Origin of the sequence: Knoellia aerolata DSM 18566 (assembly GCF_000768695.1) — a bacterium.
Lineage (GTDB): Bacteria > Actinomycetota > Actinomycetes > Actinomycetales > Dermatophilaceae > Knoellia > Knoellia aerolata.
Map to the genome: position 1 here is coordinate 1 of NZ_AVPL01000021.1, position 56,931 is coordinate 56,931.

Below are 56,931 nucleotides of genomic sequence, written 5' to 3' on the forward strand. Positions count from 1 at the left end.
TGCGCGCCGCCCGTGCGGTCGAACAGCTCCTGCCGGCCGCGAAGCTCCTCCAGCGCCGACGCGACGGCCCCGGCGGCCCACACCACCTCGGGCGGGCGGGCGGCGGTCGCCGCCTCGACCGCCTCGACCGCCGTCGTGCCGCACAGCCCGCAGCCCCCGAGCGAGGCGAGGTTGCGGGTCGAGGTCACGGCCTCGCCGGCCGCCGGTCGCGTCACCTGGACGTCGAGCACGTTGAGGCTGTCGAGGTCGGAGCAGAACCGGGCCGAGCGCACGTCCTCGCGGGCGGCGATAACGCCCTCCGCGCGCAGCAGACCGTGCGCGAGGTCCACGTCGTGCCCGGGCGTGCGCATGGTGACGGTGAAGGTCGTGCCGCCGACCCGGATCTCGAGCGGCTCCTCGCCGGCGACGGTGTCGATCGCGCGTGTCGTGGCGCCGTCGAGGTCGATCCGCACGACCTTGTGGCGCGAGCTGACCCGGCCCATCAGCGGGGCTCCAACCGGACGACGACGGACTTCGAGGTGGGGGTGTTGCTGCCGCGGGCCGTCGAGTCGAGGGGGACGAGCACGTTGGTCTCGGGGAAGTACGCCGCAGCGCACCCCCGGGCGGTCGGGTAGGCGACCACCCGGAACCCGTCCGCCCGGCGCTCGGTCAGCTCGCGGTCGCCGTCGACCCCGCGCCACTCCGAGACGATGTCGACGAGCCGACCGTCACCCAGCCCGAGCTCGACGAGGTCGGTGGGGTTGACGAAGACCACGCGGCGCCCCCCGCTGACGCCGCGGTAGCGGTCGTCGAGCCCGTAGATCGTGGTGTTGTACTGGTCGTGGCTGCGCACCGTCTGGAGCAGCAGCCGGCCGGGCGGGCAGTGCGGGTACTCGAGCGCGTTGACGGAGAACCGGGCCCGACCCCCCTCGACGTGGAACTCGCGCTGGCGCGGCGGCAGCGGCAGCTGGAACCCGCCCCGACCGTCGAGGCGCTCCTCGAAGTCGTCGAACCCGGCCACGACCCGCGAGATGTGGCCCCGGATGCGGCGGTAGTCGCCGCGCAGGCCGGACCAGTCGACGGAGGAGTCCGGCAGCACCCGCCGGGCGAGCTCGCAGACGATCGCCACCTCGCTCAGCAGGGTGTCCGCCGCCGGGGCCAGCCGGCCACGGGAGGCGTGGACCATGGCCATCGAGTCCTCGACGGTGACGACCTGCTCGCCGCTCAGCTGGACGTCGCGCTCCGTGCGACCGAGCGTCGGGAGGATGAGGGCCTCGGCACCCGTGACCGTGTGCGAGCGGTTGAGCTTCGTCGAGACGTGGCAGGTGAGGTCGGCCGCCTCGAGCGCCTTCTCCGTGACGTCGCTGTCGGACATCGCCCGGACGAAGTTGCCGCCCATGGCGAAGAAGACCGTGGCCCGCCGGTCACGCAGCGCCCGCACGGTGTCGACGGCGTCGACACCGTGCTCCCGCGGCGCGGTGATCGAGAACTCGGCGTCGAGGGCGTCCAGGAAGCCCGACGAGGGTCGTTCGACGATCCCCATCGTGCGGTCGCCCTGGACGTTCGAGTGGCCGCGCACCGGGCACACCCCCGCACCCTCGCGCCCGATGTTGCCCCCGAGCAGGAGGACGTTGAGCATCTCCTGGATCGTCGCCACCGCGTGGCGGTGCTGCGTGATGCCCATGGCCCAGCAGACGATGACCCGCTTCGCGCCGGCCACGTCGTCGGCGAGGGCGCGGATCTCGGCCTCGGTCAGCCCGGTCGCCGCGAGGGTCTCGGGCCAGTCGAGCGTGGCACGGGCCTGCGCGTACGCGGCATACCCGCTGGTGTGCCGTTCGACGAACTCGTGGTCGACCGCCCCGCGCTCGAGCAGCAGGTGCCCGACGGCCTGGAAGAGCGCCTGGTCGCCGCCGAGGCGCACGCCGAGGTGGCGGTCCGCGAGCGGGGTCCCGCTGCCGACGACACCCTTGACGGTCTGCGGGTTGCGGAACGTCATGAGCCCGGCCTCGGGGAGCGGGTTGATCGCGAGGATCCGGGCGCCACCCTCCTTCGCGGTCTCCAGGGTCGAGAGCATGCGCGGGTGGTTCGTGCCCGGGTTCTGGCCGGCGACGAGGATGAGGTCGGCGGAGGTGAGGTCGTCGAGCGTCACCGTGCCCTTGCCGATGCCGATCGTCTCGAGCAGCGCGTTGCCGCTGGACTCGTGGCACATGTTCGAGCAGTCGGGCAGGTTGTTGGTGCCGAACTCGCGCACGAACAGCTGGTACACGAACGCCGCCTCGTTGCTCGTCCGTCCCGACGTGTAGAAGATCGCCCGGTCGGGGTCGTCGAGGGCGCGCAGGTGCCGGGCGACGACGCCGAGCGCCGTCTCCCAGGTGACCGGCTCGTAGTGGCTGGCGCCCACGGGCTTGTGCATCGGGGTGGTCAGCCGACCCTGCTGCCCCAGCCAGTGGTCGGAGCGCTCCCGCAGCTGCGCGACCGAGTGCTCCGCGAAGAAACCGGGCTCGACGCGTCGTAGCGTCGCCTCCTCGGCGACGGCCTTGGCGCCGTTCTCGCAGAACTCGGCCCGGTGCGACTGCGCGGGATCCGGCCAGGCGCAGCCGGGGCAGTCGAACCCCTTGTCCTGGTTCATCCGCAGCAGCGTGCGGGCGGTGCGGACGACCCCCATCTGCTCGACGGCCATCGTCATCGCCCGGGCGACCGCCGGCACTCCCGCCGCGCTCGTCTTCGGGGGACCGACCTCGAGGTCGGCGTCGCCCCGGTCCTGCTTCGCAGGTCTGCGTGCCATGCGGCCCATTCTCCCTCGGCTCACGTCACCGCGGCGCGGGAGCGGTGCTCCGGCCGCTCGAACTCGCGCCCCGCGAGGACGTCGCGCAGGTGCACGGCCGCGGCGAGGGCGTCCTCGTGCGAGAGGTACAGCGGCGCGAACCCCAGCCGGACGATGTTCGGCTCACGGAAGTCGCCGATGACGCCGCGCGCGATGAGAGCCTGCACGACGGCATACGCGTCGGGGTGACGCAGGCTGACCTGCGAGCCCCGCCGGTCGTCCTCGCGGGGGGTCGCGACCGGGAGGTCGACGCCCAGCGCGGCGATCGCGTCGACGAAGAAGGCGGTGAGCGACAGCGAGCGTCGGCGCACGTCCGCCATGGACAGGCCGTCATATGCCGTGAGCGCGCCTTCCAGCGCGGCGATCCCGAGCACCGGGGGTGTTCCCACGCGGGCCCGGGTGATGCCGTCGGCGGGCGTGTGGTCGGGGGACATCGCGAACGGGGTCGCGTGACCGTTCCAGCCGAGGATCGGGTTGACGAACGCGTCGAGGTGCTGCGGCGCGACGAAGATGAACGCCGGTGCGCCGGGGCCGCCGCTGAGGTACTTGTAGCCGCACCCGACCGCGAAGTCCGCGCCGCCGTCGGTCAGGCCGACGTCGACGACCCCGGCCGAGTGGCACAGGTCCCAGCAGGACAGCGCGCCCGCGTCGTGGGCCGCCACCGTGAGCGCGGCGAGGTCCCACAGCTCACCCGTGCGGTAGTCGACCTGCGAGTAGGACGCGAGGGCGACGTCGTCGGAGCCGCGCAGCCGAGCGACGGCGTCGGCGGGGGAGAGCAGCTCGAGGGTGAGGCCGAGCTGGTCGCAGACGCCGCGGGTGACGTGGACGTCGGTGGGGAAGGAGTCGGGGTCGGTGAGGACGACGCGTCGGCCCGGGCGCATCCGGGCGGCGGCATGCACCGCCTTGTAGAGGCTGACGGTCGTCGAGTCGCCCACGACGACGGTCCCGGCCGGGGCGCCGACGAGCCCGGCGATGCGGTCGCCCACCCGCTCGGGGGCGGACCACCACGCCGAGTCGTTCCAGGCGCGGATGAGCTGCTCCCCCCACTGCCGCGACACGGCGTCGGCGGTCGCCTCGCGCGCGGCCCGGGAGAGGGCACCGAGGGAGTTGCCGTCGAGGTAGACGACCCCGTCGGGCAGCTCGAACGCGTGGCGGCGGTCGGTCGCCACGTGCTGGGTGTCGAGGGCCCTGGCCTGCTCGGCCAGCGAGGTGAGGACGTCGCTGCTCATGTCCGGAAGCATGTCACCACCTTCGCTGCCGGTCGTACGCTGGAGTGTGCGACTCCACCGGGGGAGGCGCTCGTGACCGAGGCCCTCCACCCCGACGACACGTCCGTGCGGCGCGCCGACACGGGCGACTGGCGGGCGCTCGTCGAGCGCCTGGAGGCCGAGAGGGCCGCCCTCCGCGAGCACGGTGCCGACCTCCCGCTCGACGAGCTGCGACTGCTCGCCGAGGGCACGTGGTGGCTCGGCGACGGTGTGCGGTCGATGGCGCTGGACGAGGAGGTCTACCGCCGGCTCGACGCGGAGCAGGAGCCGGTCGCGGCCGCGCAGCAGGCCCTCGACCTCGGGCTCGAGTGGGTGACCCGGGGGGACGTCGTCATCGGGACCGCGTGGCTCGCCCGCGCGCAGCGCCTCCTCGAGGGGCTGCCGGAGTCGGTCGCCCACGGGTACCTGCTCTACGTCGACGCGACCTACGAGCTCGACGTCCACGGAGACCCGACATCGGCGCAGGAGGCCGCCACGCGGGTCGAGGCGGTCGCGCGCGAGCACGGCGACTCGGCGCTGCCCTGCTTCGCTCGCGTGCTCGAGGGCTTCGCCCGGGTGCGCGAGGGTCGCACCGCCGACGGCTTCCGGGCCCTCGACGAGGCGATGCTCGAGGTGATCGCGGGCCACGTGCCGCCGCGGTGGGCGGGCGACATCTACTGCACCGTCATCCACGTGACCCACGAGCTCGGCGACTGGGCGCGGATGCGGTCGTGGACCGACGCCCTCGAGCGCTGGGCGCTCCCGCTGTCACGGACCTTCATGTACGCGACCGTCACGCGGGTGCACCAGCTCCAGCTCGTCAGCGCCGAAGGCGGGTGGGACGAGGTCGTGGCCGAGATGGAGGGGCCGAGCCGGACCCTCGTCGGGTCGCACGGCTGGCTGGCCGGCGCCGGTTTCCAGGAGCTCGGTGACGTGCTCCGGTGCCGCGGCCGATGGGAGGACGCAGCCGCCGCCTACCGCCGCGCTCGCGAGCTCGGCATCGACCCGCAACCCGGTGAGGCGCTTCTCGCGCACGCGTCCGGGCGGTCGGCCGAGGCGGCGACGGCCCTGCGCGCGGCCGTGGCGGGCCGGGGCACGCTGGAGCGCGCACGGCTCCTGCTCCCGTCCGTGGAGGTGGGCCTGGCATGCGGCGACGTCGACCTCGCGGAGACGGCGGCGACCGAGCTCGCCGCGACCGCGAAGCGGTACGACACCGCCGGACTACGGGCCGGGGCCAGGCACGCCGAGGGGCTGCTCGCGCTCTCCCGTGGTGAGCACGAGGACGCCGCGGCTGCCCTCGAGGCCGCCCTGGCGGAGTACCGGAGCCAGGGACTTCGGTATGCCGTGGCGCGCGCCCACGAGCACCTCGCGACCGCGCGGCGGGGGTTGGGACGGGAGCGCGCAGCCGATGCCGACGCGGTGACGGCGCTGATGATCTACCGCGAGCTCGGCGCCCGACCGGACGTGCAGCGCCTGACGGTGTCGGACCGCCCGGGCGGGCTCACCGCCCGCGAGGAGGAGGTCCTCTCCCTCGTCGTCGAGGGCGCGAGCAACCGGGAGGTGGCGCAGCGCCTCGTCATCAGCGAGAAGACGGTCGGGCGCCACCTCGCCAACATCTTCGCCAAGGTCGACGTCGGCTCGAGGACTGCGGCGGCCGCGTGGGCGCACGAGCACGGCATACATGGTTCGCCCCAGGGGCGCGGCTGAGAGCTGCATGGTTCGGCCGATGCGGAGCGCTCCGGTGGGTTCCTAGCGTCGTCGTCACGGGCACGAAGGCCCGTCCCGACGCAAGGAGCAGCACCATGAGCACCATCGAGCAGGAGGCGCCGGCCATCGTCGAGCGCCTCGTCCAGGTCCTCAACGACGGCGCGATCGCCGTCCTCGCCGGCATCGGTCACGACACCGGCCTCTTCGAGACCCTCGCCACCCTGCCGCCGGCCAGCAGCCAGCAGGTCGCCGACGCCGCGGGGCTCGACGAGCGCTACGTCCGCGAGTGGCTGGGGGGCGTCGTCACCGCGGGTCTCGTGGACTACGACGCGGCCACGGGGGAGTACGCGCTCGGCGAGGAGAACGCACCCTTCCTCACCGGGCCGAGCGCCGACAACCTGGCCCGCAGCATGCGGCTCATCGGCCTGATGGGGTCCGTGTCGCCGCTCGTCGTCGACCGGTTCCGCACCGGCGGCGGGCTGAGCTACGACGACTACCCGAGGTTCGTCGAGATCCAGTCCGAGGACTCCAGGGCGGTCAACGACGGCTCGCTCGTCGACACGATCATCCCGCTCACCGGCCTCGTCAACCGGCTGCACGACGGGATCGCCGTCGCCGACGTCGGCTGCGGCGCCGGACACGCCGTGAACCTGCTCGCCCGGGAGTTCCCGCGGAGCCGTTTCTGCGGCTACGACTTCGGCGCCGAGGCGATCGCCGTGGCGCGTGAGGAGGCACGGGAGTGGGGGCTCACCAACGCAGTGTTCGTCGAGTGCGACGTCGCCACCGGGATCGACACCGGTGCCTTCGACCTCGTGACGGCCTTCGACGCCATCCACGACCAGGCGCACCCGGCGCAGGTGCTCGCGAACATCCACAGCGCGCTGCGTCCCGGCGGGACGTTCCTCATGGTCGACATCAACGCCTCGAGCCATCTCGACCGCAACCGTGACCTGCCGTGGGCGAGCTTCCTCTACGGGGTCTCCCTCGTGCACTGCATGTCGGTGTCCCTCGGCCAGGGCGGGGACGGGCTCGGGACGGTGTGGGGTGTCGAGCTCGCCGAGCGGATGCTGCACGAGGCGGGCTTCGGCGAGGTCACGAGGCACGAGATCGAGGCCGACCCGTTCAACGCCTACTTCGTGGCGCGGGCCTGACCCACCTGTGGACCGGCTGCCCCCGTGGGCGCGTCGAGGACCATGAACGCGAGGTCCGGCCGGTGGTCCGGCAGCCAGGCGGGGCGGGCCGTGCCCAGCGTCCGCCACCCGCGTCGTCGGTAGAACCACCCGGCGCTCGTGTCCTCGCCGACGACGTCGAGCATCGGGGTCAGCCCGCGACGGTCGATGTCGGCCAGGGCCGTGTCGAGGAGCAGGCCCCCGATGCCGGAACCGCGGCGGTCACCGGCGACGAAGAGCACCGAGACCTCGGCCACGCCCTCGGACGGCCGCCCGGTCGCCCGCGCCCAGTCCTCGGCCATCCGCGCGTCGGCCAGCGACGTGACGGAGACGTGGCCGACGACGGTGTCCTCTTCGACGGCCACCCAGGCGGCGAGCTCCCCCGGGCGCACGATGAACTCCTCGGGCGGGAACGGCAGCGGCCACCGCTGCGGGTAGGAGGTCTCCGCCTGCTGGGCGCCGAGCAGCTCGACCAGCGGCGGCAGGTCCTCGGGTCGGCGTTCACGGGTCGTCACGGGCACCCGAAGATCGTAGGTCGCCCGCACCCGGCGGCCGTCCACCTCCCAGGACCTGTCTCGCCGCCTGCTGCTCGGTTCGTTCGGTGCCATCGGCGCGAGCGCCGCCCTGTCCGCCTGTTCCGGCGGGACCAGCACACCGCCGGGCGCGGCCGCTCCGTCGAGCGGCGCCTTCGGTGAGGGCGACAAGTACGACGGCCCCAAGGTTGCCGTGGCCTTCTGGAACGGCTTCACCGGCGGTGACGGCCCGTTCATGAAGCAGATGGTGGACGCCTTCAACAAGGAGAACCCCAACGTCACCGTGGCGATGAACACCCTCCAGTGGGGCGACTTCTACCCCAAGGTGCCCACGGCGGTGGCCTCCGGGGCCGGGCCCGACGTCGCGATCATGCACATCGACCAGCTCGCCACCAACGCCGCGCGGCGGGTCATCGTCCCGCTCGACGAGATCGCGACGGGGCTCAAGCTCGAGGAGGCCGACTTCGCTCCGGTGGTCTGGAATGCCGGCGAATACAAGGACCAGCGCTACGGCATTCCGCTCGACATCCACCCGCTCGGCTTCTACGTCAACAAGGGCCTCATGACGAAGGCCGGGATCACCGAGATCCCCACCGACCGGGCCGGCTTCGAGGCGGCCGTCACGGAGCTCAAGGGCAAGGGCGGCGTCGCCAACCCGTTCTGGGTCACCGCCACCTGGCCGGCACACCTCATCTTCACCTCGCTCATCGCCCAGTTCGGCGGCAGCATCTACGACGAGGAGGGGGCCAAGGCCACCTTCAACTCCGACGCCGGCGTCGAGGCGCTCGAGTGGATGACGAGCTTCATCGCCAAGGGCGACAGCCCCAAGAACGTCTCCAACGACGCCCAGGCCGTCGCCTTCCGGCAGCAGCGCAACGCGCTCACCTTCGACGGCATCTGGATGATGAACGAGTGGGCGAAGGTCGCGGGCCTCGAGTGGGAGGCGGCCAAGTTCCCGACCATCGGCGACAAGCCGGCGGTGTGGGCCAGCTCGCACAACTTCGTCGTCACGAGCCAGGCGGCCAAGGACCCCAACAAGCTCGCCGCGTCGCGGGCGTTCATCTCCTACATCTCCAACAAGTCGCTCGAGTGGGCGAAGTCCGGACAGGTGCCGGCCCGCAAGAGCGTGCGTGACTCCGCGGAGTTCAAGGCGCTCAAGGTGCAGTCGGTCCTCGCGGAGCAGCTGCCGGACGTGCAGTTCCCGCCGTCGGTGCCGGGCATCGGTGACGTCACCACGCCGACGTACGAGACCGCGGTCAACGAGGTGGTCCTCGGCAAGAAGCAGGCGAAGGCCGCGCTTGACGAGGGTGCCAAGAAGGCCGACTCCCTGCTGAAGGCCAACCAGTCCAAGTACCAGGCCTGAGCATGAGCGCGCTTGCGCCCGTTGCCGCCCAGGCCCCTCCCGAGGAGGGTCGGCGCGGCAACGGGCGGGCCCCCAAGGCCGACCCCACCGTGATGCGAGCGGGGCTCGGGACCGCACTGCTCTTCCTCGGGCCGTACCTGATCCTCTTCGCGACCTTCATCCTCGGACCGATCCTGTACGGCCTGTGGATCAGCCTGCACCAGTGGGACTTCCTCCTGCCCGGCAAGCCCTTCGTGGGTTTGAAGAACTACGGCGACCTCATGACGGGAGGGTCGACGACGTCGGGGCCGTTCTGGAACTCGATGCGGGCGACGGGGATCTTCACCCTGCTCAGCGTCCCCCTGCTCATGGTGCTGCCGCTCGCCCTGGCGGTCGCGCTCAACAAGAAGTTCCGGGGCCGCAACGTGGTGCGGGCGATCTTCTTCGCTCCGTACGTCCTCGGTGTCGCCGTCATCGGGCTGCTGTGGCGCTACCTGCTCGACCCCAACGTTGGGGTCGTCAACTACTACCTCGACCAGATCGGCTTCGACCGCATCCCGTTCACGACCGCGACGCCGTGGGTGTGGCTGGCGCTCGTGGTGCCGACCATCTGGTGGACCGCCGGCTACAACATGGTGATCTTCCTCGCGGGGCTGCAGGAGGTCTCGCCCGACCTCTACGAGGCCGCCGAGCTCGACGGCGCGAGTGCGTGGCAGCGGTTCCGCCACGTCACCCTTCCCGGGCTGCGTCCGGTCACCATCTTCGTGCTGACGATCACGATCCTGGCCTCGGCCAACGTCTTCGGCCAGTCCTACCTCATCACCCAGGGTCAGCCCGGTGAGGAGACGCGAACGGTGATCATGCAGATCGGTGAGGAGGGCCTGCGCCGGTTCAACATGGGAGCAGCGTCTGCCATGAGCACGGTGCTCACGCTGGTGCTGCTCCTCATCAGCCTGCTCAGCCTCTCGTTCCTGCGGGAGCGCACCCCGAAGGAGGCGAAGGCATGAGCGCGCACGCCGCGGACGTCGAGGTCACACCGGCTGACGAGCCGAGCAGTGCGCCCTCGGGTGGGGCCGAGCCCGAAAGCAGGTCGCGCTCCCCGTGGCGAGCGATCTTCCTCGGCCTGCTCAGCCTGCTCTTCCTCGCGCCCCTGCTCTGGATGGCCTCGACGTCGCTGAAGTCCACGGCCGAGGTCTCGCAGGCAGAGCTGAGCTTCCTCCCGGGCGAGGTGAGCACCGAGGGCTACCAGAAGATCCTCGACGCACCCCAGACCCCGGTCGGCACGTGGTTCCTCAACTCGATGCTCGCCGCGACCGGGCAGACCCTGCTCGTCCTCGTCACGGCCACCATGGCGGCCTACGCCCTGGCTCGGCTGTCCTTCCCGGGGAAGAAGGTCCTCACCGGCCTGGTCCTCGCGACGCTCTTCGTCCCGCCGATCTCGCTGCTCATCCCCAACTACGTCATCGTCTCGGAGCTGGGGTGGCTCGACAGCCTCTCCGCGGTCATCGTCCCGGGAGCGGCCGGAGCCTTCGGGGTATTCTTCCTGCGGCAGTTCTTCCTCGGGCTGCCGATCGAGCTCGAGGAGGCGGCGCTCCTCGACGGGGCCAGCCGGTTCAAGATCTTCCTCACCATCATCGTGCCGCTGTCCCGCCCGGCCCTGGCGACCCTGGCCCTGCTGACGTTCCTCAGCAACTGGAACGACTTCCTGTGGCCGCTCTACGTCCTGTTCAGCCCCGAGCGGCTCACCATCCAGCCGGGTCTGTCGACGTTGCAGAGCGCGTACACGACGGACTACGCGACGATCCTCGCCGGGGGAGCGATCGCCAGCATCCCGGTGCTCATCCTCTTCCTCATCAGCCAACGGTTCGTCATCGAGGGCATCGCCCGCGGCGGCGTGAAGGGCTGAGTCGCCATCGCCGACACCAGCGCTGGGCTCGCCGTCGGTGAGCAGCCCGTCTCGCCCCCGGTGTGGGACGGGTACTGCGCCGACCCGTTCGTCCTGCGAACCCGGGACGGTCGCTATGTCATGTACGGCACGACACCCTCGCCCCTGCCCGAGGGACGGGCGTTCCAGGTGCTCGTCAGCGACGACCTCGACCACTGGGACGACGTCGGCGGTGCGCTCGTCGTCGGGGGTGACGACCCGCCAGGGACCGAGTACTGGGCACCGGAGGTCGCGTTCGCCGACGACCGCTACTGGATGTACTACTCCAGCGGGATCGGGGACCAGGGTCACCGGTTGCGGGTCGCCACGGCCACGGATGCCACGGGGCCCTTCGAGGACCTCGGTGTCGTCCTCACCCCGGACGTCCCGTTCGCCATCGACCCGTCGCCCTACCTCGACGGCGACGGGTCGTGGTGGTTGTTCTACGCGACCGACCTCGTCGAGGGAGACCGCCCCGGCACGGTCCTCGCGGTGCAACGCCTCTCCGACATGACCCGTCTCGAGGGAGAACCCACGATCATCCTGCGGGCGAGCGCGGAGTGGCAGCGCTACGAGGCGGACCGGGAGATGTACGGGGGCGTCCACGACTGGCACACCCTCGAGGGGCCGACGGTCATGGATGACGGCGCCGGCGGGTGCCTGCTGCTGTACTCCGGCGGCAACTGGCAGACGCCCGGCTACGGCGTCGCGGTGGCGACCGCGCCCGCACCGCAGGGTCCGTGGCACGAGGACCCTGACCGGGGTCCGGTCGTCACGAGCGCAGGGACCGGTCTCATCGGACCCGGCCACTGCAGCGTGCTCACCGACGGCGACGGCACCCGCCACGTCTTCCTGCACGCCTGGGACCCGACGCTCGAACGCCGGCGTCCCCATCGCCTCCGCCTCCACGTCCACGAGGGGCACGTCAGCGTCGGGCATCCGGACGCACCACCAGAGCAGGACTCCACAGGTGAAGGGAACAGCCATGGGTGAGCACTCGCGAGGGACCGGGCGCACGACGCGGGGCGCGAGGGCGCGCTGGCGCCCTGCAGTGGTGGTGGCGGCGGCTCTCGCCGCGGTGAGCCTGGTTCTCGCCGCACCGGTGAGTGCGTCGCCGGCGCCGACCCAGGCAGCACCTCGTCCCGTGACGACCACCTACGAGAACCCGCTCGCACCCGAAGTGCCGGGCGACGGCACCGTCGACAGCTGCGCCGACCCGATGATCCTCCAGGGCCAGGACGGCGAGACGATCGACGGCGAGCAGGTCTGGTACCTGTACTGCACGACCGACCCGCTGAACGACGAGGACGTCGACGCCAGCGGCGACCCGGTGTTCCACCGGATCCCGATGAACGTGTCCACGGACCTCGTCAACTGGACCTACGTCGGCGACGCGTTCCCCCTCGACGGCGGGGACCTCCCGGCGTGGATCGACCCGACGGCTGCCTTCTGGGCACCCGAGGTCGTCTACTCCAGCGCGACGGACCAGTACTACCTCTTCACCACGGTCACCGAGACGACCGCCGCCGGCGGCGGGTCGGACACCTGCCGCGGCGACAGCGCCATCGGCGTGGCCGTCGCCGACAGCCCGACGGGCCCGTGGACGTGGAGCGACGAGCCGGTCGTCCAGCCCCGCAAGGACCCGGGCGGGGGGGAGTGCTCGTACTTCTGGACCTTCGACCCGGACGTCCTCGGGGACACCGTCACCGACGAGGGCATCCTCTACTACGGCTCCTACTACGGCGGCATGTTCGTCACCGACGTCGTGTTCTCGGAGAGCGGTGTGACCGCCGCGACCGAGACGACCGCGGACGACGTCCGGATCGCGATCGGCAACCGCTACGAGGGCTCCAACGTCGTTCTCAAGGACGGCTACTACTACCTCTTCGCGTCCGCGACGAACTGCTGCAACGGGGCCCTCACCGGTTACAGCGTCTTCGTCGGACGGTCGACCAGTCCCTACGGGCCCTTCGTCGACAAGGAGGGCAACTCCTTCCTCGACGCCAACGTCGGCGGCACTCCCTTCCTCACGATGAACGGCACCCGCTGGGTCGGCACGGGCCACAACTCGGTCTTCGTCGACGAGGGCGGACAGTGGTGGACGGTCTACCACGCCGTCGACCAGGAGGACCCGTTCTACGACTTCGCCACCGGGTTCACCAAGCGCCCGGCGCTGCTCGACCCGGTCGACTGGGTCAACGGCTGGCCGGTGGTGAACGGCGGCGCCGGTGCGTCCGACACGAGGATGCCGGCCCCTGCGGCCCAGGACGGCGAGCGCAGCCGCTACCGCACCCAGCTCGTCAAGCCCCAGGTCGTCGGCGCGCTCCTCGACGGCGACGAGTTCTCCGGCACGACGCTCGACGGCGACTGGTCCTGGGCGGAGGGTCGTGTGGGCGAGGTCAGCGTCTCGGGTGGTCTGCTGCGCTGGGAGGTCGAGCACACCGACCTCTACGTCGACAGCAACACGGCCTCGGTGCTCGTGCGCGACGCACCCTCGGGCGACTACGTCGTCGAGACCAAGGTGCGGTTGACCGGTCTGCCGGATGAGGGCTGCTGCTTCAACTACGCCCAGGCCGGCCTCGTGGTCTACGGCGACGACGACAACTTCGTCAAGCTCACCAGCGCCTCGATCTGGGAGACGCGCCAGACGGAGTTCGCCAAGGAGCTCAACCCGGTGCCGGAGGGCTGGAGCCGATACGGCAACACCGTCGTCGGGCCCCCCGGGGACGACTGGACCTGGCTGCGCATCGTCGTGGAGCGCCTCACGGGCGCCGAGCAGCGTGAGGCGGGCGGGGACACCGAGCGCTACACGGCATACACGAGCCAGGACGGAGTGACCTGGGTGCGTGGCGGTGTCTGGACCCACAGCCTGGGGGAGGACGCCCTCATCGGCCTCGTCTCCATGGGTGCCACCGACCAAGTGACCTCACCGATCACGGCGGAGTTCGACCACGTGCGGGTCTACAGCCTCAAGGGAGGCGCCCGGCCCCGGCCCTGACGTCGGGTGGCGACGGGCCGCACGTACGATCGCGGGCGTGACAGCACAGCCCACCGTCGGAGTCCTCGCCGTCCAGGGGGACGTGCGCGAGCACCTCCGCGCCGTCGAGGCGGCCGGGGCGATCGCCGTCCCCCTCCGGCGGCCCGCCGAGGTCGAGGCCGTCGACGGCCTCGTCATCCCCGGCGGTGAGTCGACGACGATGGACAAGCTCGTCCGGATCTTCGACCTGCGCGACCCGCTCGTCGCGCGTCTGCGGGCCGGCCTGCCCGCCTACGGGTCCTGCGCAGGGATGATCATGCTCGCCGACCGGATCCTCGACGGCCACCGCGACCAGCAGACCCTCGGCGGGCTCGACATCACCGTGCGCCGCAACGCCTTCGGCCGCCAGGTCGACTCGTTCGAGGAGGACCTGCGGATCCGCGAGCTCGGTCCGGAGCCGGTGCGCGCGGTGTTCATCCGGGCTCCCTGGGTCGAGGAGGTCGGTCCCGGCGTCCACGTCCTCGCATCGGTCCACGTCGCCGACGTCGACCACCCGGTCGCGGTGCGCGAGGGGAACGTGCTCGCCACGAGCTTCCACCCCGAGGTCACCGGCGACCACCGCTTCCACCAGCTGTTCGTGGACCTCGTGCGCCGCGCCTGAGAGTCAGGAGCGGCTCGCGAGCCGACCGTCCGTTCCCGAGCCGGAACGACCCGGCTCGGGACGAGGCAGGCGGCTCCCGAGCCTCCGTGGTCGCGCCGACCCAGCCCGAGGCGACACCTGAGGGGGCGGGACGGCATACGACATAGGATCGTCGGCGAACGCCGCACGAACCCCAGCACGAGGAGATCTCTTGTCCGGCCACAGCAAATGGGCGACGACGAAGCACAAGAAGGCCGTCGTCGACGCCAAGCGCAGCAAGCTCTTCGCCAAGCTGATCAAGAACATCGAGGTCGCGGCGCGCACCGGCGGTGGGGACCTCACCGGCAACCCCACGCTCTACGACGCGGTCCAGAAGGCCAAGAAGTCGTCGGTGCCCAACAACAACATCGACAACGCGGTCAAGCGCGGCTCCGGTGCCACGGCCGGCGGCTCCGACTGGGAGACCATCACCTACGAGGGCTACGCGCCCGGCGGTGTCGCGATCCTCATCGAGTGCCTCACCGACAACCGCAACCGCGCCGCCGCCGAGGTCCGCACCGCCCTGACCCGCAACGGCGGCCAGCTGGGCGACCCGGGCTCGGTCTCCTACGTCTTCGACCGCAAGGGAGTCGTCGTCGTGCCCAAGGAGCAGGCCGGGACGGAGCTGAGCGAGGACAGGATCCTCGAGGTCGTCCTCGAGGCCGGGGCCGACGAGGTCAACGACCTCGGCGACGCCTTCGAGATCATCTCCGCGGCGACCGACTTCGTCGCCGTGCGCCAGGCCGTCCAGGACGCCGGCATCGACTACGACTCGGCCGAGGCCTCGTGGGTGCCCAACCTCCAGGTGCCGCTCGACCTCGACGGAGCCAGGAAGATGATCCGGGTCATCGACGCCCTCGAGGACTCCGACGACGTCCAGGACGTCTTCGCCAACGGCGACATCCCCGACGACGTCCTCGCCGAGCTCAACGACGAGGACTGAGTCCGGGGTCTCGCGGGGAGCCGCCGACGGTCCGCACGCCTGCGTGTTGCTGCGCCCCGGCCCCGGCCCCGCTGTGTAGCGTGGCACCGAACACCTGTTCGGTCCCTCAGGAAGGCGGCGCGCGTGCGCGTTCTCGGCATTGACCCCGGCCTCACCCGGTGCGGCCTCGGTGTCGTCGACGGCAGGGCCGGGCGCGCGAGCATGGTCGCGGTCGGCGTGGTCCGCACCCCGGCCGACGCGGAGCCGGCGCAGCGGCTCATCTTCCTCGAGACCGAGCTCGGCGCGTGGATGGACCGGTTCTCGCCGGAGGTCGTGGCCGTCGAGCGTGTCTTCGCCGACACCAACGTCACCTCGGTGATGACGACCGCGCACGCCACCGCGATCGCGCTGCTCACCGCCGGCAAGCGCGGCATCCCCGTCGTGTTCCACACGCCCACCGAGGTCAAGGCCGCGGTCACCGGCAGCGGTCGGGCCGACAAGGCCCAGGTCACCGTCATGGTGACCCGGATCCTCAAGCTCGCCGAGGCGCCGCGACCCGCCGACGCCGCCGACGCCCTGGCGCTGGCGATCTGCCACCTGTGGCGCGGCGCGGCGACGGCGCGACTCGAGGCGCTGGCCAGGGCAGGTGCGCGATGATCTCCTCCCTCTCCGGGCGGGCCGGACACGTGGGCCTGGACCGTCTCGTCGTCGAGGTCGGTGGCGTCGGGATGCTCGTCCACACGACGCCCCGCACCGCCGCCGAGGTCCGCCCCGGTCAGGACGTCACCGTGTCGACGACCCTCGTCGTGCGCGAGGACTCGCTCACGCTCTTCGGCTTCGGCTCCGCCTCGGAGCGCGACATGTTCGAGACCGTGCAGACGGTGTCGGGCGTCGGACCCCGGCTGGCTCTGGCCATGCTGTCCGTCCTCACCCCCGACGAGGTCCGGGCGGCCCTGACCACCGGTGACGTCGCGACCCTGATGAAGATCCCGGGAGTCGGCCGCAAGAGCGCCGAACGTCTCGTGCTCGAGCTCAGGGACAAGGTGGGTATGCCGTCCGCCACGGCGGGTGCCGACGTCACGGCCCCGGCCGCCCCGGTCGGGGACGCGCGTCGCGACCAGGTGGGCGAGGCGCTCGTGGGGCTCGGCTGGTCGGCCAAGCAGGCGACCGACGCGGTGAGCCGGGTGTCGGCGTCGGCCGACCCGGAGGCCTCGGTCGCCGCCCTGCTGAGGATGGCCCTGCGCGAGCTGGGCCGATGAGCGACGCGGCCGACGGGCCGGGCGTGGCCGGCGGGCCGGGCGTGGCCGGCGGGCACGGCTTCCGGTCCGACATCGTCGAGTCCGGTGACGGACGTGCCTTCGACGGCTCGCTCGACGCCACGGCGCGCATCGTCGACGCCGGGGCGGACAATGACGACGAGCGGGTCGTCGAGGCGGCCCTGCGCCCCAAACGGCTCTCGGAGTTCCCCGGGCAGACGCGGGTGCGTGACCAGCTCGGCCTGGTGCTCGAGGCGGCCCGGCGCCGGGGGACCGTGCCCGACCACATCCTGCTGTCGGGCCCGCCCGGGCTCGGCAAGACGACCCTGGCCCTCATCGTGGCCGCCGAGCTGGAGCGACCCATCCGGGTGACGTCCGGCCCGGCCATCCAGCACGCCGGCGACCTCGCTGCGGTGCTGTCCTCGCTCGACGAGGGGGAGGTGCTCTTCCTCGACGAGATCCACCGGATGTCACGCGCGGCGGAGGAAATGCTCTACCTCGCGATGGAGGACTTCCGGGTCGACGTCATCGTCGGCAAGGGCCCCGGCGCGACGGCGATCCCGCTCGAGCTCCCGCCGTTCACCGTCGTCGGGGCGACCACCCGGTCCGGCCTGCTGCCGGCGCCGCTGCGCGACCGGTTCGGCTTCACCGGCCACCTCGACTACTACGACGCCTCCGACCTCACGACGATCCTGCGTCGCTCCGCCGGGCTGCTCGGCGTCGAGGCGGACGAGCCGGGGATCACCGAGATCTCCGGCCGGTCCCGGGGCACACCCCGGATCGCCAACCGGCTGCTGCGCCGGGTGCGCGACTGGGCCCAGGTCCACGGCTCCGGCGCGGTCGACGAGGACGCCGCCCACGCGGCGCTGCGGCTCTTCGACGTCGACGACGCCGGACTCGACCGGCTCGACCGGGCCGTCCTCGACGCCCTCTGCCGGCGCTTCGGCGGGGGGCCGGTCGGGCTGTCCACGCTGGCGATCGCCGTGGGGGAGGAGTCCGACACCGTCGAGACCGTCGCCGAGCCCTACCTCGTGCGCGAGGGCTTCATGGTGCGCACCCCACGAGGGCGCGCGGCCTCCGCCAAGGCGTGGCGCCACCTGGGGCTCACCCCGCCGCGCGACGTCGTCGCCCAAGGCGTCCTGCCCCTCGACGAGGGTCCCGGCCGTCTCGGCGGGTGAGGTCGCCCGGCGAACCGGTGCCACGGCATACGCGGCAGTCCCGGGCACCTCGACCGGGTGTCGCGCGTTGGTCGAGGGTGAACGCGTCACCTATGCTGACCCGACGGCCCGGCGTCGCCCGGGCCGCTGACGCGCCCGGCCCCACAAGGGCCAGGTGAAACCAGACTCGAAGGACTCTCCATGAATTCCGGTGCCGGCTTCGGCAACCTCCTCGTGCTCGCCCTGCCCCTGCTGCTGCTGGCGTTCCTCATGCTCACGCAGCGCAAGCGCGGACGTGAGGTGCAGGCGTTCCAGTCGGCGCTCAGTGTCGGCGACGCGGTCGTGATGACCTCGGGCCTCTACGGCACGATCGTCGTGCTCGACGACAGCACCGCGCTCCTCGAGATCGCCCCCGGTGTGCAGGTGCGCGTCGACCGTCGCGCCATCGGGATGGCCCAGCCCGGCGTGACCGACGCCCCGCCGACCCCCGAGGCCGACTGACATGGCGCAGATGAGCCACGCGAAGTTCGCCCGCCGCGCCCTCGCGGGGATGGCGGTCCTCGCCCTGGCCCTCATGGGCCTGCTCGTCGGGTCGAACCAGTTCGGCGACGGCAGCTACGCCCCTAAGCTCGGCCTCGACCTCGAGGGCGGGACCCAGATCATCCTCGAGCCGCGGGTCACCGGGAACCGGGAGGTCTCGCCCGAGCAGATCGCCCAGGCGCGCGACATCATCGTCCAGCGCGTCGACGCCGGCGGCGTCGCCGGCGCCGAGGTCACGACGCAGGGTGGCCGCAACATCGTCGTGAGCATGCCCGGCACCCCGAGCAAGAGCACCGAGGACGCGATCCGTCGCTCCTCCCAGCTCCAGTTCCGCCCCGTCCTCGCGATCGCCGCCGGCTCCCCGCAGCCGGCGCCCTCCGTCTCGCCCAGCGCGTCCCCGAGCGCGCCGGCCAGCCCGGGCGCCAGCGGCACGGCCACGCCGAGCGTGGCCCCGTCGGCGAGCGTCCCCTCCGCCAACCCGGCGAGCCCGTCGGCCACCAACAACTCCGCGATCCCGGGGGCCCTGACCACCGGGACCACCTCCCCGTCGCCCTCGCCCTCGCCGTCCGCGTCGGCCAGCCCGTCCGCCTCCCCGAGCCCGAGCCCCAGCCCCAGCCCGAGCGGCCCCGCGTCGACGCCTGCCGGTGACCCGTTCAGCCTCGAGCAGATCACCCCCGAGCTGACCGCCCAGTTCACCGCGCTCAACTGCGCCGAGGAGGGGTCCCTCGACGAGCTCGTCGACGACCCCGACAAGCCCATCGTCACGTGTGACGCCGACGGTGCCGCCAAGTACATCCTCGGCCCGGTCGTCGTCTCCGGCGACAAGATCAGCGACGCCAGCGCCGGCTACCAGGTCGGCCCCAACGGCCAGCAGACGAGCCGGGTCGAGATCCAGCTCAACCTCAACGACGAGGGCGCCAAGCAGTACGCCGACGTCTCCAAGAAGATGGTCGTCCTCCAGCAGCCGCAGAACCAGCTGGCCGCGACGCTCGACTCCCGGGTCATCGTCGCGCCGAGCTTCAACGAGGCGATCCTCGACGGCAACGCCAGCATCACCGGCGGCTTCGGCATCGACGAGGCCCGAGACCTGGCCCAGCAGCTGAAGTTCGGTGCGCTGCCGATCTCCTTCGACCTCCAGACACGTGAGCAGATCAGCCCCACCCTGGGCAGCGAGCAGCTCCGCTACGGCCTCTACGCCGGCATCATCGGGCTCCTCCTCGTCGTCCTGTACTCGCTGGCGCAGTACCGCCTGCTCGGCCTCGTCACCGTCGCCTCGATCCTCGTCGCGGGGCTGCTCACCTACCTCGCGATCGCGATCCTCGGGTGGTCGCACAACTACCGGCTCGACATGGCCGGTGTCACCGGTCTCATCGTCGCCATCGGCTTCACCGCGGACTCGTTCATCGTCTACTTCGAACGCATCCGTGACGAGCTGCGGGAGGGGCGCTCGCTCGAGAGCGCCGTGGCCACCGGCTGGGACCGCGCCAAGCGCACGATCCTCATCGCCGACGGCGTCAACTTCCTCGCCGCGATCGTCCTCTACGTCCTCGCGAGCTCGAGCGTGCGCGGCTTCGCGTTCACCCTCGGCCTCACGACCCTGCTCGACATCCTCATCGTCTTCATGTTCACCCACCCCCTGGTCACGCTCCTCGCGCGGCTGCCGTTCTTCCGTGACGGCCACCGGTTCTCGGGTCTGGACCCGCAGAAGCTCGGTGCCGTCAAGAAGACCTCGTATGCCGGCCGCGGCCGGTTCACGACGAAACCGCCCCGTGTCGCGGGCGGCGAAGGGAGCGCGTCGTGAAGTTCTCCGACCTCGGCAACGACCTCTACACCGGGAAGCGGTCGATCCCGGTCGTCCGCAGAAGGGCGAGGTTCTACCTCGTCTCACTGATCCTCATGGCCATCGCCGTGTCCGGTCTGGCCATCAACAAGCTCAACCTCGGGCTCGAGTTCAAGGGTGGCTCGGAGTTCCGGGTGACCAGCACCTCGGTCCCGGGCGACTACGAGGCGACCGCCCGTGAGGCCCTCGGTGCCGCGGACGACTCGCAGGGGGTCCGCGTCTCCAAGCTCGGCGCCGGCACCGTGCGCGTGCAGACCGAGCGGCTCGACGACGTCGAGAGCGCCCGCGTGCGCACCGAGCTCGCCAGGACCTTCTCGGTCGCCGAGGAGAACGTCAGCGCGACCTTCATCGGTCCGTCGTGGGGCGACTCGGTCACCAAGCAGGCCCTGCGGGCGCTCATCATCTTCGTCATCCTCGTGGCCGCCGTCCTGGCGATCTACTTCCGCAACTGGAAGATGGCCCTGGCCGCGCTCATCGCGCTGGTCCACGACCTCATCATCACCGTGGGCATCTACTCGTTCAGCAAGTTCGAGGTGTCCCCGGCCACGATGATCGGCTTTCTCACGGTCCTCGGGTACTCGATCTACGACACCGTCGTCGTGTTCGACAAGGTGCGCGAGAACACCAACGAGGCGTTCGCCAACGGCCGGATGAGCTTCGCGAAGGCGGCCAACCTCGCCGTCAACCAGACCCTCGTCCGGTCGCTCAACACGACGGTCATCGGGATCCTGCCGATCCTGTCCGTCATGGTCGTCGGTGCGATCTTCCTCGGCCCCGGCACGCTGCTCGACCTCGCCCTGGTCCTCTTCATCGGGATCCTCGTCGGCGCCTACTCCTCGATCTTTTTGGCGACCCCGCTCCTCGTGAGCCTGCGGGCCAAGGACGACGCGGTCGTCGAGCTCGACAAGCGGGCGTCACGCTCGCAGGCCAAGCGCGACAGGGAGAGTCCCGCGGTGGCGGCCCCGGCCGACCCTGACGAGGTCGACGTCGACCCGGACCGGGAGGCCGCTCTGGCCACCTCGGCGCCGATGGCGAGCGGCGAGGACTCGGCGACGATCACCGGCCGCCAGGTGCACAAGTACGCCCAGGCCGGGCCGCGCAACCAGCCCAAGCGTCCCCCGAAGTCCCGTCGCAAGTAGCCCGTGAGCGACCTCGACGTGCTGTCCGATCTCATCGCGAGCCGGCTGCGTGACGTCCCCGACTTCCCCCGCACGGGGGTCGTCTTCAAGGACATCACGCCGCTGCTCGGCGACGGGGACGCCTTCGGTGAGGTGGTCCGGGCCCTGGCGGCACGGCATACGCAGGGTGAGAGCCGCGTCGACGTCGTGGCGGGCGTGGAGGCACGAGGCTTCATCATCGGGGCCGCCCTGGCGCACGAGCTCGGCGTCGGTTTCGTGCCGGTCCGCAAGGCCGGGAAGCTGCCCGGCGAGACGGTGCAGTCGACCTACGACCTCGAGTACGGCTCGGCCACGATCGAGGTCCACGTCGACGCCGTGACCCCCGGGCAGCGCGTGCTGCTCGTCGACGACGTCCTCGCGACCGGCGGCACCGCCATCGCGGCCTGGGACCTGCTCACCCGGTGCGGCGCCGACGTCGTCGAGCTCACGACGATCGTCGAGCTGGCCTTCCTCGACGGGCGGGCGGCGATGGGGGAGCGGGCGGTCCACGCGCTGCACGTCGTCGGTGGCGCGGACGCCTAGACTCGCTCCATGGCAGAGGAGACCACGCCGATCCCGGTGCGCAGTGGGGCGTCCGGCTCCAACCGCGCTCGTGCGCGTGCTCGCCTCGCCCGTTTCGGCGGGGTGCGTCCCTCGACGCACCCGGTGCTCGAGCCCCTGCTCACGTCGGTCCGCCTGACCCACCCCAAGTCCGACGTCTCGGTCATCGAGCGGGCCTACGACGTCGCCGAGCGCGCCCACGAGGGCCAGATGCGCAAGAGCGGGGACGCCTACATCACCCACCCTCTCGCCGTGGCGACGATCCTCGCCGAGCTGGGCATGACCCCGCCGACGCTGGCCGCGGCCCTCCTGCACGATACCGTCGAGGACACCGACTACGGGCTGCCGCAGCTCGAGAAGGACTTCGGCGCCGAGATCGCGATGCTCGTCGACGGCGTCACCAAGCTCGACAAGGTCACCTACGGCCAGGCCGCCCAGGCCGAGACCGTGCGCAAGATGGTCGTGGCGATGGCCCGCGACATCCGCGTCCTCGTCATCAAGCTCGCCGACCGGCTCCACAACGCGCGGACCTGGCGCTACGTCTCGCGCGAGTCGGCCCAGCGCAAGGCCCGCGAGACCCTCGAGATCTACGCCCCGCTGGCCCACCGGCTCGGCATGAACACGATCAAGTGGGAGCTGGAGGACCTGTCGTTCCAGACCCTGTACCCCAAGGTCTACGACGAGATCGTCCGCCTCGTCGCCGAGCGGGCGCCGGCGCGTGAGGAGTACCTCGCGACCGTGCGCGACAGCGTCGAGTCCGACCTGCGCGAGGCCAAGCTCAAGGCGACGGTGACCGGGCGCCCGAAGCACTACTACTCCGTCTACCAGAAGATGATCGTCGGCGGCCGCGACTTCGAGCAGATCTACGACCTCGTCGCGGTGCGCGTCCTCGTCGACACGGTGCGCGACTGCTACGCCGCCCTCGGTGCGATGCACGCCCGCTGGACCCCGGTGCCGGGCCGCTTCAAGGACTACATCGCGACCCCGAAGTTCAACATGTACCAGTCCCTGCACACGACGGTCATCGGACCCGAGGGCAAGCCGGTCGAGATCCAGATCCGCACGCACACCATGCACCGCCGTGCCGAGTACGGCGTCGCGGCCCACTGGAAGTACAAGGAGAAGCCGGGCGGTCCGGAGACGCCGTCGACGAGCAACACCGGCGCCAACGACATGGCCTGGCTGCGCCAGCTCCTCGACTGGCAGAACGAGACCGCCGACCCGGGTGAGTTCCTCGAGTCGCTGCGCTTCGAGATCAACGCCAGCGAGGTCTACGTCTTCACCCCCAAGGGGCAGCTCGTCGGCCTCCCCGCGGGCTCGACCCCCGTCGACTTCGCGTATGCCGTCCACACCGAGGTCGGCCACCACACCATCGGGGCCCGCGTGAACGGCCGCCTCGTGCCGCTGGAGTCGCGTCTCGACAACGGCGACACCGTCGAGGTGCTCACCTCCAAGGCAGACGGGGCCGGCCCGTCCCGCGACTGGCTCACCTTCGTCAAGTCGGCCCGGGCGCGCAACAAGATCCGTCACTGGTTCACCCGTGAGCGCCGCGAGGAGATGATCGACAACGGCAAGGAGTCGCTCGTCAAGGCGATGCGCAAGCGCAGCCTGCCGGTCGCGCGCATGTCGTCGGTCGAGTCGCTCACCGGCGTCGCCGAGGAGCTCCGGCTCAGCGGGATCGACGCCCTGTACGCCGCCATCGGCGAGGGGCATGTCAGCGCCCAGCACGTCGTGGCCCGCCTGCTCGCGGCCCAGGGCGGCGAGGAGTCGAGCGAGGACCTCGCCGAGACGACGGTGCCGCGCCCGATCTCCAACCGCCGCCGACGCGCCGGCGACCCCGGCGTCGTCGTCAAGGACATGTCCGACGTGTGGGTCAAGCTCGCCCGCTGCTGCACGCCGGTGCCCGGCGACGACATCCTCGGGTTCGTCACCCGCGGCATGGGGGTCTCGGTGCACCGCCGCGACTGCACCAACGCCGAGTCGCTGCTGCGCCAGGACGACAAGATCATCGAGGTCGAGTGGGCGCCGACGGCGAACAGCATCTTCCTCGTGCAGCTCCAGGTCGAGGCACTCGACCGGTCGGCCCTGCTGTCCGACGTCACCCGGGTCCTGTCCGAGAGCGGGGTCAACATCCTCAGTGCGACGGTGCACACCTCGCGGGACCGGGTCGCCGGGCTGAAGTTCACCTTCGAGATGGGTGACCCCAGCCACCTCGACCACGTCATCCGCAGCGTGCGCGGAGTCGGAGGCGTCTTCGACGCCTACCGCGTCACCCAGACCTGACCCCCGACTTATTGCGCATTCCGGTCGGGCAAACCCGACTGATTGCGCATTCCGGTCGGATCTCGGGAGGCCGTCCGGCCGTGGGACCTGACCGGAATGCGCCATCAGTCGGGGGGTGGTCCGCCGACGCTTCCCGAAGAACTGGCTCGCGAGCCGCGTGGTGCCTCGCGAGCCTCATCGCGAACCGACGTCTTTGCGCCTTCCGGTCACCGCGGAGGCCGACCGGGCGTCGCGATGTGACCGGAATGCGCAATAGGTGGGGTTTGCTGGACCGGTATGCGCAATAAGTCGGGGGGCGGGGGGCGTCAGGCGCCGAACTCGTCGTTCGCGGCCTCGGCCTGCCTGAGCCACACCTGCTGGGACTCGAGGCGGGCCGTGAGGTCCTTGACCTTCTTGTCGTTGCCGGCGGCGGTCGCCTTGGCGAGGTCCGCCTCGATCGTCTCGATCGAGGACCGGAGCTGGGTGACCATCGAGTTGGCGCGGGCCGCGACCTCGGGGTTCGAGGACTTCCACTTCTTGTCCTCGACCTCGCGCACCGCCGTCTCGACGCGACGCATGACCTTCTCGGTCCGCTCGATGTCGGCACGCGGTACCTTGCCGGCGGCGTCCCACTTGTCCTGGATGACCCGCAGCGCCGACTTGGCGGACTCGAGGTCGGTGACGGGGAGGATCTTCTCGGCCTCGACCATGAGGCCCTCCTTGACGGCGAGGTTGGCCCGGAACTCCTCCTCCTCGGCGGCCGACACCTCGTCCTTGGCGTTGAAGAACGCGTCCTGCGCGGCCTTGAACCGCTCCCAGAGGGCGTCGTCCTCGGCTCGTGAGGCACGGCCGGCCTGGCGCCACTGGTCCATGAGGTTCTTGAAGGCGCGAGCCGTGGGTCCCCAGTCCTTGCTGGTCGACAGTGCCTCGGCCTCGCGGACGAGCGCCTCCTTGGCGGTGCGGGCATCCGCGCGGGAGGAGTCGAGCTGGGCGAAGTACGTGCGCCGGCCCTTGTCGAAGTGGTTGCGGGCGTGACTGAAGCGCTGCCACAGCGACGTCTCGGTCGGCTTGTCGAGCTTGACCCCGGCGCGCTGGTGGCCCTTCCACTGGTCGAGGAGGGTGCGCATCCGCTCGCCGCTCTGCTTCCACTGGGTCTGCTCAGGGTTCTGGGCCGCGATGGACTCGGCCTCGGCGACGATCGCCTCCCGCTCGGCCGCGGCCGCGACGCGGGCTTCGGCGCGGGCCGCCTGCTCGCTCTCGCGCTTGGTGCTGAGACCCGCCTCGATGGCGGCGACCGTGGAGTCCAGGGCTGCGAGGTCGCCGACGACCTTCGCCTCCGCCACGTGCTCCTTGAGGGTCGCGAGACCTTCGGCGATCTCCTTGGCGGGCACGTCCGGGTTGCCGAGCCGCTGCTGGAGCAGGTCGGCGGAGGCGGCGATCTCGTCGTACTTGCGGGCGAAGTACTGCAGCGCCTCGTCCGGACCGGCGCCCGGGTAGGAGCCGACCTCGCGCTCCTCCTCGCCGACGGTGACGAAGACGTGGCCCTCGTCGTCGACGCGGCCGAAGCGGGCCGACTCGGAGTGCTGGTGCACGGGGGCCGCCACCGGGGGAGCGGGGCGGGCGGCCATCCGGGAGGCCAGGGCGGCGGGGGAGGGCACCGCGGGGCGAGGCGACGGTGCCGCCGGGGCAGCCGCGGGCGCCGGCTCCTCGGAGGCGGTCTCGACCTCCGCAGGGGTCTCGGCGGGTGCCTCCACCGGGGCCACCTCATCGGTCGAGGTCTCGGCCGCGGGCGCTGCGGATGGCTCGGGCTCGGTGGCCGGCTCCGGTGCGGCGAGCTCGGGCTGGGTCTCGGAAGCGGGCTCCGCTGTCCCAAGCTCAGGTTCCGAGGCCGTCTCCACGGAAGCACCAGGCTCGGGCTCGGTGGCGGTCTCCACGGAAGCAGCAGGCTCGGGTTCGGTGGCCGGCTCTGCTGCCGCGGGCTCGGTCGTGGTCTCGTCGGACGGCGACGGCGACTCGACCCCGGCGGTGACCTCGGTCGCTGCCGTGAACTCCTCGGCGGGCACCTCCATGGTCTCGTCCGGGGAGGTGTTGCTCGTCGTCTGGTCGCTCACGGCTATGCCTTCTTCTCAGTCACGGCAACCCGAAGGATGCTGATGGGTGCCTTGGGGGCACCGATGGTCTCCGACTCGCCGCCGGGTTCGACTCCCGCTGCGGCGACCTTGTCGACGATATCCAAACCCTGGGTGATCGTGCCGAAGATCGTGTACCCGTTCGCGTCGGGGAGCTTCGTCTCGCCGTTGACGAGGAAGAACTGGCCGCCGTTGCCCTTCTCGGGGTCCTGCGTGCGGGCCATGGCCACCGTGCCGCGCGGGTAGGTGCCGCCGGCAGGGGCGTTCTCGACGCCGAACCCGTAGCCCGGGTTGCCCTGCCCGGTGCCGGTCGGGTCGCCGCACTGGAGCAGCTTGAAGCCGTCACCGACGCCGAGGCGCTGGCAGGGGGAGTTGAGCCAGTAGTCGGCCTTGGCCAGCTGGATGAACGAGGCGACCGCCTGGGGCGCCTTGGCGCCGTCGAGGTCGAGGACGATGTCGCCGCAGTTGGTGGTGAGCGTCGCCGTCCAGGTGGCAGCCTTGGCCGTCGCCTTGTCGGGCAGCTCGAGCTTCGCGGCCGTGCCCAGCGGCTTCGGCGGCTGCTCGCAGCCCGCGGCGTGCGGCTGCGACGCGGCAGGCTCGGGGTCCGGCTCGGGCCTCAGTGCCACGGCGAGGCCCGCGACGAGGCCGGCCACGACGAGGCCCGTCCCGAGGATGGCCGCGATGCGCTTGGTGCGTTCGCGCCTCTCGGCCCGCAGGGCCAGGGTCTTCTGCTGCTTCTCCCACCGGCGGCGGGCCCGCTCGCGCTCCTGCTTCTTCGTCACCCGGGTGAGTCTAGGGAGCGGGTGTCGCCGCCGCGCACCCGACTAGGGTTGGGCGCCGTGCTGACCATCGCCTTCCCTGCCGCGGCCTTCGGGACCAACTGCTACGTCATCGCCGCCGGCGAGGGGGAGGAGTGCCTCGTCGTGGATCCCGGCATCGGCGTCGAGGAGACCCTGCGCGAGGTCCTCACCGAGCACCGGCTCAAGCCCGCCGCCGTCCTGCTCACGCACGGCCACGTCGACCACGTGTACTCGGTGACGCCGGTGTGCGGCGGCGACACCGCGGCATACATCCACTCGGACGACCGCTACCGGCTCGCCGACCCCCTCGGGTCCGCGAGCCCGGGGCTCGTCGAGATGCTCGAGCAGCAGTTCGGCCGGGCGGCGACGTGGCAGGAGCCGAGCACCGTCGTCGAGGTGCACGACCGCCAGCGGCTCACCCTCGCCGGGCTCGACGTCGACGTCCTCCACGCGCCGGGCCACACCGAGGGGTCGGTGATGTTCGGGTTCGACCGGCTCCCCGACGGTGTCCGCGCCCCCGAGGAGCTCGACCGCACCATGGTCACCGGCGACGTCCTCTTCGCCGGCTCGATCGGGCGCACCGACCTCCCCGGCGGCGACGGGGACGCGATGCAGCGGTCGCTGCGCGACGTCGTGCTGCCCCTGGCGGACTCGACGCTCGTCCTTCCCGGCCACGGGTCGGCGACGACGATGCGCCGTGAGCGGGGCACCAACCCGTACCTGCGAGGATTGGCCACGTGAAGGTCACCAAGCTCAGCGGATTCCCCGAGTACCTCCCGGCCGAGCGGATCGTCGAGCAGCACTTCCTCGACGTCATCCGCGAGACCTTCGAGCTGCACGGGTTCACGTCGTTGGAGACGCGGGCCGTCGAGCCGGTGGAGCGACTGCTGGGCAAGGGCGGCGACGCCGACAAGGAGATCTACGGCGTCACCCGACTCGCCGACGAGGGGGGGCAGGCCTCGTCGCGTGACGTCGCGCTCGGCCTGCACTTCGACCTCACCGTGCCGTTCGCCCGGTTCGTCCTCGAGAACGCCGGGCGCCTGACCTTCCCCTACCGCCGCTACCAGATCCAGAAGGTGTGGCGGGGTGAGCGCCCGCAGGAGGGCCGCTACCGCGAGTTCACCCAGGCCGACATCGATGTCGTCGACGTCGGCGAGCTCAGCGCCCACTTCGAGGCGGAGATGCCGTTGGTCGTCGCCGAGGTGTTCGCGAAGCTGCCCATCGGGCGGATGACGATCCAGGTCAACAACCGCAAGATCCCCGAGGGCTTCTACAAGGGCATCGGCATCGAGGACGTCGCCGGGACGCTCCGGATCGTCGACAAGCTCGACAAGGTCGGGCCCGACAAGGTCGCCGCCCAGCTGCGCGAGGCCGGACGCACCGACGAGCAGGCCGCGCAGTGCCTGGCCCTGGCGGCCATCCGCACCGAGGACCTCTCGTTCGTCGACCGGGTGCGCGCGCTCGGGGTGGAGCACCCCACCCTCGACGAGGGCCTCGACGCCCTCGCCGCGGTCATCCGCACGGGACTCGAGAACGCACCGGGGGCCATGGTGGCCGACCTCAAGATCGCTCGCGGCCTCGACTACTACACCGGCACCGTCTACGAGACCCAGCTCGAGGGCCACGAGTCGTGGGGCTCCTTCTGCTCCGGCGGGCGCTACGACGCGCTCGCCAGCGACGGGAGGACGACCTACCCGGGCGTGGGCATCTCCATCGGCGTCTCCCGTCTGCTCGGGCTGCTCCTCTCCCAGGGCCTCGTCACCGCCTCCCGCGCCACCCCCGCCGCCGTCCTCGTCGCCGTGGTCGAGGAGGACTCGCGACGCGCCTCCGACGCCGTCGCCCGGGCACTGCGGGCGCGCGGCATCCCCTGCGAGGTCGCGCCCACCGCGGCGAAGTTCGGCAAGCAGATCCGGTACGCCGACCGGCGGGGGATCCCGTTCGTCTGGTTCCCGGGTGACGGCACGGGGCCGGGGCCCGGCGATCAGGTCAAGGACATCCGCTCCGGCGACCAGGTCGACGCGGACCCGCAGACCTGGTCGCCGCCGGCCGAGGACCTCAGGCCGTCCGTGGGGGCGCCAGCCCCGAGTCCCTGAGCTCGAGCAGGGCGAGAGCCCTGATCGTGTCGCGCTCGCCGCGACGCCACGCCCCGCTGGGGTCGGCCGACACCCTGGCCAGCGCCGCCATCGGCTGGTTGGCCATGGCCCGCAGCGCGAACAGGTCGAGGTCGTCGTCGGCGTCGATGAAGCGCTGCGCCGCGGAGGCCCGACGCACGAACCGACCGCGGGCGACCGCCCACCAGATCCCGACGATGAGGATGGGGACGAGGGCCGTGGTCCAGCCGATGAGCAGGGCCAGGCGCTCGACGGCGCTCACGAGGTCGGTACCCGCCCGCTCGATGTCGGTGCCGGCACCGGCGGCGGAGCGGAACGGGCCGGCGATCCGGTCGTCGAGGAGCGGCAGGTCGTCCACGCCGTCACCCGCGCCGGTCATCTTCTCGCGGAAGCCGGCACCAGCGCTCTCCAGCCGGCGCCCCGGCTCGGCCAGGGCCATCGTCACGTCGTGGACCCGTCGCCCCACCCAGGCCCACAGGGCGACCCACGCGACGAGCGAGAGGTCGGCGAGGATCTGGACGAGGCGTCGGCCGGGCAGGTCTGCATAGAGCTTCACGGCCCTAGACTCGCATCGCGGCAGACCCACCGCAGCCCACGACGAAGGAGTCACCGGTGCGCATCGGCATCCCCAGCGAAGTCAAGAACAACGAGTTCCGCGTCGGCATCACGCCTGTGGGCGTGCACGAGCTGGTGGGCCGGGGCCACGAGATCCTCATCCAGAAGGGCGCCGGCCTGGGGTCGTCGATCCCCGACGACGAGTTCGTGGCGCAGGGCGCCCGGATCGTCGACAGCGCCGACGACGTCTGGGGTGACGCCGAGATGGTGATGAAGGTCAAGGAGCCCATCGCCGAGGAGTACCACCGGCTGCGTGAGGACCTCACGCTCTTCACCTATCTCCACCTGGCCGCCGACGAGCGCCTCACGAAGGAGCTCGTCGCGAAGCGGACGACCGCGATCGCCTACGAGACGGTGCAGCTCCCGTCGGGCCTGCTGCCGCTGCTCTACCCGATGTCCGAGGTCGCCGGGTGCCTCGCGCCCCAGGTCGGCGCCTACTCGCTCATGAAGCCGCAGGGCGGCCGTGGCGTCCTCATGGGTGGCGTCGGGGGCGTTGCGAACGCCAAGGTCGTCATCATCGGCGCCGGCGTCTCGGGGCAGAACGCCGCCAACATCGCGCTCGGCATGGGCGCGGACGTCACGCTCCTCGACACCGACCTCGACAAGCTGCGGATGAGCTTCTGGCGCTACAACAACCGCGTCCACGGGCTCGCGTCGTCGACGCTGACGATCCGCCAGCAGGTCATGGAGGCCGACATGGTCATCGGCGCGGTGCTCGTCCCCGGCGCCAAGGCGCCCACCCTCGTCTCCAACGAGCTGGTGTCGCAGATGAAGCCCGGCTCGGTGCTCGTCGACATCGCCGTCGACCAGGGCGGGTGCTTCGAGGACACGCACGCGACGACCCACGCCGACCCGACCTACGAGGTCCACAACTCGATCTTCTACTGCGTCGCGAACATGCCCGGTTCGGTGCCCAACACGAGCACGTGGGCGCTCACCAACGCCACCCTTCCGTATGCCGTCCGGCTGGCCGAGAAGGGCTGGCTCGAGGCGTCGCGGGCCGACGAGTCGCTCGGCCTGGGCATCAACACCCACGCCGGCGAGGTGGTCTACGCCCCCGTGGCCCAGGCGCACGGGCTCGCCCACCGTGACGTGTCCGAGGTGCTCGCCTGAACGCGGTCGACCGTTCGGCCCGCGCCTGGCTGACCCACCTCGACGTCGAGCGGGGGGTGTCGGCGAACACGCTCAAGGCGTACCGACGTGACCTCGCCCGCTGGACGGCATACCTCACCGCCATCGGGGTCGACGACCCCGCGACGGTGACGGAGCGGCACGTCACCGAGTTCCTCGCACGGCTGCGTGAGGGCGGCGAGGAGCACCCGCCGCTCGCGGCGAGCTCGGCGGCGCGCACCCTCGTCGCCGTGCGCGGACTGCACCGGTTCCTCGCCCTCGAGGGCGACGTCGAGGCCGACCCGGCCGCGGCGGTGAGCCCGCCGCCGCCGCCGTCGCGGTTGCCCAAGGCGATCAGCGTCAGCGAGGTCCAGCGGCTCCTCGCCGCCGCGGCGGTGGGGGACACCCCCGCCGCGCTGCGGGACACGGCTCTGCTCGAGGTCCTCTACGGCACCGGAGCGCGCATCTCGGAGGCGGTGGGGCTCGACATCGACGACGTCGACGTCGAGGCGGGCGTCGTGCGGCTGCAGGGCAAGGGCGGCAAGCAGCGGCTCGTGCCGCTGGGCTCGTACGCGCGGGAGGCGCTCACGGCATACCTCGTCCGGGGGAGGGGGACGTTCTCCGGCAAGGGGCGAGGGACGCCCGCGATCTTCCTCAACCAGCGCGGCTCGCGCCTGTCGCGCCAGAGCGCCTGGTCCCTCCTGCGCGTCGCGGCCGACCGTGCCGGGCTCTCCGGCCACCTGTCACCGCACACGTTGCGGCACTCGTTCGCGACGCACCTGCTGGAGGGCGGTGCCGACGTGCGTGTCGTGCAGGAGCTGCTGGGCCACGCGTCCGTCACGACGACGCAGGTCTACACGCTCGTCACCGTGCAGCAGCTGCGCGAGGTCTACGCGCAGAGCCACCCTCGTGCCCGCTGATAAGGTCGTCCCGATCAGCGGGACGCTGACCGCCTGCACGCCAGTTCCGGGAGAGAGATGGATTCGTCAGACATCGACGCCGTGGTGACCACCGTGGATGACCCCACCGACACCGCGAGCAGACACGGACACCTGCCCGGGACGGAGAACGCCGGCAACGGCACGCTCGGCCCCACCGGCCGTCCCCTTCCCCACTTCCCCGAACCCCCGGTGCTGACCAGCCACGGCCCGGCGCGGGTCATCGCCATGTGCAACCAGAAGGGTGGCGTCGGCAAGACGACGACGACCATCAACCTCGGGGCCACCCTCGCCGAGTACGGCCGGCGCGTGCTGCTCGTCGACTTCGACCCCCAGGGCGCGCTCTCGGTGGGCCTGGGCATCCCCGCCCACAAGCTCGACGTCACCGTCTACAACCTGCTCACCGAGCGGGGTCACGACGTGCGCGACGTCATCCAGAAGACCAAGGTCGAGAACCTCGACGTCCTCCCCGCGAACATCGACCTGTCGGCGGCCGAGGTGCAGCTCGTCGGCGAGGTGGCCCGCGAGCAGATCCTCGCGCGGGTGCTCCGCCCGGTCCTCGACGAGTACGACGTCGTCCTCATCGACTGCCAGCCCTCGCTCGGCCTGCTCACGGTCAACGCGCTGACCGCCGCGCACGGCGTGCTCATCCCGCTCGAGTGCGAGTTCTTCGCCATGCGCGGCGTCGCCCTGCTCGTCGAGACGATCGAGAAGATCACCGACCGGCTCAACCCGCGCCTGCAGGTCGACGGCATCCTCGCGACGATGTACGACGGCCGCACCCTCCACTCCAAGGAGGTCGTGGCCAGCGTCGTCGAGCACTTCGACGAGCGGGTCTTCCACACCGTCATCAGCCGCACGGTCAAGTTCCCGGACGCGTCGCTCGCGGCGGAGCCGATCACGACCTACGACTCGACCCACAAGGGCGCCGCGGCGTACCGCCAGCTGGCCAGGGAGCTCATCGCTCGTGGCGGAGCAGCCTGACACCATGACCGACGCCCCCGGCGGAGTCATCACCCGACGGGCGGCGACGACCGCGTTCGAGGTCCACCTCGACGTCTTCTCCGGCCCGTTCGACCTGCTCCTCGGTCTCATCTCGAAGCACAAGCTCGACATCACCGAGATCGCGCTGGCCAAGGTGACCGACGAGTTCATCTCGCACATCAAGACCGAGCAGGCCAAGGGCGGCGACGTCTGGGACCTGTCCCAGGCCTCGGAGTTCCTCCTCGTCGCCGCGACCCTGCTCGACATCAAGGCCGCCCGGCTCCTGCCGCAGGTCGGTCCCGAGGACGAGGACGACCTCGCGCTCATCGAGGCCCGCGACCTGCTCTTCGCCCGGCTGCTCCAGTACCGCGCGTTCAAGGACATCGCGAGCACCTTCGGTGAGCGCATCGCCGCGGCCGGCCGGATGACCGCACGCCAGGCCGGCCTCGAGCCGCAGTTCGCCCGTCTGCTGCCCGAGCTGGTCATGACGATCACCCCGGAGCAGCTGGCGATGATCGCCGCCGGCGCCCTCGCGCCCAAGATCCCTGACACCGTCGGCCTCGGCCACCTGCACGCCCCCACGGTGAGCGTGCGGGAGCAGGCCACGATCATCGGGGAGCGCCTGCGCCGTGAGGGGGTCGCCTCGTTCCGCACCCTCGTGCGCGACGCCGACAACACCCTCGTCATCGTGGCCCGCTTCCTCGCCCTCCTCGAGCTCTTCCGCGAGTCCTCGATCGCGTTCGAGCAGGCCGAGGCGCTCGGCGAGCTCACCGTCCGCTGGACCGGACCGATGGAGGGCGACATCGAGGTCGAGGACGAGTTCGACGACGACGTCGTGCCGCCCGAGGACGCGGCCACCCCCGACTCCGACGACCCCGCACCGCCCACCGATCAGCGAGAGGCTGACCATGACTGATGCACCCGCGCCCGCGCCGGAGCTCCTCGACGAGGGAGTGGTCGAAGAGGCCCCGCAGGACCAGCTCGCCTTCGACGTCGACGACTTCCCCGGAGGCCGCACGAGCGCCATCGAGGCGGTGCTCATGGTCGTCGACGAGCCGGTCACCGAGCTCGCCCTCGCCTCCGCCCTCGAGATCCCCGTACCCGACGTCGAGGCGGCGCTCGCCGAGCTCGAGGAGGGGTATGCCGCGCAGCAGCGGGGCTTCACCCTGCGCCACGTCGGCGGTGGCTGGCGCATCTACAGCCGACCCGACTTCGCGCCCGTCGTCGGCAAGTTCATCCTCGACGGCCAGCAGGCCAGGCTCACGCAGGCCTCCCTCGAGACCCTCGCGGTCATCGCGTACCGCCAACCCGTGTCACGCTCTCGGGTGGCAGCGGTGCGCGGCGTCAACGTCGACGGCGTGATCCGCACGCTCCTCTCCCGCGGACTCATCGAGGAGCGGGGCTCGGACGAGGAGTCGACCGCGACCCTCTACGGCACCACCCCCCACTTCCTCGAGCGGCTCGGCCTGCAGTCCCTCGATGACCTACCCGCCCTTGCTCCCTACCTTCCGGAGGTCGACGTGCTCGACGAGATCGCAGAGAGTGGCCGGTCATGACGCCGCCACCCAGCCGACGCGGCGGACCCGCGAAGAAGCCGTCCGGTGGACGCGGCCGGGGCACCACGCCCGGTGGCCGCGGTGGCCGCGGCGCGGACAGCCCGGCCCGTCGCCCCAGCGGCATCGGCACGACGAAGGCCAGCCAGCCGACGCAGCTGCCCCCGCGGCGTCCCGTCAAGCCGATCGACGTGCACGACCCCGACGGCATCCGGCTGCAGAAGCTGCTCGCCGCCGCCGGCGTGGGCTCGCGCCGCGTGTGCGAGCAGATGATCGCCGACGGTCGGGTCGAGGTCGACGGCCAGGTCGTCACCGAGCTCGGAGTCCGGATCAACGCCGAGCAGGTGGTGCACGTCGACGGCGTGCGGGTCACCCTCGACGAGTCGCGGGTCTACCTCGCCTTCAACAAGCCGCTCAACGTCGTCACGTCGATGAACGACGACCTCGGCCGCATCGACATCGGCGACTACTTCGGTGACCGCAAGGAGCGGCTCTTCCACGTCGGCCGCCTCGACGCCGACACCGAGGGCCTGCTCCTGCTCACCAACGACGGCGACCTCGCCCACCGGCTGCAGCATCCCAAGTACGGCGTGCTCAAGACCTACCTCGCCCAGATCCGTGGCCCGGTCCCGCGCGACCTCGGCAAACGGCTGCGTGAGGGGGTCGAGCTCGACGACGGTCCCGTCGCGGTCGACTCCTTCCGCGTCGTCGACTCACAGCCCGGCAAGGCGATCGTCGAGGTGATCCTCCACGAGGGCCGCAAGCACATCGTGCGCCGGATGCTCGCCGAGGTCGGCTTCCCGGTCCTCTCCCTCGTGCGCACCCAGGTCGGCCCGATCCGGCTCGGCGACACCAAGCCGGGCAAGTTCCGCCGGCTCACCAAGAGCGAGGTCGGCGAGCTCTACTCCGCGGCGGGGATGTGACCGACGGGTCGGTGCCTGCCGCCCGCGTCCACGTCATCGGCACCGGTCTCATCGGGACCAGCCTCGGCCTGGCGCTGACCCGGGCCGGGCGCGTCGTGACGCTCGAGGACATCTCCTCGACCAACGCCGCCCTCGCGCGCGACCTCGGTGCCGGATCCCTGGCGTATGCCGGTGACGCACCCGCCGCGGCTCGTCCCGACCTCGTCGTGGTCGCCACACCACCCGACGTCACCGCGGCCACCGTCGCGGCGGCGCTGGAGCGGTGGCCGGACGCGTGCGTCACCGACGTCGCCTCCGTCAAGGGAGCGGTGATCGACGGGCTGCGTTCCCGTGGAGCCGACCTCACCCGCTTCTGCGGCTCGCACCCCATGGCGGGACGGGAGCGCAGCGGCGCCGTGTCGGGGCGCCACGACCTGTTCCACGGGCGGGCCTGGGTGCTCAGCCCGACGGTCGAGACCTCCGACGCGGCGGTCGACCTCGTGCGGTCGGTCGCGGCCTCCGTCGGCTCAGCCGTGGTGACCCTCGACCCGACCGAGCACGACGCCGCTGTCGCGTCCGTCTCGCACGTGCCACAGCTCGTCGCCAGCCTCGTCGCCGCCCGGCTCGAGCACCTCGCCGACTCGTCGGTCGCGCTGGCCGGGCAGGGGCTGCGCGACGTCACCCGCATCGCGGCGAGCGACCCGCACCTGTGGACCCAGATCCTGTCCGGCAACGCACACGCGGTCCGCGACGTGCTCGCCCTCCTGGCCGTCGACCTCGACGGGGTCATCGGCGCCCTCGACGCCCTCGGCGCGGACACCGACGCCCCGGGCGCGCGCGGCACCCTCGCGCGGGCCATCGCCGCAGGCAACGCCGGCCACGCGCGGATCCCCGGCAAGCACGGTGCCGCGCCGACGGCATACACCACCGTCCGGGTCCTCATCCCGGACGAGCCGGGGCAGCTGGGGCGCCTCTTCGCCGACGTCGGTGCGATCGGCACCAACATCGAGGAGTTCCACCTCGACCACGGTCTCGGTCAGGCGTTCGGGCTCGCGGAGATCGACGTCGTGCCCGGATCCGCCGCCGCGCTCGCCGACGGGCTCGAGCAGCGTGGGTGGCGGCTGCACGGCTGACGCCCGGCCCTAGGCTGGCCGCCATGACCCGCGAGACCGAGCCGCTCACCATCGCCATCGACGGCCCCTCGGGGTCGGGGAAGTCGAGCGTCTCGAAGGCTGTCGCGGGCCGGCTGGGCATCGGCTACCTCGACACGGGCGCCATGTACCGCGCGCTCACGTGGTGGTGCGTGGACCGGGCGATCGACCTCGGCGACCACGCGGCCGTGGCGATCGCCGCCGCCGACCTGCCTCTCGAGCTCTCCGCCGACCCCGAGGCGCAGCGCGTCGTGGTCGCCGGCACCGACGTCACCGCCGAGATCCGCTCGACGGCGATCAGCGCCGAGGTCTCGAAGGTCGCCACCAATACCGCCGTGCGGCCGATCCTGCAGCAGGCCCAGCGCGACCGCATGGCCGCGATCACGGCGGAGACCGGCGGTGTCGTCGCCGAGGGCCGCGACATCACGACCGTCGTCGCGCCGGACGCCCTCGTGCGCCTGCTCCTCACGGCGAGCGAGGACGCGCGGCTGCGTCGTCGCTCGGCCGAGGTCCACGGCAGCGCCGACGAGCACGCGATCGCGGCGACGCGCGACCAGGTGCTGCGGCGGGACCGCGACGACTCCGCCGTCTCGCAGTTCACGGTCGCGGCCGACGGTGTCGTCACCGTCGACACCTCCGACCTCGACTTCGACGAGAGCGTCGAGGCGGTCCTCGCCGTCGTCGCCTCGGTCGCCGGGCACGCCTCCACCGACGCCCCGTGACCGCGCAGCCGCCCGCGGCGTGGCGGGCGACGGCGGGACGCGTGGTGAGCCGAACCCTCGTGCGGTCGCTCTACTCCGCGGAGGTCCACGGCCGCGAGCACGTCCCGGCCACGGGACCGGTGGTCCTCGCCGCGAACCACACGGGCTACCTCGACGGAGCCGTCGTCCACGGGCTGTCCCCCCGACCCGCCCACTTCCTCGTGCTCGCGTCGACGTTCGAGCGGGGGATCGGCCCGGTCCTGCGCCACAGCGGACAGATCCCGCTCGTCCAGGGCACGGGCTCCCGCCAGGCCCTGATGGCCGCGCTCGGCGTGCTGGAGCGCGGGGGAGTGGTGGGGATCTTCCCCGAGGGTGGGCGCGGGCGCGGCGACCTGGCCCGGGTCGAGAAGGGGGTCGCCTGGCTCGCCGTCCAGGGCGGGGCGCCCGTCGTCCCCGTCGCCTGCCTCGGGACCCGCGCCACCGGGGCCCTGGCCGACTCGTGGCCCCGGCTGCGCAGCCGTCTCGTCGCCGACTTCGGTGCGCCGGTCGTGCTCGCGGAGGAGGACGGTACACCGGGCCGGGTCCGCCTCGACCGGGCGGCGGAAGAGATCCGCACCGCCCTCGCGGACCACGTCACCGCGGCGAGCGCGCGGCACGGCATCGCCCTGCCGACGGACGTCCCGCCCGACCTGTGGGACTGAGCACCACGTCGGCTGGGGGAGAATGGGTGGTATGAACACCCCCGAGACCGACCAGACCGTGACCGACGACGGGTCGCTGGACGAGTCCGTCACGCATGCGCTGCGCGCGGGCCTGGCCGAGTTCGAGCTGAGTGACGAGGACTTGGCGCTCGTCGAGCGGGGCGACGACGCGGTCGGTCACGAGGAGCCCGAGGGGCCCCTTCCGGTGGTCGCCGTCGTCGGCCGCCCCAACGTCGGCAAGTCGACCCTGGTCAACCGCATCATCGGCCGCCGTGAGGCCGTCGTCGAGGACGTTCCCGGTGTCACCCGCGACCGCGTCGCCTACGACGCCGAGTGGACCGGTACCCGCTTCACCCTCGTGGACACCGGTGGCTGGGCCATCGACGCCAAGGGGATCCACCTCCGGGTCGCCGAGCAGGCCGAGATCGCCGTCGAGCTCGCGGACGCCGTCCTCTTCGTCGTGGACGCGGTCGTCGGCGCCACCGACGACGACGCCGCCGTGGTCAAGCTGCTCCGCCGCTCCGGCAAGCCGGTCATCCTCGTCGCCAACAAGGTCGACGACCAGCGGACCGAGGCCGACGCCGCCGCCCTGTGGAACCTCGGACTCGGTCAGCCGTGGCCGGTCTCGGCGCTCCACGGCCGTGGCAGCGGCGAGGTCCTCGACGCCGTCGTCGACGTCCTGCCCGACGTCTCCGCCGTCGGCGCCTACCGGCCCGGGGGGCCCCGCCGCGTCGCGCTGCTGGGTCGGCCCAACGTCGGCAAGTCCTCGATGCTCAACAAGCTCGCCGGCAGCGAGCGCGTCGTCGTCGACGAGGTCGCCGGCACGACCCGTGACCCCGTCGACGAGTTCATCGAGCTCGGCGGCACGACGTGGCGTTTCGTCGACACCGCCGGCATCCGCCGACGGGTCCACCAGACCCGCGGGGCCGACTTCTACGCGTCGCTGCGCACCCAGACGGCCCTCGAGAAGGCCGAGGTCGCCGTCGTCCTCGTCGACGCCTCCGTGCCGATCACCGAGCAGGACATCCGGGTCGTCCAGCAGGTCGTCGACTCCGGGCGAGCCCTGGTCATCGCCTACAACAAGTGGGACCTCACGGACGAGGAGCGTCGCCACTTCCTCGAGCGCGAGATCGAGCGCGAGCTCGTCCAGATCCCCTGGGCGCCGCGCGTCAACGTGTCCGCCTCGACCGGTCGCCACATGGACCGCCTCGTGCCGGCGCTCGACACCGCGCTGGAGTCGTGGGACACCCGCATCCCGACCGGGCGGCTCAACGCCTTCCTCGGCGAGATCGTCGCCGGGCACCCGCACCCCGTCCGCGGCGGCAAGCAGCCCCGCATCCTCTTCGCGACCCAGGCCTCGACGCGCCCCCCGCGCTTCGTGCTGTTCGCCTCCGGCTTCATCGAGGCGGGCTACCGCCGGTTCGTCGAGCGCCGGATCCGCGAGGAGTTCGGCTTCGAGGGCACGCCCATCGAGGTGTCGGTCCGGGTGCGCGAGAAGCGCTCTCGTCGCTGACCCCGTCGGGCGGTTCAGCCCGCCCAGTCGGCGTCGTCGAGGAGCCGCTGTGCGAACTCGGTGTGCGTCACCAGTGAGGTGAGGTAGCCGCCACGGATCCCCGCGAGGGCCGCCGGCACCTTGTCGAGGGCGTAGGCGACCCCGATGACCTCCGGGACGCGGCGGAGCTGCGCAGCGCTGATACCGATGATCCGGCGGCTCACGGGGGTCTCGACGGGCAGGCCCCGCTCGTCGAGGAGCACGCCCGAGAGGTCGGCCCGCACACCGCACTCCCGCACCGCCTGCTGCTCCGGAGCGGTGAGGGCGTCGTGGAGCGTGGAGCTGGGCGGGTCCCACCCCCCGACACCGACCACGGCCTTGGTGACGGTCGCGAACCGGGCGACCGCCTCCGCGACCGCGGCCTCGCGGTAGAGCCCCTGGGCCGTCTGCTCGTCCCCGACGACCATGGGCGCGTAGAAGACCGACGCGGGGGCGCCGACGCCCCGGGCGATGCTCCGCACGACGTCGACGGAGCTCGGTTCGACGTCCGCGCGGGCCAGTGCCCCGGTCAGCTGGACCACGCGAGCCGCGTCGAGGCCCCGGAGGTGGGTCGCCAACGCCAGCACGACGCGGGCCCAGCCGATCCCGAGGACGTCGTCCGCCGTGGAGATCCGGGTGAGGAGGTGGGCCGCCGCCGCCCCGAGCTCGTCCCGGGTCCGCTCGTCGTCGCCCTGCGGCACGTGGGCGACGACGGCGTGGGTCAGGCCGAAGCGGTCGCGCAGCCGCCGGCCGAGCTCGAGCTCGAGCGAGCCGACCCCGGCCACGGTGATCCGCACGAGGCCGCTGCTGCGCGCCAGATCGAGGAGGCGGGCGACCTTGAACCGCGTCACGCCCAGCTCCTCGGCGATCTGCACCTTGGATCGGTCCTCGAGGTAGTGCATGCGGGCGACGCGGGCTGCCACGACGGCCTCGACCGGGCCGGAGAACGGTGCGTGGGGTGGTGCAGCCATCGGTCCTCGCTCGTCTCGTGCCGACTCTTGACACCGAGCGTAACGTTTGAGCGTTCGCGGTGGTGCCGGTGCTCACATGAGCCAGGCGTCCGGGTCGCGGACCGGGCGACCGCCTTCGACCCCCCACGGGAAGGACAGTGACATGAACGCCATGGACCGCTTCAGCCTCGACGGCCGGGTGGCCGTCGTCACCGGTGGCACCCGAGGGCTCGGGGAGGGGTTCGCCACAGCACTGGCCGACGCGGGGGCCTCGGTGATGCTCGTCGGCCGCGACGCCGAGCGCGGCCGCCTCGTCGCCGACGGCATGACCGCACGGGGCCTGGCGGCCGACTTCACGCGAGCCGACGTCACCGTCCCGGACGACGTGACGCGCACGCTCACGTCGACCCTCGAACGGTTCGGCCGGGTGGACGTCCTCATCAACAACGCCGGCGCCTGCGTGCACGCCCCGGCGCTCGAGGTCACCGACGAGGACTGGCGCCACGTCATGGACGTCAACCTCGACGCGGTGTGGCAGTGCGCCCGCACGTACGGCCGCCACTTCGTCGGCCAGCGCTCGGGCGTCATCGTCAACATCGGCTCGATGTCCGGTCTCGTCGTCAACCGCCCGCAGTGGCAGCCGGCCTACAACGCCTCGAAGGCGGCGGTGCACCACCTGACTCGGAGCCTGGCCGCGGAGTGGGGCCCTTCCGGGGTGCGCGTCAACGCCCTCGCGCCGGGCTACATCAAGACCGACATGTCTCCCGTGGACGAGCCGCGGTTCCGCCGGTACTGGATCGACGACGCGCCGATGCAGCGGTACGGCTCGGTCGAGGAGCTGGCCCCGGCCATCGTCTTCCTCGCCAGCGACGCGTCGAGCTTCGTCACCGGCTCCGTCCTCGTCGCGGACGGCGGCTACACCGCGTTCTGAGCCCGCAGGTCGGTCCTCGGCCTACGGACGGTTGACGTACCCGGCAGTGCAGGCCGCGTTCGCAGCCGGAGTGCCGTAGACGAACAGCTCGAGGTGCTCGCCGGGTTGCCCGAGGTGGACGAGCACGTGCAGCGGATGCATCCGCCCGTCGGTGGGAGCGATGTCCACGTTCGGGTTGTGTTCGAAGACGGACAGCGGCAGCACGACGAGCTCCTCACCAGCCCCTTCGGCCAGGACGACGCACATCCCGTTTCCCACCACCTTGGTGTGGGTGTGGTCGGCGGACGCCGAGGGAGACATCGCGACGACGACACCTCCTGTGGCGACGGCGACGGCTGCTGCTCGAATCGCGTTCCGCACGTACATGTGTAGCTCCCCTCCACGGCCGACTTCGGCACTGGCACCCTCGGACGATCGCAGCGTCTCAGCGAGGCCCGACGGGCACAACCGTCCGATGTGACTACGGCCGAGGAGCCCGTCTGTCCCCGAGCGGTCTCGCGACTGCCCCCACCACTGATTGCGCATTCCGGTCCCAGGAGCCCGACTTATTGCGCATTCCGGTGGCACCGAGCACCGCTGCGGCTTCCGCGGTCTGACCGGAATGCGCAATAAGTCGGGCTGACGCCGGGTCCGCCCCGGCTGAGAGAACTCGGGCCGCGGAGGTGGGGGCGGCGGTGCCGTTGGGCGGCGCTGGTGAGGGAGCCGACGCTTGTACCGAAGGAGCGGGCGCCCCACAGCTGCCTGTAGGGGCCGGGCGGGTCGGGCATCGTCGGGCCGTCGGGCCGCACTGCTCAACCTGCGCGCACCACGGCAGGCGACCAGGCCGCCGGGATGAGGACCTCGGCGGGCGCCGAGCCGTCCGCGGGGGCCACCCACACGTCGGCTCTGGCCCCGCCACCTGGTGGCGCGAGGCCGAACACGACGTGGTCGTCGTCCAGCCACTCGATCTGGTCGTCCACGCTGCGGGGGGCGTCGACGACCGCCTCGCTCCCGTCGGCCAGCGCCCGCACCCGCACCTCCCACGTGGTGGGCCCGGTGGCACTCTTGTACGCGAGCAGCCGTCCGTCGGGCGACAGGGAGGGACACTCGGCCGGCACGTCGAGCATGACGAGCGACCTGGTGCCGATGTCACCCCTGGCGAGGTACTTCGTGCCGCCCGTCATGACGGTGGCGTAGAACGACGTGCCGTCACCGGCGAAGGTCACTCCCCAGACGTTGACGTCCGGGGCGGAGTAGGGGCGTCCCCGGCGGCTCACGGCGAACGTCTCCACGTTGCCCAGCGAGTCACCGGACTCCATGTCGTAGATCTCGGTCTGCGTCGAGAAGCCGCCCTGGGCGTACGAGTGACCGACGACGAAGGTGGTGGTCGCGGCCCACCGGCCGTCGGGCGAGACCCTGGCCCGGCTGGGGATGCCCGGTGTCGACAGGCTGTGCCGCACCGACAGGTCGCCACGCAGCAGCAGCACGCGCGCCGTCGTCACGGCAGCCCGGTCGACCTGCAGGCAGACCCCGCCGGTGCGGCTCAGGTGCAGCCGCTCGCACGAGAGGTCGGATCCCGCGGGCGCGGCGGCGGGGTCCGCGACGGGCACCGTGCCGACGGTGCCGTACCCGGCGTCGACCGCGGTGCGCCGGAAGGCGATGAAGTCCCCCGGGGGTGGGAAACCGGGGGAGGCGGACGTCCCCGGCGACGGTGCGAGCGCTGCGGTCGACTCGCCCCTGGCGGCCATGAGCACGTAGCCGACGGCCCCGCCCATCGCCATGACCACCACCACCGCGAAGGTGACGAGCCGCGCTCGGGCCGAGCTCACGGGAGCACCGCCGGTGGGGTGGACCGGCGCACCAGCGTCACCGCTGCACCGACGGCGACGGCCAACCCGAGGCCCATGAGCAGGTACGCCAGGTCTGCACCCCAGCGACCCGACAGGAGCCCGAAGCCCACGGACGAGACGAACGCGGCCACGGCCACGACGGTGCGGGCCAGCGACAGGCCGGAGGCCCGCGACACCTCGGGAAGGGTCGCCGAGACGGCAGCGGCGAGCACCCCGTCGGTCGCGGCGTAGTACAGACCCATGAGCAGGAGCGCGACGACCGCCGTCGCGACGGTCCCCAGCGAGCCGACGACCACGGCATACACGCCCAGGAGGGCGACGTGGCCGGCGAGGTAGACGCGCATCCGACCCCACCGGTCCGCAACGCGCCCGACGGGGACGGCGAACACCGTGTACGCGAGGGCGAGGCCGACGGCGAGGAGCGGGAACACCCGGGCGAGGTTCTCGTCCCGGTCGAGCAGTGCGAGGAAGACGAAGGCGTCACTCACCGTGAACACGGTGAGCAGTCCCGCGAGCCCCACCCTGCGGACGAACGCGCGCGAGTGCAGCAGCGCCGTCAGGTCGGTACGGGTGAGCCGTGGTCGGCTCGGGGCTGCGGCGGTCGCCGCCGTCGGCGCTGCCCGCGGCGCTGCCGACGGCGGATGCCCGGGCACGAGGAGGACGAGGACGGCGAGCCCGACGAACCCGAAGGCCGCACTGACGACGAAGACGGCGTCGAACTGCCCGGGGACCAGCATGAGGACCCCGAACGCCACGAGCGGGCCCAACATCGCGCCGATCGTGTCGAGGGCCCGGTGGACGCCGAAGTTGTAGCCGAGGTCCGACGGGTGGGAGGCGGTGGCGATCATGGCGTCGCGTGGTGCCGTGCGGATGCCCTTCCCGACCCGGTCCACGGAGATGAGCCCGGCCACCCCGACGGCGGTGGACGCCAGGAGGAGCATCGGACGGGTGACCGCGGACAGCCCGTACCCCACCGACGCGACCAGCTTGGGGCGGCGCAGCCAGTCGGACAGGACGCCCGCGGCCATCGTGGAGACACCCGCGACCCCGCGGTACAGCCCGTCGACGAGGCCGAACTGCGCCGGGCTGAGGCCCAGCTGCAGGACGAGGAAGACCGGCAGGACCGCGGTGAGCATCTCCGACGAGATGTCGGTGAAGAGGCTGGTGAGGCCGAGGAGGACGACCGTCCGGGGGACCGCAGCACGCCGTGACCGCGAGCCGGCCCGCCGGTCGACCGGCAGGTTGCGGAACGAGACGTACACGGCGCTCCCGGGGTCGTCGGGTGCGACCACTGTAAAAGCCGGGCGCCTCGACTGTCCGGAGATCACGAAACCCCGGACCTGTGAGGGTCCGGGGTCCCGGGCCGATGTCCGGGGACATCACGTGGTCGGGCTGACAGGATTTGAACCTGCGACCCCTTGACCCCCAGTCAAGTGCGCTACCAAGCTGCGCCACAGCCCGTGGCTTGCTCCCACGTCACCGTGAGAGCGATCGAACCTTATCCCATGGCGCGCGCCCCGACCGAATCGGTTGCGCGGGGTCAGTAGGACCGGCGCCGACGCAGCGACGAGGGCCGCCCGTCCGGGTCCCCGACGAGCCGCTGGGGCACCTCGAGCACCCGCCGGAGGACCGGGCCGATGTCGGGTTCGCGGACCCGGCGCAGCCGCCCGGCCGGACGCGCGCCGAGCATCCCGCCGTCGTGCCACGCCTGCAGTGCCGTGGCGGACGCGGCGTACGCGGCGAACATCGCGGGCGCCGACACGCAGTCGGCCATCGCCGCCTCGTGCTCGGGACCGGACAGGGGACGGTCGAGGTGCTCGGCCGCCAGCCGCAGGCGCAGCGAGCGGGCGAACGGCGAGTGGTCGACCCCGGACTCGTCGATGACGAGGGCCGCCAGCTCGGAGTCGTGCGTCCACGACCGGCGGTTGACGTTGTCGGACCCGATCGTCGCGTACCAGTCGTCGATGACGAAGACCTTGGCGTGCACGTAGACGGGCCAGCCCGTGTGGTTCTCGATGCCGTATGCCGCGAAGCGGTCCGGTGCCGCCTCCGACAGCTGGGCGATGGCCTCGAACCTGCCCTCGAGCTGCAGCAGCTCGGCCGTGCCGCTGAGGTCCGGACGGTGGGGGAGGACGGTGAGGAGGTGCAGGTCGGGGTTCGACCGCAGGGCGTCGGCGAGGGCGGACGTCACCGAGGACGACCAGAGGTACTGCTCCTCGATGTAGATGAGGTCGCGTGCCCGGGAGATCGCGTTGAGGTGCGCGCGCGCGATGGAGCGCTCGCCCCGGGGCGCGAACGGGTAGGCCCGACCGAGGTGGCGGTGCGGGTACGTGCGCAGCAGCTGGACGACGTGGGTGCCCCCCTCGACCGGATCCGGCGCGGGCCGGGTCGGCGGCAACGGCGTCGGCTCGTCCTTGACGCGACCGATCCGGTCGCGCAGCCTCGAGTGCCAGGCCGGGGTGAGCGGGGAGGGGTCCTCCCAGCGTTCGCGGAAGACCGTCTCGACGTCACCGACCGCGGGGCCGGTGATGGCGCAGTGGACGTCGTGCCAGCCGGGGCGTGGCCCGTACTCCGGGGCGAGCCCCTGCTGCTGTGGGTCGCCGTGGTGGTCGGAGTCGTCGCGACGCGAGTGGGCGACGTCGATCCCGCCGACGAAGGCGATGTCGCGCGAGGGGTCGTCGCGGTGCCTGACGACGACGAACTTCTGGTGGTGGGAGCCGCCGCGACGGACCCGCATGTCGAGCACGACCTCGGCGTGCTCGTCGTCCTCATCGGCGAGGTCCTCGGCGACCTCGCGGTTCTCCTCGGCGGAGAAGTCGAGCTGCTCGGTGTGCGAGCGCCAGACGAGGACGCGCACGTGCACGTTGCGGTTCTCGGCGCGGTCGAGGACGGCGAGCAGGGAGCTCGACGGGTCGTCCGTGAGCTGCTGGTCGCCGTCGATCCGCCACCCGGCGAACATCACGAGGTCGCCCTCGGTCGTCGCCTCGAGCACCTCGTGGAGCTCGGCGAAGTAGGTCGCGCCGTCGACGAGCGGCCGCACGAGGTTGCCGGTCGACCATGCCTCCTCGCCGGGGTGGGCGTCGTCGAGCCGGGTGTCGGGGTTGTCGCGCTCGCTCGCGGTGAGCAGCCAGCGGGTCACGTCGGGGTTCACGCGAGCGACCCTGCCATGCGCTCGACGGCTTCGGTGACGATTGCGGGCGACGTCGCGAGGTTGAGCCGCACGTGGCCGCGCCCGGAGTCGCCGAAACCGGGTCCGGACGAGAGTGCCACCCGGCCCCGTTCCCGGAACGCCGCGGCCGGGTCGTCACCCAGCCCGAGGGCCCGGCAGTCGAGCCAGGCAAGGTAGGTCGCGGCCGGTGCGGCATACCCGACCTGCGGGAGCCGCTGCGCGAGAAGGCGACCCAGCAGGTCGCGGTTCGCCGCCAGCTCGCGGTTCACCTGGTCCAGCCACGGCCGCCCCTCGGTCCACGCGGCGACGGCCGCGATCTGACCGAGGTGGCTGGCGCCGTGCGAGTGGACCTCGTGGAACGCCACGTCGGGGGGCGCGTCGGAGCCGACCACCGCGAGGGCCGCCCGGAGTCCGGCGAGGTTCCACGCCTTCGTCGCCGACACCAGGCTGACCCCACGCTCCCCGCCGGGCACGGTGAGGTAGGGCGTGAACACCCCGTCGTGCACGATCGAGGCGTGGATCTCGTCGGCGATGACGACGACGCCGTGGTGGTCCGCGAGCGCGGCGAGCCGGGCCAGCTCGTCGGCGGTGTGCACGGCTCCGGTGGGGTTCTGGGGGTTGCACAGCAGGTATGCCGTCCGCTCACCCCGCGTGGCCGCCTCACCGAATGCCGTGTCGAGGGCCGTGGGGTCGAGCCGTCCCGACGCGTCCAGCGGCGCGTCCACGACGCGGCGACCGGTCATGGCGACGAAGCCGAAGAACGCGTTGTAGACCGGCGCCGAGACGACGACGGGCCCGCCCGGGTCGGTGACGCGCCGGATGACCTCGCTCACGCCGGTCATGACGTCCGCGACCGGTGACGTGCGCGAGGTGTCGAGGGTCCACCCCCAGGTGTCGGCGGCATACGCGGCGCCGGCCTCGACGAGCTCGTGCCCGAGCGGGTAGCCCGTGTCACCCCGCACCAGGGCCGCCGTCACCGCCTCGACGACGGGCGGGCACGGCTCCGCGTCCATCTCGGCGACCCAGAGCGGCAGGACGTCGTCGGCGTACTGCCGCCACTTGACGCCGGTGCGGCGCGCACGCCAGCCGTCGGCGTCGCCGGAAAGGATCGGGGTGGTCATGGACCGACTGTAGACACGGCCCCGGGACAGCCGTGGCAGGCCGTGGCGCGCGAGCGAATAGGCTGCACCCATGACTGCCGGTGAGAGCGTCCGGGGGACCGACAGCGCCCCCGTCGACCGCGTTCTCACGCTGCCCAACGCGTTGTCCACGTTGCGCCTGCTGGGTGTCCCGGCGTTCATCTGGGCGATCGCGACCCAGCACGACGCGATCGCGCTGGTCATCCTCGTGGCGTCGGGGATCACCGACTACCTCGACGGCAAGATCGCCCGCCACTACGGCCTCGTCTCCCGGGTCGGCCAGCTCCTCGACCCGCTCGCCGACCGCCTCTACATCGTCACGACCCTCGTCGGCCTCGCGTGGCGCGACATCATCCCGTGGTGGCTCGTCGTCGTGCTCTTCGCCCGTGAGGCGTTCATGGGGGTCGTCGTCCTCGTCGCCCAGCGGCACGGGTGGACCGGACTACCGGTGCACTTCATCGGCAAGGCCGCGACCTTCAACCTCCTGTACGCGTTCCCGGCCCTGCTCATGGCCGACGGTGACGGTGCGCTGGCGACGGTCATGCGGCCGGTCGGGTGGGGCTTCGCGTGGTGGGGGACCGTCCTGTACTGGGTCGCAGGGATCCTGTATGCCGTCCAGCTGCGCCGGCTGCTCGCCCAGCGGGGGGCCCCGTGAGTCCGCAGGTCACCGTGCCGCCGCGCCGACCGGACGCGTCCATGACGCTCCTCACGTCGATGATCGAGCGTCCCCTCGACCCGGGGTACGCCGCCGCCGCGGAGCGTCGAGAGCGGGCCGGGCTTCCCCGTGCGACGAGTCTGGCCTCGCCCCGGCTCGTGCTCTTCGTGGTGCTCGTCGGGGTGCTCGTCGGCATCGCCGCCGTCCAGCTGCGGGGGGGCGAGACGACGAAGCAGCGCACCAAGTCCAGCCTTATCGAGCGCATCGAGCAGCATCAGGAGACCGTCGACACCAGGGCCGCCGAGGCGGGTGCGCTGCGCTCGGAGATCTCCACCCTCGACGCCGAGACCCTGCGCGACGTCAGCGAGTCGCTCGCGGCCGACGTCGAGCGGCTCTCCCTCGTCGCCGGCGCGGTGCCGGTCCGCGGCCCCGCGTTCGTCGTCACCGTCGACGACGCGCCGACGGCCGGTGACGAGGCCTCCGCGCCCGACCCGCGCGCGGACACCGACAGCACCGACGGCAAGGTCATCGCCCGCGACCTGCAGATCCTCACCAACAGCCTCTGGGAGGCCGGCGCGGAGGCGGTCTCCATCAACGGGCAGCGGCTGACCACGACGGCCTCGATCCGCTTCGCCGGCGAGGCGATCCTCGTCGACTACCGTCCGCTCAAGCGCCCCTACGTGCTCACGGCCATCGGCAACCCGGGACGGCTCCCCGCCACGTTCGCGGACGGCAACGGCGGCACCTACCTCTCGACGCTCAAGAGCTCCTTCGGGATCCGGGCGGAGACGGCGGTGCGCAAGCAGGTCACGATCCCGGCATCGGCCACGCTGCGGACCCGGGCCGCGGTGCCCGCGGTTACGCTCGACCCGTCAGGTACGCCGAGCCCGGCGCCATCGTCCGAAGGAGACCCGTCGTGATCCCCGCCCTGGGCCTCGTCGTCGGCATCGTCGTCGGCGTCCTGCTCCAGCCCGAGGTCCCGCTCTGGCTCCAGCCCTACCTTCCCATCGCGGTCATCGCGGCGCTCGACGCCGTCTTCGGTGCCGTCCGGGCGGTCCTCGACGGCATCTTCAACGACAAGGTGTTCGTCATCTCGTTCCTGTCCAACGTCGTCGTCGCGGGCTTCATCGTCTACCTCGGCGACCAGCTGGGTGTGGGCAGCCAGCTCTCGACGGGCGTCGTCGTCGTCCTGGGGGTCCGGATCTTCTCCAACGTCGCGTCCATCCGGCGCCACCTCTTCAACGCGTGAGCCCGGGCGACATGAGCACCCAGGGCCACGACTCGCAGCGCTCGTGGCGACGGCTGCGACGCGCCGGCAAGCCGCGCCCCACCAAGGGGACGGTCCTGGCGACGCTGCTCGCGCTCGGGCTCGGGTTCGCCATCGCGGCCCAGGTCCACCAGACCTCCATCGAGGGGCTGGAGGACCTGCGCGAGGACGAGCTCATCCGCATCCTCGACACCGTCGACCAGGACGGCAACCGGCTCGCCGAGGAGATCCAGGCCCTGCGCCTCTCCCGCGACCGGCTCCAGAGCGACACGACGAGCCTCACCGAGGCGCGCGAGGCCGCTCAGCAGCGGCTCGACTCCCTGGCCATCCTCGCCGGTACCGCGCCGGCCAAGGGCCCGGGCATCGTCCTCACCATCCGCGACCCCGAGAACCGCGTGACCGCGCCGCTCCTGCTCGACACCCTCCAGGAGCTGCGTGACGCCGGTGCCGAGGCGATCGAGATCAACAGCATCCGGGTCGTCGCCAGCACCTTCTTCACCGACGGCGAGGGCGGCATCTCCATCTCGGGCACGGAGGTCTCCGCCCCCTACGTCGTCACGGCCATCGGCGACGGCTCCACGCTCGCGTCGGCGATGGAGATCCCCGGCGGGGTGACCAACTCCGTCCGCAGCGTCGGCGGGGAGGCCGGCGTCGAGACCAAGGACGAGGTGACGGTGTCCGCGTTGCGGTCCGTTTCCGAGCCTCAGTACGCTCGACCCGTACCCAGTTCCACCACGTCCTGACCCACGTCCTCACCCGGACCAGAAGGAGCCCAACGATGAGCGACCTCGAGTACCCGAGCGACCTGCGCTACACCGCCGAGCACGAGTGGGTGCGCTCGGTCGAGGACGGCGCCGTCCGCATCGGGATCACCTCGTTCGCCCAGGACTCCCTCGGGGACGTCGTCTACGTCAGCCTTCCCGGGGTCGGCGACACGGTCGCGGTGGGCGACGCGTGCGGCGAGGTCGAGTCGACCAAGTCCGTGAGCGACCTCTACGCGCCCCTGGCCGGTGAGGTCACCGCGGTCAACGAGGCGCTCGACGCCTCACCGGAGCTCGTCAACTCCGACCCCTACGGCGAGGGCTGGATGTACGAGCTGCGTCCGAGCGACGCCGCCGCCGTCGACGGGTTGCTCGACGTCGAGGGCTACCAGCAGCAGCTCGGCTGATTCCCCGTCCCTTCACAGGTGGGCGCCTGTTCATCCCTCGACCGGTCATCTAGGGTGAGTGGTCCAGCACGACGCGTTGCAGACAAGGAGCCGCACTGATGAGTGACCGAAGTCGTGAGATCCCGGACCGCGAGCCGGAGTCGTCGACGACGATGCACATCCCTGCGGTGGGCGGGCTCGAACGCTCCGACATCGTCCACGAGAGCGAGCACGTCCTCACGCGCGCCGACCAGGCCACCGTCGAGGCGCTCCGCCCCGGCACCGCCCTGCTCGTCGTCCTGCGCGGACCCAACACCGGGGCACGCTTCCTGCTCGACGACGACGAGGTCACCTCGGGGCGCCACCCCGAGAGCGACATCTTCCTCGACGACGTGACGGTGTCGCGCAAGCACGCGACGTTCGAGCGCACGGAGGGCCGGTTCGTCGTCAAGGACGTCGGCTCCCTCAACGGCACCTACGTCAACCGGGAGCGGATCGACGAGTCGGTCCTGCAGACCGGCGACGAGGTGCAGATCGGCAAGTACCGCCTCGTCTTCTATGCCGCCAAGCAGGCCTGAGCGGCCGCTGACGATCGGGAAGGTCCTCGCCGCACTGCGCGAGGAGTTTCCCGAGGTCAGCATCTCCAAGATCCGCTTCCTCGAGGGTGAGGGCCTCGTCGAGCCGCAGCGCACCCCGTCGGGCTACCGCACCTACACCGGCGCCGACGTCGCCCGGCTCCAGTACGTCCTGCGGGCCCAGCGCGACCGCTTCTGGCCGCTCAAGGTCATCCGTGAGTCCCTCGACGCGCTCGACCGCGGTCTCGAGGCCGCACCCGAGGACGACGCCCGCCCGCGACCCCCTGAGCCGCAGCACGACCCCGACGTCCCCGACGCGTCCTCGCTCGAGCACGGGCGCGACGTCCGGCTCACCCGCGCCGAGCTGGCCACCGCCACCGGACTGCACGCCGACCTCCTCACCTCGCTCGAGGGCTTCGGCCTGCTCCGGCCGGACGGCGAGGGCCACTACTCCGGCACCGACCTCCAGGCGGCGCACGCTGCGGCCGGTCTCTCGGCCTACGGGATCGAGGCGCGCCACCTGCGTCCGTTCCGCACGGCGGCGGACCGCGAGGTGGGCCTCGTCGAGCAGGCGATGAGCACGCGGCGACCGGGTGGTCGGGCCCAGGAACAGGCCGAGGTCGCCCGGCTCTGCCTCCAGCTGCACGCCGCGCTGGTCAAGGGTGGTCTGGCCCGTCCCTGACGACGTACGGTGAGAGCGTGAAGCCACTGGACGTTCTCGGGGTTCGGGTCGAGATGCCGACCAACCAGCCCATCGTCCTGCTCCGCGAACGGGACGGGACCCGCTACCTGCCGATCTGGGTGGGGGCCGCCGAGGCCGCCGCGATCGCCTACGCCCAGCAGGGGGTGGTGCCGCCGCGACCGCTGACGCACGACCTGCTCAAGAACGTCCTCGACGAGCTCGGCCACAGCCTCGACCGGGTGCGCATCACCGCCCTCACCGACGGGGTCTTCCACGCGGTCCTCGACATCGACGGGGGAGCGGACGGGGGAGGGCAGAGCATCGACTCGCGCTCGTCCGACGCCATCGCCCTCGCGCTGCGGGTGGGCGTCGAGATCGTCACCACCGAGGAGCTGCTCGACGAGGCCGGCGTCGCCATGGCCGGGGAGCAGGAGGACGACGAGGTGGAGAAGTTCAAGGAGTTCCTCGACCACGTGTCCGCGGACGACTTCGACACCGGGGACCAACCCTCCAGTTGAGGGTGAGTGTTACGCATGGGGCGCACGACACGCGTGAGGTCAGGGTCCAGTGGTAGTTGACCCCGGGTCCGGTGCCCCCTAGCGTCACCCCCAAGAGAACGACGTCCGTGTAGTTACAGCGCACCGAGGTGCAGCAGGAGGCTGGCGTGAACGCCATCGACGAGTACCCCCAGGGTCGGTTGCCCATCGGGGCGCAGGGCCTGCTCTTCACCGACGACCTCCCCGAGCTCGACGAGGAGATGGGCTTCCGCGGCCCGACCGCGTGCAAGGCGGCCGGGATCACCTACCGCCAGCTCGACTACTGGGCCCGCACCTCGCTCGTCGAACCGTCGGTGCGTGGCGCGGCCGGCTCCGGGTCCCAGCGTCTCTACGGCTTCCGCGACGTCCTCGCCCTCAAGATCGTCAAGCGCCTCCTCGACACCGGGGTCTCGCTCCAGCAGATCCGCGGCGCCGTGCAGGTGCTGCGTGACCGCGGGGTCGACGACCTCGCCCAGATCACCCTCATGAGCGACGGCGCCTCGGTCTACGAGTGCACCTCCGACGAGGAGGTCATCGACCTGCTCCAGGGCGGGCAGGGCGTCTTCGGGATCGCCGTCGGCAAGGTGTGGCGCGAGGTCGAGGGCGACCTGTCGCACCTCCCGAGCGAACGGCTCGCCGACGAGACCCCGGCCGCCCACCCGGACGACGAGCTCAGCGCCCGCCGGGCCGCCCGGCTGGCCTGACCGCCGCACACGACCCCCTCGCGACCCTCGGGCGCGCATCCCCGTCGGGGGTGCGCGCCGTTTGTTACCCTGAGCCTGCCGCCAACACCGTGCGGGAGAGTCCTCGGTCCGCCAGCGGAGCCGGGGCGCCGAAGGGGCAAACTCCCCGGAACCTCTCAGGCGCAAAGGACCGCACGGATCAGGCACCTCTGAGACGGCCCAGGCCGCGACAGATGGGGAGGCCCGTGCCCGCCCGTGCGCCAGGAGCCTCACCTCATGACTGACACCATGCCGAACCCGACCACGCTGCCTGCGTTCGCCGAGCGCCACATCGGCCCGGACGATGCCCAGGTCGCGCAGATGCTCGCCGTCATCGGACGCTCGAGCCTGGACGACCTCACCGCCGTCGCCGTCCCGGACGCGATCCGGGCCACCGACGCGATGGGCATCGTGCCCGCCGACTCCGAGTCGGCCGTCGTCGAGGAGCTGCGCGGCCTCGCCGCACGCAACCGCGTGCTCACCTCGATGATCGGGCTGGGCTACTACGGCACCCTCACCCCCGCGGTGATCCAGCGCAACGTCCTCGAGAACCCGGCCTGGTACACCGCGTACACGCCGTACCAGCCGGAGATCTCGCAGGGCCGCCTCGAGGCGCTGCTCAACTTCCAGACGGTCGTCTCGGACCTCACCGGGCTGAGCACCGCGGGCGCCTCCCTCCTCGACGAGGCGACGGCCGCAGCCGAGGCGATGACCCTCATGCGGCGCTCGAGCAAGGCGGCCAAGGACGCCGTGCTCGTCGTCGACGAGGCGGTCTTCCCGCAGACGCTGGCCGTGATGCGCACCCGGGCGGTGCCGCTCGGGATCGAGGTCGTCGTCGCGGACCTCACCGGCGTGACGACCGGCGAGGCCCTCACCGAGGCGGCCGGCGGGCGCGACGTGTTCGGCGTCCTCGTCCAGTACCCGGACCTCCACGGGCGGCTGCGCGACCACCGGGCCCTCGCCGAGGCGGCGCACGGGGCCGGGGCGCTCGTCACGGCCGCGGCGGACCTCATGGCCCTCACGCTGGCCACGGCGCCCGGGGAGTGGGGCGCCGACATCGCGGTGGGCACCACCCAGCGCTTCGGGGTCCCGATGGCCTTCGGCGGACCGCACGCCGGCTACATGTCGGTCCGGTCCGGGCTCGAGCGCACGCTGCCGGGGCGACTCGTCGGCGTGTCGGTCGACGTCACCGGCGCACCGGCCTACCGCCTCGCGCTGCAGACCCGCGAGCAGCACATCCGCCGGGAGAAGGCGACGTCCAACATCTGCACGGCGCAGGTCCTCCTCGCCGTCATGGCGAGCATGTATGCCGTCTACCACGGCCCGCGTGGCCTGCGCGCGATCGCGCTGCGCATCCACGCGCACGCGACGACCCTGGCCGGCGCCCTGCGCGAGGGCGGCGTCGACGTCGACTCGGAGCCCGGTTTCGACACGCTCTCGGTGAGCGTGCCGGGCCGCGCCGACGAGGTCGTCGCGGCGGCGCTGGCCGAGGGCGCGAACCTCTGGCGGCACGACGGCGACACCGTCCTGCTCTCGCTCGACGAGACCACCGACCACGACGACCTGGCCAAGGTCTGCCGGGCGTTCGGGGTGTCCGAGCCGGGCCGGGTCACCATCGAGGAGCCCGAGTGGGACGGAGCCCTGCTGCGCACCTCGGACTACCTCACCCACCCGGTCTTCACGAGCCACCACAGCGAGACGGCGATGCTGCGCTACCTGCGCCGCCTCTCCGACCGCGACTTCGCCCTCGACCGCGGCATGATCCCGCTGGGTTCCTGCACGATGAAGCTCAACGCGACGACCGAGATGCTCGCGATCACCTGGCCCGAGTTCGCGAACCTCCACCCGTTCGCGCCCCTGGACCAGACCGAGGGCATCCGCCACCTCATCGACGAGCTGTCGCAGTGGCTGTGCGACATCACCGGCTACGACGCCGTCTCGCTGCAGCCGAACGCCGGGTCCCAGGGCGAGCTCTCCGGGCTGCTCGCCATCGCGGGGTACCACCGGTCGCAGGGGGACGTGGAGCGCACGGTCTGCCTCATCCCCGCCAGTGCCCACGGCACCAACGCGGCGAGCGCGGTCATGGCCGGCATGAAGGTCGTCGTCGTCAAGACCGCGGAGATCACCGGCAACGTCGACATGGACGACCTCAAGGCCAAGGTCGAGCAGCACCGCGACCAGCTCGCCGCGATCATGGTGACCTACCCGTCGACGCACGGGGTGTTCGAGGACACGATCACCGACCTCTGCGCCATGGTCCACGACGCGGGCGGCCAGGTGTACGTCGACGGCGCCAACCTCAACGCCCTCGTCGGCCTCGCCCAGCCCGGGCGGTTCGGTGCCGACGTCTCGCACCTCAACCTCCACAAGACGTTCTGCATCCCGCACGGTGGCGGCGGTCCCGGGGTCGGGCCGGTCGCGTGCCGCGAGCACCTCGCACCGTTCCTGCCCAACCACCCGCTCGACGCCGAGGCCGGCCCGCAGACGGGCGTGGGCCCGGTGTCCGCGGCGCCCTACGGGTCGGCGGGGATCCTGCCGATCTCCTGGGCCTACGTGCGGCTCATGGGCGCGTCGGGCCTGCGCCGCGCGACCGAGGTCGCGGTGCTCAACGCGAACTACGTCGCGACCCGCCTGCGCGACCACTACCCGGTCCTCTACTCCGGCGAGGGAGGGCTCGTCGCCCACGAGTGCATCCTCGACGTCCGACCGCTCACGAAGGAGACGGGCGTCAGCGTCGACGACATCGCCAAGCGGCTCGTCGACTACGGCTTCCACGCCCCGACCATGTCCTTCCCCGTCGCCGGCACCCTCATGGTGGAGCCGACCGAGAGCGAGGACAAGGTCGAGCTGGACCGCTTCTGCGACGCGATGATCGCGATCCGCGCGGAGATCGACGCCGTGGGTGCGTCCGGCAACGCTGCCACCAGTGTCCTGCGTGGCGCCCCGCACACCGCGCAGTCGCTGGCCGGGGACTGGGACGTCGAGTACAGCCGTCAGGACGCGGCCTACCCGCCGGGGGTCGACCCGCTCGCGAAGTACTGGCCGCCGGTCCGCCGCATCGACGGCGCCTACGGCGACCGCCACCTCGTCTGCTCCTGCCCCCCGCCCGAGGCGTTCGAGGACTGACCCTCACGACCCCCTGTCGCTCCCGGGCGCCGCGTGACCGGATGGTCACGCGGCGCTCTCGGCTCCCGGTGTCGAGACGGCGACCGTGCTGCCGCTGGCGGTCTTGCGCACGGAGAGCTGGCTGGTGATGCGGCTGCGGAGCTCGGCGACGTGGGACACGACGCCGACCGCCCGACCGCCCTCACGCAGGGAGTCGAGGACGGAGATGACCTGCTCGAGGCTCTCGTCGTCGAGCGTGCCGAAGCCCTCGTCGACGAAGAGGGTGGCGAGATCGAACCCGCCGGACTCGTCGCGGACAGCGTCCGCGAGCCCGAGCGCCAGGGCGAGCGAGGCCATGAACGCCTCACCCCCGGACAGGGTGGACGTCTCGCGGCTGACGCCGGTCCACTGGTCGAGCACCCGCAGGCCCAGGCCGCTGCGGGCTCCCCGCGCGGCGAGGCGGTCGGAGTGCTCGAGCCGGTAGCGGCCGTCACCCATGATCCGCAGCCGCTCGTTGGCGAGCTGGGCGACCTTCTCGAGGCGAGCGGCGAGGACGTAGGAGGTGAGCCGCATGCGCAGGGTGTTGTTGAGCCCGCCCCCGGCGAAGGTGTCGGCCAGCTCCTTGACGCGGTGGTGCCGCTCGAGGGCCGGGCCGGAGGCATCGAGGGCGGCGACGAGGCTGTTGCGCACGGACTGGAACGCCGTGCGGGCACCGGTGGCCTCGGTCTGCGCGGACTGGGCGACGAGCAGGGCGCCTCGGGCCTGCTGCGCCGAGGCGGCGAGGGCCTCCAGGTCGGGCCCGGGGCCGGAGAGTGCGTCACGGACTGCGCCGTCGGAGAGCACGGCCTCCGCGGCCGCGCGTGCCCGGTCGTGGTCGTGGAGGCGGTCCCGGAGCCGGTCGAGGGCGCCGGGCGCCCGCACC

At 72.0% G+C, this 56,931-nt stretch carries 54 protein-coding genes, 1 tRNA gene and 1 riboswitch; of the genes, 40 read left to right on the forward strand and 15 right to left on the reverse strand.

From position 1 onward, the window contains the following. The 3 genes from N801_RS09465 to N801_RS09475 form a co-directional block, all read right to left on the reverse strand. The coding region (locus N801_RS09465; protein ID WP_035936825.1) for a formate dehydrogenase accessory sulfurtransferase FdhD at positions 1-482 on the reverse strand (482 nt) is incomplete at its 3' end. After that, complete coding sequence (locus N801_RS09470; protein WP_035936945.1) at positions 482-2,764, reverse strand: FdhF/YdeP family oxidoreductase; 2,283 nt, start codon at positions 2,762-2,764, stop codon at positions 482-484. The genes N801_RS09470 and N801_RS09465, both read right to left, overlap by 1 nt. A gap of 20 nt (positions 2,765-2,784) precedes the next feature. Continuing rightward, complete coding sequence (locus N801_RS09475) at positions 2,785-4,032, reverse strand: kynureninase (RefSeq protein ID WP_084108594.1); 1,248 nt, start codon at positions 4,030-4,032, stop codon at positions 2,785-2,787. A gap of 72 nt (positions 4,033-4,104) precedes the next feature. Here N801_RS09475 and N801_RS09480 point away from each other — a divergent pair, with 72 nt between their 5' ends. Together N801_RS09480 and N801_RS09485 are read left to right on the forward strand one after the other, a co-directional pair. Next, positions 4,105-5,757, forward strand: a complete 1,653-nt coding sequence (locus N801_RS09480) for a LuxR family transcriptional regulator (protein ID WP_052112811.1) — start codon at positions 4,105-4,107, stop codon at positions 5,755-5,757. Positions 5,758-5,852: 95 nt separating this feature from the next. Next, positions 5,853-6,908: a class I SAM-dependent methyltransferase gene (locus tag N801_RS09485; protein ID WP_035936827.1), complete on the forward strand. Its 1,056-nt coding sequence runs from the start codon at positions 5,853-5,855 to the stop codon at positions 6,906-6,908. On the opposite strand, the gene N801_RS09490 is transcribed toward N801_RS09485, so the two are convergent. Then, positions 6,887-7,447, reverse strand: a complete 561-nt coding sequence (locus N801_RS09490; RefSeq protein ID WP_245618336.1) for a GNAT family N-acetyltransferase — start codon at positions 7,445-7,447, stop codon at positions 6,887-6,889. The genes N801_RS09485 and N801_RS09490 overlap by 22 nt on opposite strands. A gap of 205 nt (positions 7,448-7,652) precedes the next feature. On the opposite strand from N801_RS09490, the gene N801_RS09495 reads away from it, so the two are divergent. The 15 genes from N801_RS09495 (at position 7,653) to N801_RS09565 (ending at position 24,097) form a co-directional block, all read left to right on the forward strand. Continuing rightward, entirely contained in the window at positions 7,653-8,822 is a 1,170-nt protein-coding gene (locus tag N801_RS09495; protein WP_211254700.1) for an ABC transporter substrate-binding protein, read from the forward strand. Between the two features lie 2 nt (positions 8,823-8,824). Then, entirely contained in the window at positions 8,825-9,808 is a 984-nt protein-coding gene (locus N801_RS09500; protein WP_211254701.1) for a carbohydrate ABC transporter permease, read from the forward strand. Beyond that, positions 9,805-10,707, forward strand: coding sequence for a carbohydrate ABC transporter permease (locus N801_RS09505; RefSeq protein WP_084108599.1), 903 nt, complete (start codon positions 9,805-9,807; stop codon positions 10,705-10,707). The genes N801_RS09500 and N801_RS09505 overlap by 4 nt, the downstream gene beginning before the upstream one ends. Before the next feature lie 60 nt (positions 10,708-10,767). Continuing rightward, positions 10,768-11,718: a glycoside hydrolase family 43 protein gene (locus N801_RS09510; protein WP_169744240.1), complete on the forward strand. Its 951-nt coding sequence runs from the start codon at positions 10,768-10,770 to the stop codon at positions 11,716-11,718. A gap of 151 nt (positions 11,719-11,869) precedes the next feature. After that, positions 11,870-13,723 carry a family 43 glycosylhydrolase gene (locus N801_RS09515; protein ID WP_169744241.1) on the forward strand — a complete coding sequence of 618 codons (1,854 nt, stop codon included), beginning with the start codon at positions 11,870-11,872 and terminating at the stop codon, positions 13,721-13,723. Between the two features lie 28 nt (positions 13,724-13,751). After that, positions 13,752-14,363, forward strand: a complete 612-nt coding sequence (pdxT, locus tag N801_RS09520; RefSeq protein WP_211254703.1) for a pyridoxal 5'-phosphate synthase glutaminase subunit PdxT — start codon at positions 13,752-13,754, stop codon at positions 14,361-14,363. Between the two features lie 190 nt (positions 14,364-14,553). Then, on the forward strand, positions 14,554-15,324 hold the full coding sequence (locus N801_RS09525; RefSeq protein WP_035936837.1) for a YebC/PmpR family DNA-binding transcriptional regulator: 771 nt from the start codon (positions 14,554-14,556) through the stop codon (positions 15,322-15,324). A gap of 123 nt (positions 15,325-15,447) precedes the next feature. Continuing rightward, positions 15,448-15,960 (forward strand): crossover junction endodeoxyribonuclease RuvC, encoded by a 513-nt coding sequence (gene ruvC / locus N801_RS09530; protein WP_035936839.1) that lies wholly within the window; start codon positions 15,448-15,450, stop codon positions 15,958-15,960. Beyond that, positions 15,957-16,562, forward strand: coding sequence for a Holliday junction branch migration protein RuvA (gene ruvA, locus N801_RS09535; protein ID WP_035936842.1), 606 nt, complete (start codon positions 15,957-15,959; stop codon positions 16,560-16,562). The genes ruvC and ruvA overlap by 4 nt, the downstream gene beginning before the upstream one ends. After that, complete coding sequence (gene ruvB, locus N801_RS09540) at positions 16,559-17,737, forward strand: Holliday junction branch migration DNA helicase RuvB (protein ID WP_245618337.1); 1,179 nt, start codon at positions 16,559-16,561, stop codon at positions 17,735-17,737. The genes ruvA and ruvB overlap by 4 nt, the downstream gene beginning before the upstream one ends. A gap of 180 nt (positions 17,738-17,917) precedes the next feature. After that, positions 17,918-18,217 carry a preprotein translocase subunit YajC gene (yajC, locus tag N801_RS09545; RefSeq protein ID WP_035936845.1) on the forward strand — a complete coding sequence of 100 codons (300 nt, stop codon included), beginning with the start codon at positions 17,918-17,920 and terminating at the stop codon, positions 18,215-18,217. A 10-nt stretch (positions 18,218-18,227) separates the two neighbouring features. Next, the gene (gene secD / locus N801_RS09550) at positions 18,228-20,057 is read left to right on the forward strand and encodes a protein translocase subunit SecD (RefSeq protein WP_245618339.1); all 1,830 of its coding nucleotides are present in this window, start codon (positions 18,228-18,230) and stop codon (positions 20,055-20,057) included. After that, on the forward strand, positions 20,054-21,235 hold the full coding sequence (secF, locus tag N801_RS09555) for a protein translocase subunit SecF (RefSeq protein WP_035936851.1): 1,182 nt from the start codon (positions 20,054-20,056) through the stop codon (positions 21,233-21,235). Before secD ends, secF begins: the two co-directional genes overlap by 4 nt. A 3-nt stretch (positions 21,236-21,238) precedes the next feature. Next, positions 21,239-21,796 (forward strand): adenine phosphoribosyltransferase, encoded by a 558-nt coding sequence (locus N801_RS09560; RefSeq protein WP_035936854.1) that lies wholly within the window; start codon positions 21,239-21,241, stop codon positions 21,794-21,796. Between the two features lie 9 nt (positions 21,797-21,805). After that, the gene (locus N801_RS09565) at positions 21,806-24,097 is read left to right on the forward strand and encodes a RelA/SpoT family protein (RefSeq protein WP_035936857.1); all 2,292 of its coding nucleotides are present in this window, start codon (positions 21,806-21,808) and stop codon (positions 24,095-24,097) included. A 305-nt stretch (positions 24,098-24,402) separates the two neighbouring features. On the opposite strand, the gene N801_RS09570 is transcribed toward N801_RS09565, so the two are convergent. After that, positions 24,403-26,187 carry a DUF349 domain-containing protein gene (locus N801_RS09570; protein ID WP_035936859.1) on the reverse strand — a complete coding sequence of 595 codons (1,785 nt, stop codon included), beginning with the start codon at positions 26,185-26,187 and terminating at the stop codon, positions 24,403-24,405. A 2-nt stretch (positions 26,188-26,189) separates the two neighbouring features. Next, positions 26,190-26,987 (reverse strand): peptidylprolyl isomerase, encoded by a 798-nt coding sequence (locus N801_RS09575; RefSeq protein WP_035936861.1) that lies wholly within the window; start codon positions 26,985-26,987, stop codon positions 26,190-26,192. A gap of 57 nt (positions 26,988-27,044) precedes the next feature. On the opposite strand from N801_RS09575, the gene N801_RS09580 reads away from it, so the two are divergent. Both N801_RS09580 and hisS read left to right on the forward strand, forming a co-directional pair. Next, positions 27,045-27,746: an MBL fold metallo-hydrolase gene (locus N801_RS09580; RefSeq protein WP_035936864.1), complete on the forward strand. Its 702-nt coding sequence runs from the start codon at positions 27,045-27,047 to the stop codon at positions 27,744-27,746. Further along, the gene (gene hisS / locus N801_RS09585) at positions 27,743-29,098 is read left to right on the forward strand and encodes a histidine--tRNA ligase (RefSeq protein WP_035936866.1); all 1,356 of its coding nucleotides are present in this window, start codon (positions 27,743-27,745) and stop codon (positions 29,096-29,098) included. The genes N801_RS09580 and hisS overlap by 4 nt, the downstream gene beginning before the upstream one ends. On the opposite strand, the gene N801_RS09590 is transcribed toward hisS, so the two are convergent. After that, entirely contained in the window at positions 29,061-29,672 is a 612-nt protein-coding gene (locus N801_RS09590) for a hypothetical protein (RefSeq protein ID WP_035936868.1), read from the reverse strand. The two genes, hisS and N801_RS09590, sit on opposite strands and share 38 nt — an antisense overlap. Before the next feature lie 56 nt (positions 29,673-29,728). On the opposite strand from N801_RS09590, the gene ald reads away from it, so the two are divergent. From ald to der, 10 genes are read left to right on the forward strand one after another with little or no spacing between them, the layout of a single operon-like run. Further along, positions 29,729-30,844, forward strand: a complete 1,116-nt coding sequence (ald, locus tag N801_RS09595; protein WP_035936872.1) for an alanine dehydrogenase — start codon at positions 29,729-29,731, stop codon at positions 30,842-30,844. After that, positions 30,841-31,761: a site-specific tyrosine recombinase XerD gene (gene xerD / locus N801_RS09600; RefSeq protein ID WP_035936875.1), complete on the forward strand. Its 921-nt coding sequence runs from the start codon at positions 30,841-30,843 to the stop codon at positions 31,759-31,761. The genes ald and xerD overlap by 4 nt, the downstream gene beginning before the upstream one ends. A 57-nt stretch (positions 31,762-31,818) precedes the next feature. Then, positions 31,819-32,763 carry a ParA family protein gene (locus N801_RS09605; RefSeq protein ID WP_035936877.1) on the forward strand — a complete coding sequence of 315 codons (945 nt, stop codon included), beginning with the start codon at positions 31,819-31,821 and terminating at the stop codon, positions 32,761-32,763. Between the two features lie 4 nt (positions 32,764-32,767). Beyond that, a complete protein-coding gene (locus N801_RS09610; RefSeq protein WP_084108618.1) occupies positions 32,768-33,679 on the forward strand; it encodes a segregation and condensation protein A in 912 nt (303 codons plus the stop codon). After that, positions 33,672-34,319 carry an SMC-Scp complex subunit ScpB gene (scpB, locus tag N801_RS09615; protein ID WP_035936883.1) on the forward strand — a complete coding sequence of 216 codons (648 nt, stop codon included), beginning with the start codon at positions 33,672-33,674 and terminating at the stop codon, positions 34,317-34,319. The genes N801_RS09610 and scpB overlap by 8 nt, the downstream gene beginning before the upstream one ends. Beyond that, positions 34,316-35,239 carry a pseudouridine synthase gene (locus N801_RS09620; RefSeq protein ID WP_035936887.1) on the forward strand — a complete coding sequence of 308 codons (924 nt, stop codon included), beginning with the start codon at positions 34,316-34,318 and terminating at the stop codon, positions 35,237-35,239. The genes scpB and N801_RS09620 overlap by 4 nt, the downstream gene beginning before the upstream one ends. An 11-nt stretch (positions 35,240-35,250) precedes the next feature. After that, positions 35,251-36,351 carry a prephenate dehydrogenase gene (locus tag N801_RS09625; protein ID WP_035936974.1) on the forward strand — a complete coding sequence of 367 codons (1,101 nt, stop codon included), beginning with the start codon at positions 35,251-35,253 and terminating at the stop codon, positions 36,349-36,351. Positions 36,352-36,374: 23 nt separating this feature from the next. Further along, positions 36,375-37,091: a (d)CMP kinase gene (cmk, locus tag N801_RS09630; RefSeq protein ID WP_035936891.1), complete on the forward strand. Its 717-nt coding sequence runs from the start codon at positions 36,375-36,377 to the stop codon at positions 37,089-37,091. A gap of 44 nt (positions 37,092-37,135) precedes the next feature. Further along, a complete protein-coding gene (locus tag N801_RS09635; RefSeq protein ID WP_245618341.1) occupies positions 37,136-37,771 on the forward strand; it encodes a lysophospholipid acyltransferase family protein in 636 nt (211 codons plus the stop codon). Between the two features lie 22 nt (positions 37,772-37,793). After that, positions 37,794-39,284: a ribosome biogenesis GTPase Der gene (der, locus tag N801_RS09640; protein ID WP_052112814.1), complete on the forward strand. Its 1,491-nt coding sequence runs from the start codon at positions 37,794-37,796 to the stop codon at positions 39,282-39,284. Between the two features lie 14 nt (positions 39,285-39,298). Here der and N801_RS09645 read toward each other — a convergent pair whose 3' ends face one another. Then, positions 39,299-40,273, reverse strand: coding sequence for a sugar-binding transcriptional regulator (locus tag N801_RS09645; protein ID WP_035936902.1), 975 nt, complete (start codon positions 40,271-40,273; stop codon positions 39,299-39,301). Between the two features lie 142 nt (positions 40,274-40,415). Between N801_RS09645 and N801_RS09650 the strand changes: the two genes are divergently transcribed. Beyond that, positions 40,416-41,183 (forward strand): SDR family NAD(P)-dependent oxidoreductase, encoded by a 768-nt coding sequence (locus N801_RS09650; protein ID WP_035936905.1) that lies wholly within the window; start codon positions 40,416-40,418, stop codon positions 41,181-41,183. Between the two features lie 21 nt (positions 41,184-41,204). Here N801_RS09650 and N801_RS09655 read toward each other — a convergent pair whose 3' ends face one another. From N801_RS09655 to N801_RS09680, 6 genes are all read right to left on the reverse strand, one after another. After that, positions 41,205-41,549, reverse strand: a complete 345-nt coding sequence (locus N801_RS09655; protein ID WP_035936908.1) for a hypothetical protein — start codon at positions 41,547-41,549, stop codon at positions 41,205-41,207. Positions 41,550-41,974: 425 nt separating this feature from the next. Then, positions 41,975-42,991, reverse strand: a complete 1,017-nt coding sequence (locus N801_RS09660; RefSeq protein ID WP_035936911.1) for a TolB-like translocation protein — start codon at positions 42,989-42,991, stop codon at positions 41,975-41,977. Then, positions 42,988-44,304, reverse strand: a complete 1,317-nt coding sequence (locus tag N801_RS09665; RefSeq protein WP_211254702.1) for an MFS transporter — start codon at positions 44,302-44,304, stop codon at positions 42,988-42,990. Before N801_RS09665 ends, N801_RS09660 begins: the two co-directional genes overlap by 4 nt. Positions 44,305-44,396: 92 nt before the next feature. Beyond that, a tRNA-Pro gene (locus tag N801_RS09670) sits at positions 44,397-44,473 on the reverse strand. Between the two features lie 79 nt (positions 44,474-44,552). Next, on the reverse strand, positions 44,553-46,163 hold the full coding sequence (locus tag N801_RS09675; protein WP_245618342.1) for a phospholipase D family protein: 1,611 nt from the start codon (positions 46,161-46,163) through the stop codon (positions 44,553-44,555). Next, the gene (locus tag N801_RS09680; RefSeq protein ID WP_035936913.1) at positions 46,160-47,302 is read right to left on the reverse strand and encodes a MalY/PatB family protein; all 1,143 of its coding nucleotides are present in this window, start codon (positions 47,300-47,302) and stop codon (positions 46,160-46,162) included. The genes N801_RS09675 and N801_RS09680 overlap by 4 nt, the downstream gene beginning before the upstream one ends. Before the next feature lie 70 nt (positions 47,303-47,372). Between N801_RS09680 and clsA the strand changes: the two genes are divergently transcribed. The 10 genes from clsA to gcvP all read left to right on the forward strand — a co-directional run bounded on the left by clsA (position 47,373) and on the right by gcvP (position 56,030). Then, positions 47,373-47,975, forward strand: a complete 603-nt coding sequence (gene clsA, locus N801_RS09685) for a cardiolipin synthase ClsA (protein ID WP_035936915.1) — start codon at positions 47,373-47,375, stop codon at positions 47,973-47,975. A gap of 41 nt (positions 47,976-48,016) precedes the next feature. Further along, positions 48,017-48,895, forward strand: coding sequence for a DUF881 domain-containing protein (locus tag N801_RS09690; protein WP_035936919.1), 879 nt, complete (start codon positions 48,017-48,019; stop codon positions 48,893-48,895). Beyond that, on the forward strand, positions 48,892-49,224 hold the full coding sequence (locus N801_RS09695; protein ID WP_035936923.1) for a small basic family protein: 333 nt from the start codon (positions 48,892-48,894) through the stop codon (positions 49,222-49,224). Before N801_RS09690 ends, N801_RS09695 begins: the two co-directional genes overlap by 4 nt. An 11-nt stretch (positions 49,225-49,235) precedes the next feature. Further along, complete coding sequence (locus N801_RS09700) at positions 49,236-49,985, forward strand: DUF881 domain-containing protein (RefSeq protein WP_035936983.1); 750 nt, start codon at positions 49,236-49,238, stop codon at positions 49,983-49,985. Positions 49,986-50,020: 35 nt separating this feature from the next. Next, positions 50,021-50,410, forward strand: coding sequence for a glycine cleavage system protein GcvH (gcvH, locus tag N801_RS09705; RefSeq protein ID WP_035936926.1), 390 nt, complete (start codon positions 50,021-50,023; stop codon positions 50,408-50,410). 98 nt (positions 50,411-50,508) lie between these two features. Beyond that, positions 50,509-50,967, forward strand: a complete 459-nt coding sequence (locus N801_RS09710) for an FHA domain-containing protein (protein ID WP_035936928.1) — start codon at positions 50,509-50,511, stop codon at positions 50,965-50,967. Beyond that, positions 50,948-51,646, forward strand: a complete 699-nt coding sequence (gene ftsR, locus N801_RS09715; protein WP_035936932.1) for a transcriptional regulator FtsR — start codon at positions 50,948-50,950, stop codon at positions 51,644-51,646. Before N801_RS09710 ends, ftsR begins: the two co-directional genes overlap by 20 nt. A gap of 17 nt (positions 51,647-51,663) precedes the next feature. Beyond that, entirely contained in the window at positions 51,664-52,164 is a 501-nt protein-coding gene (locus N801_RS09720) for a bifunctional nuclease family protein (RefSeq protein ID WP_035936937.1), read from the forward strand. 146 nt (positions 52,165-52,310) lie between these two features. Then, on the forward strand, positions 52,311-52,886 hold the full coding sequence (locus tag N801_RS09725) for a MerR family transcriptional regulator (RefSeq protein WP_035936939.1): 576 nt from the start codon (positions 52,311-52,313) through the stop codon (positions 52,884-52,886). Positions 52,887-52,968: 82 nt separating this feature from the next. Next, a riboswitch (glycine riboswitch) is annotated at positions 52,969-53,068 on the forward strand. 73 nt (positions 53,069-53,141) lie between these two features. Further along, the gene (gcvP, locus tag N801_RS09730; RefSeq protein ID WP_035936941.1) at positions 53,142-56,030 is read left to right on the forward strand and encodes an aminomethyl-transferring glycine dehydrogenase; all 2,889 of its coding nucleotides are present in this window, start codon (positions 53,142-53,144) and stop codon (positions 56,028-56,030) included. Positions 56,031-56,075: 45 nt separating this feature from the next. Here gcvP and N801_RS09735 read toward each other — a convergent pair. Continuing rightward, a partial coding sequence (locus N801_RS09735) for an SbcC/MukB-like Walker B domain-containing protein (protein WP_281175684.1) occupies positions 56,076-56,931 on the reverse strand: 856 nt, incomplete at its 5' end.

What these genes read in the sequence shown, in the direction of transcription:
- cmk (WP_035936891.1), top strand. Translation starts at nt 36,375, where the DNA reads ATGACCCGCGAGACCGAGCCGCTCACCATCGCCATCGACGGCCCCTCG.
- gcvP (WP_035936941.1), top strand. Translation starts at nt 53,142, where the DNA reads ATGACTGACACCATGCCGAACCCGACCACGCTGCCTGCGTTCGCCGAG.
- N801_RS09505 (WP_084108599.1), top strand. Translation starts at nt 9,805, where the DNA reads ATGAGCGCGCACGCCGCGGACGTCGAGGTCACACCGGCTGACGAGCCG.
- N801_RS09655 (WP_035936908.1), bottom strand. Translation starts at nt 41,549, where the DNA reads ATGTACGTGCGGAACGCGATTCGAGCAGCAGCCGTCGCCGTCGCCACA.
- N801_RS09680 (WP_035936913.1), bottom strand. Translation starts at nt 47,302, where the DNA reads ATGACCACCCCGATCCTTTCCGGCGACGCCGACGGCTGGCGTGCGCGC.
- N801_RS09470 (WP_035936945.1), bottom strand. Translation starts at nt 2,764, where the DNA reads ATGGCACGCAGACCTGCGAAGCAGGACCGGGGCGACGCCGACCTCGAG.
- der (WP_052112814.1), top strand. Translation starts at nt 37,794, where the DNA reads ATGGGTGGTATGAACACCCCCGAGACCGACCAGACCGTGACCGACGAC.
- N801_RS09485 (WP_035936827.1), top strand. Translation starts at nt 5,853, where the DNA reads ATGAGCACCATCGAGCAGGAGGCGCCGGCCATCGTCGAGCGCCTCGTC.
- N801_RS09500 (WP_211254701.1), top strand. Translation starts at nt 8,825, where the DNA reads ATGAGCGCGCTTGCGCCCGTTGCCGCCCAGGCCCCTCCCGAGGAGGGT.
- clsA (WP_035936915.1), top strand. Translation starts at nt 47,373, where the DNA reads ATGACTGCCGGTGAGAGCGTCCGGGGGACCGACAGCGCCCCCGTCGAC.
- N801_RS09690 (WP_035936919.1), top strand. Translation starts at nt 48,017, where the DNA reads ATGACGCTCCTCACGTCGATGATCGAGCGTCCCCTCGACCCGGGGTAC.
- secD (WP_245618339.1), top strand. Translation starts at nt 18,228, where the DNA reads ATGAGCCACGCGAAGTTCGCCCGCCGCGCCCTCGCGGGGATGGCGGTC.
- N801_RS09645 (WP_035936902.1), bottom strand. Translation starts at nt 40,273, where the DNA reads ATGGCTGCACCACCCCACGCACCGTTCTCCGGCCCGGTCGAGGCCGTC.
- N801_RS09610 (WP_084108618.1), top strand. Translation starts at nt 32,768, where the DNA reads ATGACCGACGCCCCCGGCGGAGTCATCACCCGACGGGCGGCGACGACC.
- N801_RS09620 (WP_035936887.1), top strand. Translation starts at nt 34,316, where the DNA reads ATGACGCCGCCACCCAGCCGACGCGGCGGACCCGCGAAGAAGCCGTCC.
- yajC (WP_035936845.1), top strand. Translation starts at nt 17,918, where the DNA reads ATGAATTCCGGTGCCGGCTTCGGCAACCTCCTCGTGCTCGCCCTGCCC.
- scpB (WP_035936883.1), top strand. Translation starts at nt 33,672, where the DNA reads ATGACTGATGCACCCGCGCCCGCGCCGGAGCTCCTCGACGAGGGAGTG.
- ftsR (WP_035936932.1), top strand. Translation starts at nt 50,948, where the DNA reads ATGCCGCCAAGCAGGCCTGAGCGGCCGCTGACGATCGGGAAGGTCCTC.
- ruvB (WP_245618337.1), top strand. Translation starts at nt 16,559, where the DNA reads ATGAGCGACGCGGCCGACGGGCCGGGCGTGGCCGGCGGGCCGGGCGTG.
- N801_RS09700 (WP_035936983.1), top strand. Translation starts at nt 49,236, where the DNA reads ATGAGCACCCAGGGCCACGACTCGCAGCGCTCGTGGCGACGGCTGCGA.
- N801_RS09475 (WP_084108594.1), bottom strand. Translation starts at nt 4,032, where the DNA reads ATGAGCAGCGACGTCCTCACCTCGCTGGCCGAGCAGGCCAGGGCCCTC.
- N801_RS09710 (WP_035936928.1), top strand. Translation starts at nt 50,509, where the DNA reads ATGAGTGACCGAAGTCGTGAGATCCCGGACCGCGAGCCGGAGTCGTCG.
- N801_RS09605 (WP_035936877.1), top strand. Translation starts at nt 31,819, where the DNA reads ATGGATTCGTCAGACATCGACGCCGTGGTGACCACCGTGGATGACCCC.
- gcvH (WP_035936926.1), top strand. Translation starts at nt 50,021, where the DNA reads ATGAGCGACCTCGAGTACCCGAGCGACCTGCGCTACACCGCCGAGCAC.
- ruvA (WP_035936842.1), top strand. Translation starts at nt 15,957, where the DNA reads ATGATCTCCTCCCTCTCCGGGCGGGCCGGACACGTGGGCCTGGACCGT.
- N801_RS09650 (WP_035936905.1), top strand. Translation starts at nt 40,416, where the DNA reads ATGAACGCCATGGACCGCTTCAGCCTCGACGGCCGGGTGGCCGTCGTC.
- N801_RS09565 (WP_035936857.1), top strand. Translation starts at nt 21,806, where the DNA reads ATGGCAGAGGAGACCACGCCGATCCCGGTGCGCAGTGGGGCGTCCGGC.